Source organism: Streptomyces sp. NRRL B-24484 (assembly GCF_000717715.1).
Lineage (GTDB): Bacteria > Actinomycetota > Actinomycetes > Streptomycetales > Streptomycetaceae > Kitasatospora.
Window position 1 is genome coordinate 1 of the sequence record NZ_JOAI01000044.1, and the last position, 57,325, is coordinate 57,325.

Here is a 57,325-nt window from a genome sequence, read left to right on the forward strand (position 1 = left end):
AGTAGATCGTCGGCAGCGTCAGATGTGTATAAGAGACAGCCCCGTGCCCGAGCGCCAGCAGCACCCGGGGCCGCTCGGCCGCGTACGTCGTCACCCGGGCATCGCCGACCGGCGTCGGCACCAGCGTCTGCATGGGCCCGAGCCTAGGCCGTGCCGCCCGGCGCGCCCGGCAGCCGGATCAGAACAGTGTGGTGCGGTCGTCCTCGGTGAGCTCGCGGAGGAGTTCGGGGCCGTTGTTGCGGATGCTGCCGACCGCGGCGCCCACCGGGTGCACCCTGAGCGCGCCGGGGGCGGGCGGCACCAGCAGGCCGCGGAGTGCGTCCGGGTCGTCCGCGCCCGGGTCGAGCCAGGCGTCGAAGGAGCCGGCGTCGAGGAAGAGCGGCATCCGCTCGTGGATCGGGGCGAGCACCGGCTCGGCCTCGGTGGTGACCACGGTGCAGGTGACCCGCCAGGCCTGTGGGTGGTCGGCGGGCAGGGTGCGGTCCCGCCAGAACTCGTACAGGCCGGCCAGCGCGAGCGGGCCGCCGTCCGCCCGGGAGACGAAGTAGGGCTGGCGCGGGGGCCGGTCGGGCGCGGCCGGGGCGGTCTGCCACTCGTAGTAGCCGTCGACCGGGAGCAGGCAGCGGCGGGAGGCGAAGGGCTGCCGGTAGGCCGGCTTCTCGTGCACGGTGTCGGCCCGGGCGTTGATCATCTTCACCGCGGTCTCCGGCGACCTCGCCCAGGACGGGATCAGGCCCCAGCGCAGCACCCGCAGCTGCCGCACCGGCCGGCCCCCTCCCTTCGGCGGGCGGTCCAGCACCGCGTAGACCGCGGAGGTCGGGGCCACGTTCCAGCTGGGCGCGATCGTCTCGGCCGGGTCCCACTGCTCGACGCCGAACGCCTCGACGATGTCCTCGGGCCTGCTGCTGGAGGCGAAACGACCGCACATGGGGGCCAAGCCTGCCACGTCGGCCGGGCCGGCCGGGGGCGGTTCCGGCAGCCGGACGGCGCCCGCCGGGGCGTCCCGCGGAGCACCCCGCGGGGCTCCGCGGAGGCGGCTCCGGGAACGGCCGGGGACGAACCGGAGCGAACCGACCGCTACCGCCGCGGCGTCCTGCCGTGGGAGGCTGCCGGACCGGCGGCACCACGGGAGGCAGGACGAGCATGGAGATCGGGGACGTCTGGCAGCGGGTGGCGGGTGTGCAACCCGAACCGCCGAACTGGCTGGTCCTGACCACGGCCGCGCTGGCCCTGCTGGCGATCCTGCCGGCGCCGGTGTGGCGGGTCAGCCGGACGGTGGTGACCATCGCCCACGAGGGCGGCCACGGCGTGGCGGCCCTGCTCACCCGGCGGCGGCTCTCCGGGATCAGGCTGCACTCCGACACCTCAGGCCTGACCATCTCCTCCGGCCGCCCGACCGGCCCCGGGATGATCCTCACCGCGGCGGCCGGCTACGTGGCGCCCTCGCTGCTCGGCCTGGGCGGCGCCGCGCTGCTCGCCGACGGCCGGATCACCGCCCTGCTGTGGATCTCCATCCTGCTGCTGGCCGGGATGCTGGTGATGATCCGCAACGCCTTCGGCCTGCTCGCGGTGGTGCTCACCGGCGCGCTCTTCCTGGTGGTGTCCTGGTACGGCGGCACCCAGGTGCAGGCCGCCTTCGCCTACCTCGGCGTGTGGTTCCTGCTGCTGGCCGGGGTGCGACCGGTGATCGAGCTGCAGGCCAAGCGGCGCTCCGGCGGTGCCCCGGACTCCGACGCGGACCAGTTGTCCCGGCTGACCGGGGTGAGCGCGGTGCTGTGGGTGGCGCTGTTCCTGGTGGTGTCGCTCTCCTGCCTGCTCGGCGGGGCGAGCTGGCTGCTGCACTGGAAGCACTGACCGCCGGGAGGGCAGCGGCGCGCCGCTGGCCGCGGGCGGGCACACCGTCCGCACGGAATCGGCGCAGACCCCCCGTCCGCCATGCGAATGGGCACCGGGCCGTCACGCGGCGGCCCCCTAGACTTGGCGCATGACCGATGCCCTGTGGCCCGCCCCCGTCGCCACCGCAGCCGTGGACGCGACCGTCACCATCCCCGGCTCCAAGTCGGCGACCAACCGCGCGCTGGTGCTGGCCGCGCTCGCCGACGGCCCCGGCTGGGTCCGCCGGCCGCTGCGCAGCCGTGACTCCCAGCTGATGGCGGACGGCCTGCGGGCGCTCGGCGTGACGGTCGAGGAGACGGTCAACGAGGCCAGCGGCGGCACCGGCGGCGGCGAGGCCTGGCGGGTCATCCCGGCACCGCTGCTGACCGGCCCGGCCCGGGTGGACGTCGGCAACGCCGGCACCGTCATGCGCTTCCTGCCCCCGCTCGCCGCGCTCGCCGACGGCCCCGTCCACTTCGACGGCGACCCGCGCTGCTACGAGCGCCCGCAGCACGGCGTCATCGACGCGCTGCGCGCCCTCGGCGTGCGGATCGACGACGGCGGCCGCGGCGGCTTCCCGCTGACGGTGCACGGCACCGGCGCGGTGGACGGCGGCGCGGTGGACGTGGACGCCTCCTCGTCCTCGCAGTTCGTCTCCGCCCTGCTGCTGTCCGGCGCCCGCTACAACAACGGCGTGGAGATCCGGAACACCGGCGGGACGGTCCCCTCGCTGCCGCACATCCGGATGACGGTCGACATGATCCGCAAGGCCGGAGGCCAGGTGGACGCGCCCGAGGACGGCGGCGAGAAGGACGTCTGGCGGGTCACCCCCGGTGCGCTGATCGGCCGCGACCTGGTGGTCGAGCCGGACCTCTCGAACGCGGCGCCGTTCTTCGCCGCGGCGATGGTCACCGGCGGCCGGGTCACCGTCCGCGACTGGCCGAAGCACACCTACCAGCCGGGCGACCAGCTGCGCGACATCTACACGCAGATGGGCGGCGCCTGCCGGTTCACCGACGAGGGCCTGGAGTTCACCGGCACCGGCAAGATCCACGGCATCGAGGCCGACCTGCACGACGTCGGCGAGCTGACCCCGGTGATCGCCGCGGTGGCCGCGCTCGCGGACTCCGAGTCGCACCTGTACGGCATCGCCCACCTGCGGATGCACGAGACCGACCGGCTGGCCGCGCTCGCCAGGGAGATCAACGACCTGGGCGGCGACGTCTCGGAGACCGAGGACGGCCTGCGGATCCGGCCGCGTCCGCTGCACGGCGGTGTCTTCCACACCTACGAGGACCACCGGCTGGCGACCGCCGCCGCGGTGATCGGCCTCGCGGTGGAGGGCGTCCTGGTGGAGAACGTGGCGACCACCGCCAAGACCCTGCCGGACTTCCCGCAGATGTGGGCCGACCTCCTCGGCCAGGGCTGACGGGGGCAGAGCAGCATGCGCCGCTACGGCAAGGACGCCGACGAGGACGACATCCGCAACCGCCCGGCCCGCCGGGGCTCCCGGCCCCGCACCCGGATCCGGCCCAAGCACGAGGACGCCGCCGAGGCGATGATCCTCACCGTCGACCGCGGGCGGCTGACCTGCCTGATCGACGCGGGCACGAAGAAGGAGCGCGAGGTCGTCGCCATGAAGGCCCGCGAGCTGGGCCGCAAGGGCGTCGTGGTCGGCGACACGGTGAGCCTGGTCGGCGACCTGTCCGGGGAGCCGGACACGCTGGCCCGGATCGTCCGGGTCGCCGAGCGCAGCTCGGTGCTGCGGCGCACCGCGGACGACGACGACCCGTACGAGCGGATCGTCGTCGCCAACGCCGAGCAGCTGGCCATCGTCACCGCGCTGGCCGACCCGGAGCCGCGGCCGCGGCTGATCGACCGCTGCCTGGTGGCGGCGTACGACGCCGGGATGGAGCCGCTGCTGGTGCTCACCAAGTCCGACCTGGCGCCGGCCGAGCCGCTGCTGGAGTCGTACGCGCCGCTGGGCATCTCCTACGTGGTGACCCGGCGGGACGAGCTGGAGACGACCGGCGCGGAGGCGGTGCGCGAGCACCTGCGCGGGCTGTCGACGGTCTTCATCGGGCACTCCGGCGTCGGCAAGACCACGCTGGTCAACGCGCTGGTGCCGGAGCGGCAGCGGACGACGGGCCACGTCAACGCGGTGACCGGCCGCGGCCGGCACACCACCGTCTCGGCGCTGGCGCTGCGGCTGCCGCCGCCGCCCGGGGCCAGGCCGGGCTCGAAGAAGGCGCTCGATCCGGGCTGGGTGATCGACACTCCGGGCTTCCGTTCCTTCGGCCTGTCGCACATCGACCCGTCCCGGGTCATCCTCGCCTTCCCCGACCTCGAACCGGGCACGGCGGACTGCCCGCGGGCCTGCAGCCACGACGAGCAGGACTGCGCGCTGGACGCCTGGGTGGCGGACGGCCACGCCGAGCCCGCCCGGCTGTACTCGCTGCGCCGGCTGCTCGCGAGCCGCGAGACCCGCGAGGGCGACTGACCGCCACTGCGGGGACTGTGACCCGTCCGAGGTGTCGGACGGCCCCCGGCCGGTGATCATAAGAGCGTGGAACACGCTCGCATGGACGCTCCGAGGGGCAAGGGGGTCAGCCCGATGGCATGGGCCATGGTGGTCCTGGCCGGTCTGCTGGAGACCGGTTTCGCGATCAACCTCAAGCTGAGCCACGGCTTCACCCGGCTCTGGCCCACCATCAGCTTCTGCGCGTTCGCGCTGGGCAGCTTCGGCCTGCTGACGCTCTCCCTCAAGTCGCTGCCGGTCGGTTCGGCGTACGCGGTCTGGACGGGGATCGGCGCGGCCGGCACCGCGGTGTACGGGATGGTCTTCCTCGAAGAGTCCAGCAGCGTGCTGAAACTGGTGTCGATCACCCTGGTGATCGCCGGTGTGGTGGGCCTCCAGCTGAGCGGCACCGGCCACTGATCCGCACGCCGGTTCGGGTCCGCTGTGCGAGCCGCGCTGACCTGAGGGGCCCCGGGTCGCTAGGGTTCGGGCATGGCCGACTACCACGACGACCTCCGACTCGCCCACGTCCTCGCCGACTCGGCCGACTCGATCACCCTGGAGCGCTTCAAGGCGCTGGACCTCAAGGTCGAGACCAAGCCCGACCTCACCCCGGTCAGCGACGCCGACAAGGCGGCGGAGGAGCTGGTCCGCAGCGTGCTGCAGCGGGCCCGCCCGCGCGACGCGGTGATGGGCGAGGAGTACGGCCTGCAGGGATCGGGCCCGCGCCGCTGGGTGATCGACCCGATCGACGGCACCAAGAACTACGTCCGCGGCGTTCCGGTGTGGGCGACCCTGGTGGCCCTGCTGGAGGAGGGCATCGACGGCGAGCTGCAGCCGGTGGTGGGCATCGTCTCCGCGCCTGCGCTCAACCGCCGCTGGTGGGCGGCGCGCAACCTCGGCGCGTACGCCGGGCGCAGTCTCGCCAAGGCGACCCGGATCCACGTCTCCGAGGTGTCCCGGGTCGAGGACGCCTCCTTCTCGTACTCCTCGCTGACCGGCTGGGAGGAGCGCGGCCGTCTGGACCCGTTCCTGGACCTCACCCGGGCCTGCTGGCGCACCCGGGCGTACGGCGACTTCTGGTCGTACATGATGGTCGCCGAGGGGGCCGCCGACATCGCGGCCGAGCCGGAGCTCAGCCTGTGGGACATGGCCGCGCCCTGCATCGTGGTGCAGGAGGCGGGCGGCCGGTTCACCGGCCTGGACGGGGTGGACGGACCGAACGGCGCCGACGCGGTGGCCACCAACGGACTGCTGCACGCGGAGGCGCTGCGCCGGCTGAGCGTGTGAGCTGCTGAGCGTGTGAGTTGCTGAAGGTGTGAGCGCCCGGGTGTGCGAGCGGCCGGCCCGTCCGGCGGGCGGGCGTGTTTCGGCGGGTGGTCGGCGAGGTTGCCGGCCACCCGCAGCGCGTTCCACGTGACGCTGAGGGCGCGGCAACTCCCTTGCAACACAAGGCCCCTAGGCTCGTCGGGCCAGCGGCCGGTACCCGGTACCGCGCCTCCGTTCCCCGTGCGCCCCACCCCGCCGGGCCACTGCCGAGGGGGACTCCCCACGTGCGTACGCTCAGCAGCATCCGCCACCGGCTCGCCCTGCTGCTCGCCCTTCCGACCGGCGCCCTGGTCCTCCTCGGCGCGGTCGGCACCGCCGCGCAGGCCGGGCGGTTCGCCGACGCCGGGCGGACCGGCGACCGGGTGGCCCTGGTGGTCGCCACCCAGGAGTTCGTCCATCAGCTCCAGCGCGAGCGGGGCCTGACCGCGGGCCTGCTCGGCGGCGAGGAGTCCTTCCGGGCCAGGCTCGGCCCGCAGCGGGAGGCCGCCGACACGGCCCGGCGGGCGCTCGACCGGCAGCTGGCCGCCGATCCGCCCGGCGCGGAGCGGGTGCGCACGGCGCTCGGTGGTCTGAGCACGCTGGCCGGGCTCCGCGGCCGGGCCGACACCGGCGCCGCCGACCGGGCGGAGGCACTGAGGTTCTACACGGGCGCGGTCACCGCGTTGAACGCGGCCGCCTTCGCCGACCGGGACACCACCGGCGACCGGCGGCTGGCGGACGCGCTCGCCACGGTCGAGGCCCTGGGCCGGGCCACCGAGGCGGCCGCGCTGGAACGCGGCACGCTCAGCGGCGTGCTCGCGGCGGGCTCGTTCCGGGGCGGCGACTACCCGGCGTTCGTACGGATCACCGCCGACCGGGGCGCGGCGCTCGCCGACGTGCCGCGCACCGCCCTGCCGGAACGGACCGCCGCACTGGACGCCGCGCTGCGCAGCCCCGCCGCGGTGGCCGCCGCCGGCATGGAGCAGCAGGCCCTGGACGGCTGGGCGGCGACCCGGCTGCCGGTCCGCGCGGACGCCTGGTGGCAGGCGGCGACGGAGCTGGTCGACGGCCTGTACGCGGTGCAGTCCCAGGCCGCCGCCGACAGCTCGGCACGGGCCGCGGCGCTGCGTTCGGAGGCGCTGCGGGCCCTGCTGGTGGACGCCGGGCTGGCGCTCGCCGCGGCCGCCGGCGCCGTCCTGCTCGGGCTGCTCGCGACCCGGTCGATCACCCGGCCGGTGGCGGCGCTCGCCGCGGAGGCCGAGGAGCTGGCCGGGCGGGTGCTGCCGGAGGCCGTGGAGCGGGCCCGGGCGGGCGGCGGGGCGGCCTCGCCGGGCCGGGCCGCGGCGGCGGGCACCGTGGAGCTGGAAGTGCTGGGTGCGGCGCTGGACCGGGTCGCGGCGACGGCCGTCCGGCTGGCCGTCGAGCAGTCGGTGCTCCGCCGCAACACCGCGCAGTCGCTGGCCGGCCTGGGCCGGCGCAACCAGTCGCTGGTGATGCGCCAGCTGGGCCTGCTGTCGGCCCTGGAGCGGAGCGAGCACGACCCGGCGGCGCTGGCGAACCTGTTCGAGCTGGACCACCTGGCGACCCGGATGCGCCGCAACGCGGAGAGCCTGCTGGTGCTGGTCGGCGAGGCGAGTCCGCGCCACTGGCCGCAGCCGGTGGCCCTGGGCGACGTGGTCCGCTCGGCGCTGGGCGAGGTGGAGGACTACCGCCGGGTCGTGCTGCGCCGGGTGGACGGGGTGCTGGTCGACGGCGGTGCGGTCGCGGAGGTGGCGCACCTGCTGGCCGAGCTGATCGAGAACGCCCTGACCGCCTCGCCGCCGGACACCGACGTGGAGGTGTTCGCCCGGCCGGGCGTGGACGGCTGCCTGGTCGCGGTGACGGACCACGGGCCGGGCCTGGACGAGTCGGCGCTGGACCGGGCGAACGCCCGGCTGGCCGGCCGGGAGAGCTTCCTGGTGGACGGCGGCGGGCAGCTCGGCCTCTACGTGGTGGGCCGGCTGGCGGAGCGCCTGGGTGCGGTGGTGCGGCTCTCCCCGGCGCCGGTGCACGGGGTGACGGCGACGGTGGCGCTGCCTGCGGCGCTGCTGGCGGACGGTGCGCGGCAGGTGCCGGCGGCGGCGGTCGGGGTGGCGGGATGACCGGGTTCGACGCGGGCGAGGTGGTCCGCCCGTTCGTGATCACCGGCGGCCGGACCCGGCCGGTCTGGGACGAGCTGCGGGTGGAGACGCTGGTGACGGCGCAGCCGGCCGCGCTGGCGGCGCCGCTCGGGTTCGAGCGGCACCGGATCGTGCAGCTGTGCCAGTACCCGCAGTCGGTGGCGGAGCTGGCGGCGCTGCTGCCGGTGCCGCTGGGGGTGGCCCGGGTGCTGGTCGCGGACCTGGCGGCGGAGCGGTACGTACGGGTGCACGAGCGGGCGGCGGAGGACGTGTCCGTGGCCCTGTTGGAGCGGATCCGGGACGGCCTGCTGCGGCTCTGAGCCCCGGACGTGGTCGCGGGCCCCGGGTGCGGCGTCGCGCTCCCGGGGCCCGCGGGTTCAGGCCGTCACTTCTGCTTGCGCAGCTCGCGGACGGCGTCCTCCAGGCGGCGGCCGTAGTCGGCGTCGGCCCGGCGGAAGTTCTCGACGGCGCGCTCGACGATGTCCTCGCGGTCGGCCGAGACCTTGGCGACGAAGCCGGCGAGGTTCTCGACGAGGCGCTGCTTGGCGCCGTCGTCCATCAGCCGGTAGAGCGCGCCGGCCTGCACGAAGTCGTCGTCCTCGGCGTGCGAGGGGGCCTCGTGGTTGCCGGTGGCGCCGGTGACCGGGACGGCGGACCACAGCGGGCGGCCGGTCTGGACGGGGCCGCCGAAGCTGTTCGGCTCGTAGTTCTTCCGGCGGCCGTGGCGGCCGTCGTAGAGGTGGCCGTCGCGGCCGTTGGTGAGCGCCTCGGTGGCGTGCGGGCGGTTGACCGGCAGGTGGTCGGCGTTGATGCCGACGCGGTAGCGGTGGGCGTCCGCGTAGGCGAACAGGCGGCCCTGCAGCATCTTGTCCGGGGACGGGCCGATGCCGGGCACGAAGTGGGCCGGGGAGAAGACCGACTGCTCGACCTCGGCGAAGACGTTGTCGGGGTTGCGGTTGAGCTCCAGCGTGCCGAACTCGACGAGCGGGTAGTCGGCGTGCGGCCAGACCTTGGTCAGGTCGAAGGGGTTGAAGCGGTAGGTCGCGGCGTCGGCGGCGGGCATGATCTGCACGCTGACCGTCCAGCTCGGGAACTCGCCGCGCTCGATGGACTCGCGCAGGTCGCGCTGGTGGCTGTCCGGGTCCTCGCCGGCGAGCCGGTTGGCCTCGGCCTGGGTGAGGTTCCGGATGCCCTGGTCGGTCTTGAAGTGGTACTTGACCCAGAAGTGCTCGCCGGCCTCGTTCTGCCACTGGTAGGTGTGCGAGCCGAAGCCGTCCATGTGCCGGTAGGAGGCCGGGATGCCGCGGTCGCCGAAGAGCCAGGTCACCTGGTGGGTGGACTCGGGCGACAGGCCCCAGAAGTCCCAGACGTTGTCCGCCTCCTGCGAGCCGGTGTACGGGTCGCGCTTCTGGGTGTGGATGAAGTCGGGGAACTTGATGGCGTCCTTGATGAAGAAGACCGGGGTGTTGTTGCCGACCAGGTCGTAGTTGCCCTCCTCGGTGTAGAACTTCAGCGCGAAGCCGCGCGGGTCGCGCACCGCGTCCGCCGCGCCGAGGTTGCCGGCCACCGTGGAGAACCGGAGGAAGGTCTCCGTCCGCTTGCCGACCTCGGAGAGGAAGGCCGCCCGGGTCCAGGGGGTGACGTCGGCGGTCACCGTGAAGGTGCCGTAGGCGCCGGCGCCGCGAGCGTGCACCACGCGCTCCGGGATGCGCTCGCGGTTGAAGTGGGCGAGCTTCTCGAACAGCAGCTGGTCCTGGATGAGGGCCGGGCCGCCGATGCCGGCCGTCTCGGTGTTCTGGTTGTCGGCCACCGGAGCACCGGACTCCGTGGTGAGGGTGGGCCGCAGCTCGTCCTGGGTGGTCATGGGGAGGGTCCTTCGGTCGTCCGGTCGTATCGGAGCCGATCCTAACTTGGACTCAGTCCAAGTCAACACTGGAACCAATTCGAGAACGTGCCTTACTCTGGCTCCATGAGCGACCTGCTGGAACGACTCCGGGGACGCGGCTGGCGACTGACCTCGCAGCGCCGCGCGGTCGCGGAGGTGCTCGAAGGCGACCACGTCCACCTGACGGCGGACGAGGTGCACGCCCGCGCGGTGGCGAGACTCCCGGAGATCTCCAGGGCCACCGTGTACAACACGCTCGGCGAACTGGTCTCGCTCGGCGAGATCCTGGAGGTCTCCACCGACGGCCGGGCCAAGCGGTACGACCCCAATGCGCACGAGGCCCACCAGCACCTGGTCTGCTCGGGCTGCGGCACCGTGCGCGACGTCCGCCCGGAGGGCGACCCGATGGCCGCCCTCCCCTCCGCGGAACGCTTCGGCTTCACCCTGACCGGCGCCGAGATCACCTACCGCGGGCTCTGCCCGGACTGCTCGCCCGCCTGAGCCCCGCCCCGCGCGCTACGCGCTCAGCTCCGCGCTCAGCGCACCGAGCAGCCGCGCCGCCCGCTCGGCCACCTCGGCCGGGCCGGACTCGGCGGCCCGCCGGCACCAGTTCTCCGCCTGCACCGGCTCGCCGCGCCGCAGCGCCAGCAGCGCGAGGCGCAGCGCCGCCCGCCCGTGCCCCGCGTCGGCGGCCCGGGTGTACCAGAGCACGGCCTCGCTCTCGCCGTCGTGGCGGGCCAGCAGCAGGCCGAGGTTGAAGGCGGCGCTGCGGCTGCCGGCCTCGGCGGCCCGGCGGTACCAGTGCTCGGCGGTCTGCAGTTCGCCGCGTTCGGCGGCGCGCACACCCATCCGCACCTGGGCCCGGCGGTGGTCGGCCTCGGCCGCCACCGTGTACCAGTGCTCGACCTCCGCGTCGGCGTCGCCGCGCCGCTCCAGCACCGCGGCCAGCCGGAAGGCGCCCTCGGCGGAGCCGCCGGCCGCCGCCTGCCGGTAGCGCTCCAGCGCCCCGGTCGCGTTGCCGCGCTGCTCGTGGACGACGGCGAGCTGCAGGGCGGCCTCGCCGTGCCCCTCGGCCGCGGCCCGCGCGTACCACTCGTGGGCCTGCGGGAGTTCGCCGCGGCCGGCGTGCAGCACGCCGAGGTTGAAGGCGCCGTCGACGCTGCCGGCCTCGGCGGCCTTGGAGAACCACGGCTCCGCGCCGGACTCGTCGCCGCGCTGCAGCAGCACCACGGCCAGCGCGTTGCAGGCCTCCCGGTGGCCGGCGTACGCGGCCTTGCGGTACCACTGCTCGGCCTGGGTCCCGCGGCCCGTTCCGGCGCAGAGCAGGCCGAGGTTGAAGGCGCCGTTGTGGTCGCCGGCGTCCAGGGCGGCGCGGTACCAGCGCTCCGCCTCGGCGGCCTCGCCGCGGCCGGCGTGCAGCGCGCCGAGGGCGTTGGCGGCGTTGCCGTCGCCGGCCTCGGCGGCCTCCTGCCACCACTCGGCGGCGGCCGCGAGGTCGCCCGCGTCGCGCAGCAGGAAGCCGAGCGCGCAGGCCGCGCGGGGCTCGCCGTTCTGCGCGGACTGCCGGTACCAGCGGGCCGCCTCGTCGAGTTCGCGGCGCTCCTCCAGCAGCACGCCGAGCCGCAGCGCGGCGCGGGCGTGGCTGCGCGCGGCGGCGGTGCGGTACCAGGTCTCGGCGGTGTCCTTGTCGCCGGCGGCCTCGCGCATCCGGGCGAGCCGGTACGCGGCCTCGCGGTGGCCGGCGTCGGCGGACACCTTGAACCAGCGCTCGGCGCGGACGTCGCGCCGATGCTCCATCAGGTCGCCCAGGGCGTAGGCCCCGAGCGGGTGGCCGTGCTCGGCGGCGAAGTGCAGCCAGTACTCGGCGGCCTCCTCCTCGCCCTGGTCGCGCAGCTGGAGGCCGAGCGCGTGGGCGGCCGGCGCGGAGCCTGCGACGGCGGCCTGCCGCCACCACTGGGCGGCCTCGGCCCGGTGGCCGCGCTGGTGCAGCAGCACGCCGAGGTTGTTGGCGGCGGCGCGCAGCCCGGCCGCGGCGGCGGCGCGCAGGTACGGTTCGGCGTCCTCCAGGTCGCCGCGGCGCAGCAGCATCGCGCCGAGCTGGCTGGCGGCGCCCGGGTCGCCGGCGTCCGCGGCGGAGCGGTGGCGGCCCTCCAGGGCGGCCTGTTCGCGGGCGGCGAGGGCGGTCTCGAAGCTGGCGGCGTCCTCCGGTTCGCCGGCGGGCTCGTCGTCCGTGGCGGCCGGGTAGCGGCCGACGGCGTCGACGAGTTGCTGGGCGGAGATCCGGACCAGGCTCTCGGGTCCGTAGCTGCGCTGGGCCGGGAGGCCCTGCTGGGTGTCCTCGGCGGACTCCGCCCAGGCGTCGGTGTCGGCCTCGGTGTGCGCCCGGGGCGCGGCGGCCGGTGCGGGCCTCGCCCCGGTGTCGTTCCTACCGATCAGCTTCATGCCGGCTCCCGCTCCCCCAGAGTGCTGCGGCATCCGCCGGGGGCGCCGTGTCGGCGGCCGCCGCCCCCTGCCGGTCCGAAAGGGTGTCGGTCCGAAAAGGAGTCAACAGCCGTTCGGCTTCCCCCGTGTGGTCCATCGTCGCATCACCCGGAACCCGCGTACACCTGCCCCGGACCACGTCTGGGCGGAGCGGGCCGAAGCTTGCGGGAGTGCTCCAGCGCTTTGTCGATTTCCCGACATCGGGCCGCACAAACCCCGGCAGCGACGACGGGGCCGGGGCGGCCGACTCGATACTACCGGAGCCGGCCCCCTCTTGATCGGAAAACGCCAGGGCCCGGAGCGCCAGATTGCTCTGGCGGACTCCGGGCCCTGATCTTGAGTAGCGGGGACAGGATTTGAACCTGCGACCTCTGGGTTATGAGCCCAGCGAGCTACCGAGCTGCTCCACCCCGCGTCGGTGAAGAAACCATAGCACGGACGCGGGGTGGACCAACAAATCGGTTCTCGCAGCTCAGGGCGTGGCCGAGGCCGAGGGCGAGGGCGACGCGGACGGTGCCGGGCTCGCCGGGCCGCTGCCGGGCTGCGCCTTGGCTGCCCGGTCCAGCGCCTCCTGGAGCGCCTTCTGCGCCTGCCCGTACGCCGCCCAGTCGCCGGCCTTCAGCGCGGCCTGACCGTCGGTGAAGGCCTTCTGGGCGTCCTGCAGCGCCTTCTGCAGATCCGGGGAGGCCCCGGTGCCGGGTGCGGTGGGAGCGGGGGTGGTCGGCGTGGTGGGGGCGGTCGGGGTGGCCGTCGCGCTGCCGGACGCGCCGGGCAGCACGGCGGCGAGCGCCTTCGCCAGGTTGTCCTCCAGGGCCACCTTGTCGCCGTAGACCGCCAGCACCTTCTGCAGCACCGGCGCCTTGGCGCCGCGGCCGAGCAGGTACACCGGCTCGATGTTGAGCAGGCCGCCGCCGACCGGCAGGGTCAGCAGGTTGCCGTACTCGATGTCGGAGTCGCTGCCGGTCTTCAGCAGGGTGAGCTGGTTGGCCACCGCCTTCTCGGAGTTGAACTTCGCCTGGGTCAGCTTCGGCCCGAGCGCGCCCGATCCGGCCGGGATCTTGAGCACCCGGATCTTGCCGTACTCCGGCCCCGGGTCCGCGCCGACGGCCATGAACGCCGCCAGGTTGTCGCGGCCGCCCGGCACGAAGCTGCTGGAGAGCGAGAAGCTAGCCGAGGGGGCGCCGGGCATCTTCAGCGTCAGGTAGTACGGCGGCTGGACCTCGCCGGTGTTGGTGGTGGGGTCGAGCGGCACCTGCCAGATGTCCGTGCCGTTGAAGAACGCGTCGGCGTCGGTCATGTGGTACTGGCCGAGCAGGTCGCGCTGCACCTTGAACAGGTCCTGCGGGTAGCGCAGGTGCGGCATCAGCGCGGCCGGGATCGCCGAACGGGCCTTGACCGTGCCGGGGAAGGCCTTCATCCAGGTCTTCAGCACCGGGTCGCTCTCGTCCCACTGGTACAGCGTCACCTCGCCGGTGTACGCGTCGACCGTGGCCTTCACCGAGTTGCGGATGTAGTTGACCGTGTTGACCGCGGTCAGGGTGCGGCCGCGCTGGTCGGTCAGCGAGTCCTTGGTCGACTCGCCCAGGGTGGTCTTGGAGGAGAACGGGTAGCCGTCCGAGGTGGTGTAGCCGTCCAGCACCCAGACCAGCTTGCCGTCCTGCACCACCGGGTACGGGTCGGCGTCGATCGACAGCCACGGCGCGACCTTCTCCACCCGCTCCTTGGGCGTGCGGTCGTAGATCACCCGGGCGCCGTCGGTGATCGCCCCCGAGTAGAGGATCTGCGGCTCGGAGAACTTCATCGCGTACGCGGCCCGGGTCAGCGGGTTGTCCAGCGAGACGCCGCTGCCGCCGTCGTAGGTGAAGGTCTGGTCGGCGCCGCTCTCGGAGGTGTAGTCGATCTCCTGGTTGCTGCCGCCGACGATGGAGTACGTGCGGCTCTTCTCGCCGTAGTAGACCCGCTGGCGGTAGTCGCCGAAGGTGCCGTCGGTGGGCAGGCCGGACTGCGTGTAGACCGGGTTGCCGTTGCCGTCGACCTGGTTGCCCTTGGCGGCGACGACGCCGTAGCCGTGGGTGTACTTGAAGTGGTCGTTGATCCAGTTGCGCTGCTGGACGCCCGCGAGGTCGAGCTCGCGGACGCCGAGCACGGTGTCCTGGTTGCCGTACCGGTCGACGTCCAGCGTCCGCGGGAAGGCGTAGTACTTGCGCAGCGCCTCGTTCTGCTGGAACGTCGGCGCGACCACGTTCGGGTCGAGCAGGCGGATGTCCGCGATCGTCTGCGCGTCCGGCGCGGCGGCGCCCGCCTTGGCGGGGTCCTTCGGGTCGTACTGCTGGGTCTCGGCGTCCGCGATGCCGTAGGCCTTGCGGGTCGCGTCGATGTTCTTCTGGATGTACGGCGTCTCCTTGGCCTGCTCGTTCGGCTTGACCTGGAACTGCTGCACGATCGCCGGGTACACCCCGCCGATCAGCACCGCGGAGAGCGCCATCAGGCCGAAGCCGATCAGCGCCGGCGCCCAGGTGCGGCGGATCGGCGTCAGGAAGAAGAGCAGCGCGCAGATGACGGCGACGAAGAACAGGATGGTCTTGGCCGGCAGGAAGGCGTTGGCGTCCACGTAGCGCAGACCCGTCCAGCCGTCCACGCCCTTGTAGGCACCGGACTTGACCGCCAGGCCGTACCGGTCCAGCCAGTAGGCGACGGCCTTCAGCAGCACGAACACGCCGAACAGCACGGCGAGGTGGCCCTGCGCACCGCGGCTGGCCCGGCGGCCCGGGCCCTGCAGGCGCAGGCCGCCGTACAGGTAGTGCACCAGCACCGAGGCCATCAGCGAGACGATCACCGCGCTGAAGGCGAAGCCCAGCAGGAACTCGTACCAGGGCAGGTCGAAGGCGTAGAAGGCGACGTCCCGGTGGAACTGCGGGTCCTTCACGCCGAACGGCGTCCGGTTGGTCCACAGCAGCCAGGTGCGCCACTGCCCGGAGGCCGCGGTGCCGGCGACCAGACCGACCAGCAGGGCGACCGCGACCAGCAGCCACTTCTTGTACGGGGCCACGCCCGCCCGGTAGCGGTCCAGGCTCTGCTGCTCGACCGACATCGCGGCCAGCGGCGGCCGCAACCGGTGCGCCAGCCAGACGTTGAGGCCGACCACCACGGCCATCAGCAGGCCGAAGACGGCGAACAGCCCGGCCTTCGTCCGCAGCTGGGTGGTGAAGACCGTGGCGTAGTCGACCGATTTGAACCACAGCCAGTCCGTCCAGAAGCCGGACACCAGCGCGAACAGCAGGAACAGCACGGCGAGCACGCCCGCCGTCAGCAGCAGGACCCTGGTGCGCCGCGAGGGCGGGCCGACTCTGGCGCGGAAGCCCGGCTCCGGGCGGTCCGGCATCTGGAAAACCAAGGTGGCACCTCTGCTGTGTCGTGAACGTGGTCGGATCGGTCCTCTGTGCAACTTAGACCGTCTTCACCTGAGTTCCCGCCGGGCCGCCCGCCGGCCCTCCCGAGACCCGACCGTTACCGGGCCCGGAGGGGCCTCGGGGCACCGCGGACGTGTGAGGATTGGGGCATGTCCGATGCACCCCTCACGCCCGCCGACGGCCTGCCGCCGGCCGCGTCCCCGCTGACCCGCGCCGCCCTGGAGATCGACGAGTACGCGGCCACCCTCGGCTGGGACCTCCCCGCCCGGCTGTTCGCGCTGGTCGACACCGCCGCGCTGCGCAAGGCCGACCCGAAGCTGGCCCGCCAGCTCGGCCTGGCCGCCGACGAGGCCACCGGGCTGACCCCGGTCGAGCAGGACGAGCTGCCGGCCGGCGCCGAGCTGGACAAGTTCCTCGGCACCATCGCCTGGCCGGACCAGGTGGTCGGCTGCGCGCTGGTGGTCGAGCGGCTGATGCTGCCCCCCGGCGCCGAGCAGTCCCGCCCGAAGAACGCCACCGAGAAGGAGCTCGCCGACTGGGTGGCGAACCACCCGCAGCGCCAGGAGGTGCGGATCACGGCCGCCGTACTGCGCGACGGCTCGCGGGAGATCGCCCTGCGGCTGCGCGAGAAGGACGTCGCCCGCGAGGTGCTGACCGGCCCGGACCTGGTGCCGGGGCTCACCGAGGCCCTGCTGTCCACCTTCTCCTGAGCGACACCGTCCGGGACACCCGTTGGGTGTCCCGGACGGTTCCTGCGGCTCCTACCCGGGGCAGGACGGCAGCGCCGAGGTGTTGCCGGAGCGGATCTGGTCCAGCGCCTTCAGCGCGCCGCCGAGGTTGTCCACCTTCACCAGGGTCAGCCCGCCCGGGGTGCCCTTGACCGCCTCGGAGCAGTTCTCGGACGGCGTCATGAAGTACTCGGCGCCCTTGTCGCGGGCCGCGATCAGCTTCATCTGGATGCCGCCGATCGGGCCGACCTCGCCCTCGTCGCTGATGGTGCCGGTGCCGGCGACGAACTTGCCGCCGGTCAGGTCGCCGGGGGTGAGCTTGTCCACGATGCCGAGCGAGAACATCAGGCCGGCGCTGGGGCCGCCGACGTCCTGCAGACCGATGTCGATGGTGAACGGGTAGGTGTGGTCGTTGCCCGGCAGGATACCGACGATGGCCCGGCCGTCGGAGGCCTTGCCGGTGGTGACGGCGACCTTCTTCTCGGCCGCCTTGTCGGTCGCCGCGCCGTTCGTCCCCGCCGGGCCGCCGGTGCCGGCGGCCGCGGTGTGCGGGACGACCGTGAACTCCACCGTCTCGCCGGGCTTGTGCTTGGTGACCAGTGCGGCCACCTGCTCCTTGGCGGTCACCGGGGTGCCGTCCACCGCGACGATCCGGTCGCCCGCGTGCAGCTTGCCCTCGGAGGGCCCGCCGGCCACCACGGACGAGACCACGATCTGCGTGCTCACCGGGATGCCGAGCTGCTTCAGCGCCGCCGTCTTGGCGCTGTCCTCGGACGAGGCGAACTGCTCGGCGTTCTCCTGCTGGGCCTCCTTGTCGGTCTGGCCCTTCGGGTAGACGTTGTCGTGCGGGACGACGAGGACGTCCCTGCGCAGCCAGCCGATCACCGCCGAGACCAGGCTCGGCTCGTACTTGGCGCCGGTGACCTGCACCGTCGTCATGTTGAGGTGCCCGCTCGTCGGGTACGTCTCGTGACCGCTGATGGCGATCACGGGGACGGAGCCGCCCGACTTCTTCTCCTGCTCGCCGAGGGTGTTGTAGGTCGGACCCGGACTCATCTCGGTGTACGGCACCCGCATCAGCACGGAGGCGCACAGCAGGCCTATGAGCAGCAGGGTGGCGGCGAGCATCGTCGCGGAGCGGCGTGGCATGGATCGACAGTACGGGACGACGGCGATGGGGCGCTGCCCGGCCCGGGGCCTCAGCGGCGGGGGCCGTCGCCCGAACCGACGGTGGAACGCTCCATCGCGGCGCGGAACCGCTCGTGCTCGGCGAGCGAGGCCGGATCACCGGTGGCGCGGGGGGTGCGGGCCGCCCAGCCCGCCCAGACCATGGCGGCCAGAGCGGCGGCGACGGGGATGATCAACCAGGCGAGCGCAGCCATGTCCGTACTCCCAGCTCGTCGTGTCTATCAGCAGATTAACCGTCCGCGCAGACAACGGCCGCGGCGGGCACCGGGTTACGGCCACCGGTCGACCGCGACGGGATCGTGGCACTGCCGTGGCGCCGCCGCGACGTGCCACCGGCGGGCCCTTGGCGGGCCTGCTGCGAGGGGCGCGACGGGGGTGCGCGGGGCACCGCGGGGCCGCCGCGCACCGGGTGGAGACCCGGTGGCGGCCCCTGCGGGCGGATGGGGCGAACGGGGGACGGCGGCGGTCAGCAGGTGCCCGCGCCGACCCACTCCTCCTCGCCGTCGCTGAAGACCTGGTGCTTCCAGATCGGCACCTGGTGCTTGAGGTCGTCGATCAGCCGGCGGGCCGCCTCGAAGGCCTCGCCGCGGTGCGCGCAGGAGACGGCGACGATCACCGCCCTGTCGGTGATGTCCAGCCGGCCCACCCGGTGCACCGCCGCCAGGGCCTTCACCGGGAAGTCCGCGACGATCTTCTCGGCGATCCGGCGCATCTCGCGCTCGGCCGTCGGGTGGGCGCTGTACTCCAGCGCGGAGACGGACTTGCCGCCGTCGTGGTCGCGGACCGTCCCCACGAAGACCGTGGTGCCGCCGGCCGCGTCGTCGCCGACCGCCTCGTACACCTCGTCCAGGGAGAGCGGGGTGTCGCGGATGGCGAGCAGGCGGATTGGGTCGTGGTTCTCGGACATGGTCACCATGATTCCCCATGACGGGTGCCGCCCGGCAAGGGCTTCCGCATCACGATTGGGGCATTCCGCAGAGCGGAATGCAAGGGCGGGTCGGGCGGTGGACGGGACGGCTCAGAACCGCCGCCGCTTGCGGGCGCGGCGGACCAGGGCGGCGGTGCCCACCAGGGCCACGGTGGCGCCGGCGGCGCCCAGGCTGGTGGCCGCCTCCTTGCCGCCGAGCCGGCGGCCGGCCACCGCGTGCTTGCCGGAGACCTGGGCGAGCAGCTCCGCGAGGACCTCCTCGTTGCTGTGCTCCGGCCGCCAGCCCGCCTCGTGCAGCCGGCTGCCGGAGACCACCCAGGGGTACATGGTGTAGGCGAGGTCGCCGGCCGGGGCCGGGGTGAGGCCGAGGCGGTGCAGCCGGGCCGCGGTGCCGAGGGCCAGCGAGGCGGGCAGCTCCATGCGGCGGATGCCGGAGAGCTCCTCGACGTCCTCCTGCTCCAGCCAGCCGTCGGAGCCGACGGTGACCTCCCCCTCGACCAGGCCGAGCGCCGCGTACTCCAGCGCCGAGGCGAGGTCGTCCACGTGGCAGAACTGCCAGCAGGGCCGCGAGCCGGCCACCACCAGCAGCCGCGGTGCCTCGAAGTGCCGGGTCAGCACGGTGTCGATGCCCGGGCCGACCACCACGGCCGGGCGGAGCACGGTGATCTGCAGGCCCGGGTGGGCGCGCGGGGCGCGCCGGGCGAGCCGTTCGATCTCCAGCAGGTCCCCGACGAGCGTGGCCTCCTCGGTGGCCCGCAGTTCGGAGTCCTCGGCGAGCGGCACCTCGTTGTCGGGCAGCGCGCCGTAGACCATCGCCGAGGTGCAGAGCACGACGCGGGAGACCCCGGCGGCCGCGGCGGCGGTCACCACGGTCTGCGCGCCCCGCACGTTGTACGCGCTCCGGGCCCGCGGGTCGGTCTCCATGCCGAGGTCCATGGCCAGGTGGACGACCACGTCGACCCCGGCCAGCCGTTCGGCCACGGCCGGGTCGCGGACGTCGAGGATGCGCCACTGGACGCCGGGCACCTCGCCGCGGCGGTCGTCGATCGCGAGCACCCGGCGGACCCCCGGGGAGTCGACCATCCGGGCCGCGACCCGCTCGCCGAGCACGCCGGCCGCCCCGGTGACGGCCACGGTCAGTGGCCTGCCGCCGTAGGCTGGAGACGGCGAACCCGCGGCGGCCGCGCTGTCGTCCTCACCTCCGGTCAGCCCAGAGCGAACGTCCGAAGGCGGGGAACTCACCGGCCATCCTCCACGGTTAGCTTATGTGCGTACGTACGAGTGTCACGTACGTCCATCCTGCCCGAGGCAAGGGCCCGGCGGGCGCACCCGGCACCATCGGGCCGCGAGACCATGGACACGCCCCGCCTCCGCGGGCACACGAATTCCCCGCCACATCCCGCGTGACGGCCGAGCAGATCTGAGGACCCCGTGAGCGACCTCCCCTTCGGATTCTCCGTCCCGCCCGAGGAGCCCGAGGACGGCAAGGGCAAGCAGGACGACCAGGGCGACGCCGCCGCCGAGGGCAAGGGCGGCCCGGGCGAGACCCCTCAGCCGCCCTTCGGCCTCGGTGCGGGCAACCCGCTCGGCGCGCTGTTCGGCATGGGCGGCGCCGGCGGCGACAACCCCTTCGGCGCGATGATGGGCAACCTCAACCCCAACGACCTCGGCGCGGCCTTCCAGCAGCTCGGGCAGATGCTGTCCTTCGACGGCGGCCCGGTGAACTGGGAGCTGGCGCAGAACATCGCCCGGCAGACGGTCGTCGCCGAACCCGCCGAGGGCCGCAGCAAGGACCGCTCGGTCGGCGCGGCCGAGCGCAACGCCGTCGTCGAGGCCGTCCGCCTCGCCGAGCTGTGGCTGGACGCGGCCACCGAGTTCCCGTCGGGCTCGACCACCGCCGTGGCGTGGAGCCGCGCCGAGTGGATCGAGGCGACCCTGCCGGTCTGGAAGGACCTGGTGGACCCGGTCGCCGAGCGGGTCGGCACCGCCATGGGCGGTGTGCTGCCGCCGGAGATGCAGGCCATGGCCGGGCCGCTGATGGGCGTCATGCGTTCGATGGGCGGCGCCATGTTCGGCACCCAGATCGGGCAGGCGCTCGGCGCGCTCGCCGCCGAGGTGGTCGGCTCGACCGACGTCGGCCTGCCGCTCGCCCCGTCCGGCAAGGCCGCGCTGCTGCCGCAGAACATCGCCGAGTTCGGCGAGGGCCTGAGCGTCCCGGCCGACGAGGTGCGGCTCTACCTCGCCCTGCGCGAGGCCGCCCACCAGCGCCTGTTCGCGCACGTGCCGTGGCTGCGGGCGCACCTGTTCGGCGCGGTCGAGGCGTACGCGCGCGGCATCAAGGTCGACACCTCGCGGATGGAGGAGCTGGTCGGCCAGCTCGACCCGACCAACCCGGAGGCGCTGCAGGAGGCGCTGGCCGGCGGTCTGCTGCAGCCCGAGGACACCCCCGAGCAGAAGGCCGCGCTGGCCCGGCTGGAGACGGCGCTCGCGCTGGTCGAGGGCTGGGTGGACGCGGTCGTGCACGCCGCAGCCCAGCCGCACCTGCCGCAGGCCGCGGCGCTCCGCGAGACGCTGCGCCGCCGCCGGGCCACCGGCGGGCCGGCCGAGCAGACCTTCGCCACCCTGGTCGGCCTGGAGCTGCGCCCGCGCCGGCTGCGGGACGCCTCCCGGCTGTGGGCCTCGCTCGCCGACGCCCGCGGCATCGAGGGCCGCGACGCTCTCTGGGAGCACCCGGACATGCTGCCGACCGCCGCCGACCTGGACGACCCGGACGGCTTCGTGCACCGCGCGGAGGAGGGCGGCATCGACTTCGACGCGCTCGACAAGCTGCTCGGCGACGCCGCCCGCGGCGGGGACGCGGCCGGCACCGAGGGCACCGGGTCCACCGGCGACGACGAGGGCAAGGACGGCGACAAGTGACCGACGCCCTGCACCGGGACGCCGTCCGCACCCTGCAGGACTGGAAGTCCGCCGACCCCGGCCAGGAGCGGCTGCGGCTCGACTACCTCGACCACCTCGCCGGCAGCGCCGACGGTCTGATGCGGGCCTGCCTGCCCGCCCACATCACCGCCAGCGCGGTGGTGGTGGACCCGGCCGCCGGCCGGGTGCTGCTGACCCTGCACCCGAAGGTCGGCCGCTGGCTGCAGATGGGCGGCCACTGCGAGCCCGGTGACGGCACGCTGGCGGGCGCCGCACTGCGCGAGGCCACCGAGGAGTCCGGCATCGAGGGGCTGTCCCTGCTCACCGGTCCCGACGGCCGGCCGGTGCCGGTCAAGCTCGACCGGCACCAGGTGCGCTGCGCGGGCAAGGACCGCCCGGAGAACACCCACCTCGACGTGCAGTACGTGGCCGTCGCCCCGCCCGGCGCCCGGGAACTGATCAGCGAGGAGTCGCTGGACCTGCGCTGGTTCGGCTTCGACGCGCTGCCGGAGCTGAGCGACGACTCGGTGCGCACCCTGGTCGGGCTCGCCCGGGCCCTCGTCTGACCCGGCCCGCTCCGCACGCGGAGGCCCGCCCCCGCGCCCGACGGCGCACCGGGGCGGGCCTCCGCGTCAGCCGCGCGGCACGCGCTGCGGCGGCAGCAGTTCGCTGGGCTGCACGATCACGAAGCCGTGGCCGGTGAAGGCCAGCTCCCAGCCCTCGGTCGCGGTGCCGCGCCGCCGCCAGGCCTCGGTGTTGGTGCTCTGCGCCTGCAGCTGCACCTCCAGGCCGGAGGACCAGCCGACCACCGCGTCGGCGTCGCCGTAGACGTAGCGGCCGGGCTCGACCGGCATCACCAGTGGGCGGCCGGAGGTCATCAGGACCAGGCCGCCGGTGCCGGAGACCTCCAGGCAGCGGCTGCCGACGCCGGCGATCCGGTCGCCGTTCTCGATCGCGACGGTGTGCCAGTCCAGCGTGGTGTCGAGGGCCAGCACGTAGCTGTTGGTGACGACCAGGCGCTCCTGGCTCAGTTGCAGGACGTGCAGGTGCTGGGCCAGGTTGGCGAGGTAGACCGTGCCGGTGCCGGAGCAGCGCATCAGGTCGAGCGCGCCGGCGTCGCGCTGCCGGTTGCCCGCGCCGCCGCCGTTGCGGTTGCCGCGGCGGTTGCCGGAGGGCGGCGTCCAGCCGGTGAAGTCCACCTTGCCGACGTGGGCGACCATCGCACCGGTGCGGGCGAGCACCTCGGACCGGCCGTCCAGGGTGACCCGCAGCAGCTGCGGGTTCTGCAGCGCGAAGCGGTCGGTGCCGGTGCCGGCGGTGTGCGCCAGGAGGGGGCTCTGCACGGGGGGCTCCTCGAACTCGGTTCTCAGCCGCGGATCTTGAGACGGTCGCCGGTGTCCTCGCTGGGTTGCACCACGACGAAGCCGTGGCCCCGGAAGCCGAGCTGCATCGCCTCGCCGCTGCCGCGTCCGATCAGCGAGCCGACCTTGACCGTCCGGCGGGTGCGCACCTCCAGGCCGGTGGTCCAGGCGACGAGCGCGTCCGGGTCGACGAAGGTCTCCGTCTCCGAGCAGTCCAGCACCGCGGGCACGCCGCGGGAGGTGACGGAGACCCAGCCGCTGCCCGTCACGGTGACGTTGTAGAGCCCGGTGCCGGCCAGCAGGGCCGGTCCGCGGACCTTCTCCACGGTGCAGCCGAGGGTGGCGTCCATCGCCAGCAGGTGCGAGCCGTTCACCGACAGGGACTCCTCGGCGAGCTGCACGTTGAGCACGTCGGCGCCGAGGTCGGCGAGGTAGAGCGTGCCGTCCCCGGTCCAGCGCAGCAGCGGGCTGCGCTCGCCGGACGCCCACTCGCCGAGTGCCCGGCGCAGCGACTGCGGCACCGGCTCGTACTGCAGGAAGCCGTCGTAGGCCACCATCGCACCGGCCTTGGCGTAGACGTCGGCGGCGGCCGTCATCGCCACCCGGCACATGGCCGTGCCGTGGTTGCTCATCCGCGCCCCGGTGTCGGCGGCCCGGTACCCGTCGAGCCCGCCCCCGGAGAGGAACTGTGCCTGCATGACTCCTCCTGGACCTCAGACCTCGAACGGCTGGACGACGACGAAGTTCCCCGGGGCGCCGCGGAACTGCAGGCTGTACGACTCCGCCGCGTGCCCGGCGTAGGCGGACCGGCGGATCCGCACCGGCGCGGTGGTGATCACCTGCGAGCCGCGCGACCAGGCGACCAGCGCCTGCACGTCCACGTACGTCTCCGGGGTCGGGGTGACCGGCAGGACCACCGGGGTGCCGTTGGTCTTCACGACCACGGTGCCGTGGCCGCTGAACTGCAGGGTGAAGAAGCCGCCGTTCGGCAGGCCCTCGCCCTCGATCCGGCGCACCTCGTGCTCCAGGCCGGCCTCGAAGGCCAGCACCCGGTCCGAGCCGACGCAGAAGGAGTCGCCCTCCAGCCGCACCACGTGCAGGTCGCAGGCCTCGTCGGCGAGGAACACCTGCCCCTCGCCGGTGATCCGCATCAGCTTCAGCTGCTGGCCCGTCAGGTTGCCGACCAGCGTGCGCAGCATGCCGGAGCTCTCGTGCGCGAAGTCGGCCTTGCCCTGGTAGGCGACCATGCTGCCCTGCAGGGCGAGCACGTCCTTGCCCTTGGTCAGGCAGACCCGGACGAGCTTGTCGTTCTGCTTCACCCAGTCCTGGCCGGCCGCCGCGGCGTCGGTGTACTTGGTCAGCTCCGCGTACTTGGTCAGCGAGATCCGGACGCCGGCGGCCTGCGGCGGCAGCGACGGCGCCGGTGGCACCGCCGCGGGCGGCAGGGCCCCGGGTGGCAGGGCCTCGGGCGGAACGGGCACGGCGGGCAGGGTCGCGTCGGGGTACGGCGGCGGGGCGGCGGGGGGCGCTGCGCCGGCGGGGACCGGGACGGCGAGCAGGGTCGCGTCCGGGGACTGCTGCGGTGCGGGGACGGCGGCCGGCGGGGGCGGGGCCTGCTGCGGCACCGGGGCGGCCGGGACCGCGGCGCCGGCGGGGGCCGCCCCGGCCGGTTCGTCCTCCAGGGCCTCGCCGCCGAAGTTCTCCAGCAGGGCGCGCAGCCCGCCGTCGAAGCCCTGCCCGACGGCCGCGAAGCGCCACTCGCCGCCGCGGCGGTAGACGTCCGCCAGCATCACGGCCCGCTCGGTGGAGAACTCCGCGCCGGTGAAGCTGTACCGGCCGACCTCGGTGCCGCCGGCCACGATCCGCACGTACCCGGAGGCCACCTGCGACATCTGCCCGTCGCCGTCGATGGTGGCGGTGAGGGCCAGCTTGTGGACGGCGTCCGGGACGGCGGGCAGCGCCACCGCGAAGGACTCGGAGTCGCCGCCCTGCGCGCCCAGCTGCCGGATCGACTGCTCGGGGCTGGCGGGCTGGTTGAAGAAGACGAAGTAGCGGTCGTCGCTGAGCCGCTCGTCGGCGTCCAGGCCGAAGCAGCTGATGTCGAAGGTCAGCCCCGGCGCCGCGATGTGCACGCCGAGGTAGAGCTCGGTGCTCGCGGTCAGCTCGCTGATCCGGACACGGGACGCCTTGACGAGTTCCCTGGACATGGCGCGGACCGGCCCCCTCCCGTACGGCTGCTGATCCCGGAGACCCTATCCCAGCGGCCCGCCCCGGCAGCAGCCCCGACCACAGCGTTTCTCCCTCTCAGTCGCAGCCGCCGGTGCCGGTGGTTCCGTCCGCGGCCGGTGCGTCCGCGGCGCCGTCCCCGGGCGCGCCGCCGCGGGCGCCCGGCAGGTGCGGCAGCCGGCCGGCGGCGGCCACCCCCTCCAGGTAGCCGCGGGCCCGCTCGGTGCGCGGGTAGGCGTCCAGCAGCGCCCAGAACCGGGGGCCGTGGTCGGCCACCAGCAGGTGCGCCAGTTCGTGCAGCAGCACGTAGTCGACCACGTAGCCGGGCATGCCCTGCAGCCGGTGGGAGAGCCGGATCGAGCCCTCGGCCGGGGTGCAGGACCCCCAGCGCGAGTTCTGGTTGGTGACCCAGCGGACCCGGCGCGGCACCGCCCGGCCGTCCAGGTACTCCGCCGACAGTTCGCGGGCCCTGGTCTCCAGCGCGTCGTCGCCGAGGGTGCGGCGGCTCTCCTGGCGGGCGAGGCGCTCGACCATCTGGGAGACCCAGCGCTGCTCCTCGGCCTTCGACATCCGGGCCGGGATCAGCACGATCGTGCGGTCGCCCTCGCGGTAGGCGGAGACGGTGCGGCTGCGGCGGGTGCTGCGGCGGACCTCGACGTTCGACCGGTCGACCGCGGGCGGTGCGGCAGGTGCGGCAGGAACGTCCGGCGGGGCGGCCCGGACGGGCGAGGGCGGGGCCGTGGACGCCTCCGGGCCCTGCCGCTGCTGCACGGGGGGCTCCGCCTGCTGGGTGCGCGCGTACGCGCCGCCGGCCGCGGCCCCGTACCCGGAAGCGGCCCGGGTACGCCGGCGCGGCGAGGGGGATCGGGTGTCCGGTTCGGCCGCCATGCCATCCGACGTTACCCGGCGGATCCGACGGATCGGTGCCACCGGGGCCGTGGGCCGGGTGCAGGGTCGGCGCACGCCCGGCGAACGGAGGTTGTCCACAGGGTGTACGCACGGATGGTCGTACAAGCCCACCGGACCTGTGGACAACGCGTTTCGCGGGCCGGCGCGGCCTCGGGCATCCTGCCGTCACCGCGGGGTCACCCGGGTGGGCCCGTCCGGGTCCCGCCCGCACCCGCCCCGCCGTGCCCTGCCCGCACGCCCCGCCCGCACGCCACACCGGAACGAGGACCATGCGCCCGATGCTCAAACCCGGACTCGCCCGCCTCCGGCGGGACGAGCTGACCCTCCAGTTCGGCACCGTCCGCCGGTACGCCCGGCTGGTCGAGCAGGCCGGCCCCGCCGTCGCGGCCTTCCTCGACCTCGTCGACGGCACCCGTGACACCGCCGAACTGCTCGCGGCCGGCGAACGGCTCGGCATCGGTCCCGGCCCGGGGCGGGCGCTGCTCGACTCGCTGGCCGACGGCGAGCTGCTGGACGACGCCGAGGCCCTCCGCAAGGCCCTCGACGGCTTCCCGCAGCCGCAGCGGGAGCTGCTGGGGCCGGACGCGGCAGGGCTCTCCCTCGTCCACCCGGAGCCGGGCGAGGCGGCGGAGGTGCTGGCCGCCCGCCGGCAGGCCCGGGTGGAGGTCCGGGGTGCCGGGCGGGTCGGGGCGGCACTGGCCGCCGTCCTGGCGGCGGGCGGGATCGGCGCCGTGACGGTGGCCGACGGCGGCCGGGTCGAGCCCGGGGACTGCTCCCCCGCCGGCATCGCGCCCACCGACGTCGGGCGGCTGCGCGTTACCGCGGCCCGGGAGGCGGTGCTGCGGGCCGCCGGGGCGGCCCCGGCCGAGCGGCACCGTCCCGCCCCGGTCGCGGCCGGGCCGCCCGCCCTGGTCGTCCTGGCGCCCCGGGACGGCGCCGGCGCCTGGGCCGGCCGCACGGTCGAGGCGCACGAGCTGGCCCGGGCCGGCGTGCCGCACCTGTACGTGGGCGTGCTGGAGCACCTGGGCGTGGTCGGGCCGCTGGTGGTGCCCGGGGCGTCCGCCTGCGGCAGCTGCGCCGCGCTCACCCGGGCCGACGAGGACGCGGGCTGGCCCGCGCTGCTCGCCCAGCTGGAGGGCCCCGGCGCCGGCCCGGGCGGCCGCCCTGCCTGCGACAGCGCCCTGGCCACCGCGGTCGCAGGGCTGGCGGCGCTGCACGCGCAGCTCTTCCTGGACGGCGTGCTGCCGCCGAGCGTGGACGGCTGGTGCGAGCTGTCCGCCGCGGACGGCATGGTGCGGCGGCTGAGGCTGCCCGCCCACCCCTCCTGCGGGTGCCAGTGGCCGGGCGGACGACCGCCGCTGGCCGTCCCCGGGGCGGGGGCCTGTTCGGGCGCGGGCCGGGGCGGGGCGTGACCGGGCCCGCGCCGCCCGTCGGCCGCCTGCCCGTCGGCCGCCTGCCCGGAGCGAGCCGGGTTGCGGTCGGCCGAGGCCTCCGGTCGGCCGGGCCCGGCCGGACGGGCGGGTCCCTCGTTCGGGCGGCCCGGTCTCCCGCCGGGCCCGTGGGGGCCTCCCCCGGGCGGGTGAACGCGGGAGGTCGGCCGGTCCGCCGAGGCCCCGGAGTGGGCCACGGGGGTGAATCCCGCGGGGCGCGCCGTCCCCTCCGGTTGCGCGCCCGAATGCCAGTCCGGATGATTCGCCGGATCCGGGGTGGCGAGCGGGCACAATGGCGTGGTGACCACTGCCCGGCGGCAGGCCGTGTCCGGTACTCGGTGCCGGGCCGCCCCGGCGGGCGCGATCCGACTGGGAGGCCCGGGGTGAGCGATCTTCCGCGCAAGGCCGTGACGCGGACGGCTCGGCTGGCGGCACTGCCGCTCGGCTTCGCCACCCGTGCCACGCTCGGGCTGGGCAAGCGGCTGGGCGGCCGGCCGGCCGAGGAGGTCACCGCCGAGCTCCAGCAGCGCACCGCCGAGCAGCTGTTCTCGACGCTCGGTCAGCTCAAGGGCGGCGCGATGAAGTTCGGGCAGGCGCTGTCCGTCTTCGAGTCGGCGCTGCCGGAGGACGTGGCGGGCCCGTACCGGGCCGCGCTGACGAAGCTTCAGGACTCGGCCCCGGCGATGCCCGCGGCCACCGTGCACCGGGTGATGGCGGAGCAGATCGGCGAGGACTGGCGGGACAGGTTCCGCAGCTTCGACGACCGGCCGGCCGCCGCGGCGTCCATCGGGCAGGTGCACCGTGCGGTCTGGCACGACGGGCGGGCGGTCGCGGTCAAGGTGCAGTACCCGGGTGCCGGTGACGCCCTGCTGAGCGACCTGGGCCAGCTGGCCCGGCTCGCCCGGGTGCTCGGCCCGCTGATCCCGGGGATGGACATGAAGCCGCTGATCACCGAGATGCGGGCCCGGGTCGCGGAGGAGCTGGACTACGGCCTGGAGGCGGAGGCCCAGCGGTCCCACGCGGTCGAGTTCGCCGACGACCCGGACATCGCCGTGCCGCAGGTCGTCGACCGGTCCGGGCAGGTCCTGGTCACCGAGTGGATGGACGGCACGCCGCTGGCCCGGGTGATCGCCTCGGGTTCGCGGGAGGAGCGGGACCGGGCCGGCCAGCTGCTGGCACGGTTCCTGTTCGCCGGGCCGACCCGCACCGGCCTGCTGCACGCCGACCCGCACCCGGGCAACTTCCGGCTGCTGGGCGACGGCGGACCGGTGGAGGAGTGGCGGCTCGGGGTCCTCGACTTCGGCACGGTGGACCGGCTGCCCGGCGGCCTGCCGGAGCCGATCGGCGCTTCACTGCGGCTCGCGCTGGCCGGTGAGGCGGGCGCCGTCTACGACCTGCTCCGCCAGGAGGGCTTCGTCCGGCCGACGATCACACTGGACCCGGACGCGGTGCTGGACTACCTGGTGCCGATCATCGAGCCGACCCGGGTCGAGGAGTTCACCTTCACCCGGGACTGGATGCGCGCCCAGGCGGCCCGGATCGCCGACCCGCGCTCGCCCGCCTACAACCTCGGCAAGCAGCTCAACCTGCCGCCGTCGTACCTGCTGATCCACCGGGTGACGCTGAGCACGATCGGCGTGCTCTGCCAGCTGGGTGCGACCGTGCGGCTGCACGAGGAGCTGACCGCCTGGCTGCCGGGCTTCTCCGAGTGACCCCGGCGGACGCGGCCCGGCCGCGTCCGCCTCGAACGACGGCGACGGCCGCCCCCTTCCGCAGGGGGGCGGCCGTCGTTCGTTGTGCTCTGCCTGGTCCATGGACGGGCCGCGCCGTTCCCGGGCTCGGGGGTCCCGGGGGTGGGGCGGCGGTCCGTCACATCAGGGCGGTGGCAAGCGCCCTGCGGGCGCGCAGCGAAGCGATCTCGGCCTTCCGCCGGAGGCGGACGGCCCGGGCGACGCGCGCGCCGAGGCGTTGGCGCTCCGCCTCGCGGATGCGTTCGTGCATATGGGCGCGGGCCAGGGATTCCTGGAGGAGATGCATGTCGAAGTTCCTGTTCCGGATCTGGAGTTCGGCGTTCTGCTCGAAGTCGGCGGTGTGGTCGGCGACGGGGGTCATGTGGTGGTCCTGCTCGTGGTGCGTGCTCGGGAAGGGGCGATGGGCTCGGGCATCGGCCTCGGCGGCGGCGATGCGTACGGAGCGGCGCAGGGTGTCGTCCTGCGGGGGCTGCTCTCCCCGTCGGACTCCTGCGGTTCCGTGACCGGAGGACGTGTGGGCGGTGATCACGCCATGACCTCGGTCTTGCGCGGACGGCCCCGCGGCCGCTTGCGGGCCACGACCACGCCCTGCACGAAGAGCTCGCCGCCCCAGACGCCCCACGGCTCGCGCCGCTCCAGCGCACCGGCGAGGCAGGACTCCTTCACCGGGCAGGTGCCGCAGAGGGACTTGGCGTACTCGACGTCCGCCGGCGTCTCGGCGAAGAACACCTCCGGGTCGAAGGCGCGGCACGGGATGGTGCGGCCGAGGGCGTCGGCCTCGTCGAGCGAGGAGAGCTGCTGCATCAGGGAAACCTCCGGGGGGTCGGCCTGGTCGGCCTTGGTGAACTTGTCTGTCGGTACGGACGGGAGGGGCGGTGTGATGACCGTGGACACTTCTTCCTCGTCTTTTCTCAGTGGTTCCGGTCCAGCCGGCTGGTGGGGCCGGACCGGAGGTCCCGGAGGACCTGGGTTCGTCTTGACGTACCGGACAAAACAGAAGGGCCGCGGATCCCGGTGGTGACGGGTTCCGCGGCCCTGGAGACCGACCTGAGGTTGACTCAGGTTCGTTCGCTCCAGGGTGCTGGGCCGCGGAAGGCCCTCATCCGGATGGCCTCGGCGCCCTTGTGGGCGGCCTGGGCCTGGTTGATCAGCTGCTCGTCCTGCTTGGCTGCTCCGGCACCGGAGACGCGCACATAGCCGCCGTGCTCGGCCGCCACTGCCACTGCCTTCGGTGCCTGGGTCGGTCGCTCGTCGCGCAGCCCGAGGCCGCCGCCGATGATCGCCCAGTCACGGGACAGACCCGTCTCGAAGGAATCGGCGCCGCCGAGGCCAGTGAAGCCGGAGCCACTGACAACGGAGACATCGGTGCCCTGGAGACCCAGCCCGCTTTCGGCCAGCACGACCACGCCGCGCAGACGCGAAACGGCGGTCGAGGTGCCACGGGTGCCGAACATCGAGGGAGCGCACGCGGGCATGGCGAAAACGGTCTGGCCAGTCAGTTTGGTGATCTTCTTCGTGGTTTCCACTGTCTTCGCCTCCTCTCGGCGTCTCGCGGTGCCCAGTCCCCCGGGCCCCGGTGTTCGGATGTCTGTCGGTCCTGCTGGTGGAGCTCTTGTTGCTGTGTGGAGCTGTGCGGTGCTGCGTGGAGCTGTGGTGGCCGGTGGGTCCTCGCGGACCCCGGCCGTGCTCGAACGGCACGCGGAAGGTGGCCTTCCACGGCCTTGCGATCTCGTCCCCTTGACCGCTCCGGCAGGCTATTGCGCGCGGCGTACGGGGCGCAAACTATTTTTCCGGCGAGTTCCGGAGTGATCTCCACGAGCGGCTCAGGCCGGCTCGGTCGGCTCCCCCACGAGCCCGTCCGCGGCCTCATCGGCGACCACGTCCACGAGCTCTTCCCCCGCGCACAACGAGAGCACAGCGGCGCCGTACTTGTCCAGTTTCATCGCGCCGACCCCGGAGATCCGGGACAGTTCGCGCTCGTCCGCCGGGACGTCCTCGGCGATCGCCATCAGCGTGGCGTCGGTGAACACCACGTACGCGGGCGCGCCCTGCTTCTTCGCCTGGGCCGCGCGCCAGGTGCGCAGCCGCTCGTACAGCGCCTCGTCCATCGAGGAGGGGCAGCCCTCGCAGCGGCGGAGCTTGCGCTCGACCGCCTCGGTGAGGGTGCGGCCGCAGACCCGGCAGGTGACCGGTCCGCGCGGGGCGCGGCGGGAGGCCGGCCGGGCCTCGCCGTGCTCGACGCCGCCGCGCCCGCCGCGGGAGCCGCCCCGGGCGGTGCCGGAGCCGGGCCGCAGGCCGTCCAGGAAGCGGGTGGGGCGGCGGCTCGCCCGGCCGCCCGGGGAGCGCGAGAGCGCCCAGGAGAGCGACAGGTGCTGCCGTGCGCGGGTCACGCCGACGTACAGCAGCCGGCGCTCCTCCTCGACCTGCTCGTCGGTCTTGGCGTAGATGATCGGCAGGGTGCCCTCGCTGAGGCCGACGAGGAAGACGGCGTCCCACTCCAGGCCCTTGGCGGCGTGCAGCGAGGCCAGCGTGACGCCCTCGACGGCGGGGGCGTGCTGGGCCGCGGCCCGGGCGTCGAGCTCGGCGACGTAGGCGGCGAGGTCGGTGCTCTCCCCCGCCCGCCGGCGGCCGGCCTCGAACTCCTCCGCGAGCCGGACGAGCGCGGCCAGCGACTCCCAGCGCTCGCGGACGGCGCCGGAGCCGGCCGGCGGGGTGGCGGTGAAGCCGCGGGTCGCGAGCACCGCGCGGACCTGGCCGGCCAGGTCGGGCTCGTCGGCGGTCAGCGGGTCGGAGGCGGCCCGGGCGGCGCCCTTGAGCAGCACACCGGCCTCGCGGACCTCGGGCCGCTCGAAGAAGCGCTCTGCGCCCTTCAGCTGGTACGGCAGGCCGAGGTCGGAGAGGGCCTGCTCGTAGACCTCGGACTGGCCGTTGGTGCGGAACAGCACGGCGATCTCGCTCGCCCGCACGCCGCCGTCCAGCAGCTTGCGGATGCGGTGCGCGGTCGACTCCGCCTCGGTCGGCTCGTCCGGGTACTCGGTGTACTCGGGCTCGGGCCCGGCCTCGCGCTGCGAGACCAGCTCCAGCCGGTGCTGGGCGGCCTGGCCGCGGGCCTGCGCGAGCAGCCCGTTGGCCAGGTGGACCACCTGCGGGCTGGAGCGGTAGTCGCGCACCAGCTTCACCACGGTGGCGTCCGGGTGCCGGGTGCGGAAGTGCAGCAGGTACTCGGGGGTCGCGCCGGTGAAGGAGTAGATGGTCTGGCTGGCGTCGCCGACCACGCAGAGGCTGGCGCCGCCGGCCGTCCACTGGTCCAGCAGCCGCTGCTGGAGCGGGGAGACGTCCTGGTACTCGTCCACGGTGAAGTGCCGGTACTGGGCGCGGACCCGCTCGGCGATCTCCGGGCGGTCCTCCAGGATCGCGGCCGTCAGCAGCAGCACGTCCTCGAAGTCGATCACCCCGCGGTCGCGCTTGGTCTGCTCGTAGGTCGCGTAGACCCGGGCGATCTCGGCCGGGTCGCGCGGGGCCTCGCGGCCGGTCTTGGCGACGGCGGCCGGGTAGTCGTCCGGCACGATCTGGGTGACCTTGCACCACTCGATCTCGCCGGTGAGGTCGCGCAGCTCGGTGCGCTGCACCCGCAGGCCCGTCCGGGCGGCGGCCTCGGCGACCAGCTGGACCTTGCGCTCCAGCAGCCGCGGCACCTCGCCGCCGACCGCCCGCGGCCAGAAGTACTGGAGCTGGCGGAGCGCCGCCGAGTGGAAGGTGCGGGCCTGCACGCCGTCGGCGCCGAGCTGGCGGAGCCGGCCGCGCATCTCGCCCGCGGCGCGGGCGGTGAAGGTGACGGCGAGAACCTGCTGGGGCTGGTAGACGCCGCTGCGCACCCCGTAGGCGATCCGGTGGGTGATCGCCCGGGTCTTGCCGGTGCCGGCGCCGGCGAGCACGCAGACGGGCCCGGTGAGGGCGGTGGCGACGGCGCGCTGCTCGGGGTCGAGCCCGGCGAGGACCGCGTCGGCACCGGCGGGGGCGGTGCCGTAGGAGTCGTACGGGTCGTACGGGCCGGACATGCCCGAGAGCTCTTCCTGCATGGCTACCATCCTCTCAGCCCGGCGGGCGGTGCGGACCTGGCCGCACATCCTGGCAGCCGGCGGTGACAGCGGCCGGGTTCTCCACAGGCGGCCGCCCCGCGGCCGGCGGCTGCGGTACGACGATCGGCCCGCAGCCCGGCGTGCGGACTTCCACACGGGCCGGGCGCGCACGGAATGACCGGTGCACGCCGCGCGTTGGGACCCCTGACCGTACGCCCACTCTCCGAAGGAGCACGCCGCCATGTCCGGCACCGTCACGATGTACAGCACGACCTGGTGCGGGTACTGCAACCGCCTCAAGAGCCAGCTGGAGCGCGAGGGCATTTCCTACACCGAGATCAACATCGAGCTGGACCCGGCCTCGGCGAGCTTCGTGGAGTCGGTGAACAACGGCAACCAGACCGTGCCGACCGTGCTGGTGGAGCCGAAGAGCGGCGGCGAGCAGGTCGTCATGACCAACCCGAGCCTGCGCCAGGTCCAGGCGGCGCTGGCCGGCTGACGGCGCACCGGACGGCACGGACGCGCCCGCACGGACGCACCGGCCGCACGCACTGCCCGCGCACACCGGCCCGGCCCCGGCGGAGACCCTCCGCCGGGGCCGGGCCGCGTTCCGGGCCCGCACGGCGGGGAACGCGGGGCCGGCGGGTGGCCGTGCCCCGGGCGCGCCGGTCAGGAGACGCCGGCCGCCGCCCGGGCGGGTGCGTCGGAGCCGGCCCGTGCCGTTCCGAGGCCGTAGAGCAGCCGGCAGCGGTCGGCCGCATAGCGCGTCTCGACCACCCTGACGGGGCCGCGGGCGTCGCAGGTGACCCGGGTCTGCACCAGCAGCGGCACCCCGGGGCCGACCTCGAACCAGGCGGCCTCCTCCGGCCCCGGCATCCGGGCCACCAGCCGGTCGGCCGCCGCGGACTCGCAGCGCCCGATCGCGGCGAGCACCGTCTCGTCGCCGCCGGGCACCGGCTCCGGCTCCATCAGCGGCGTCCCGGCGGCCAGGCCCGCGCGGTAGTGGCTCTCCTCGATCGAGTACGGCTCGCGGTCGGTGAGCCGCAGCTGCCGGCGGACGACCACGGCCTCCCCGGGCAGCATGCCGAGCAGTTCGGCGATGTCGGCCCGGGCGCGCACCACGAGCATCTCGAAGTCGCAGGTGAGCCGGCGGCCGGCGGCCCGGGCCTCCTCGGCGTAGACCTCGGAGGGGGCGGACAGGCAGTCCTCGGGGCCGTCGGCCTGCCGCGGCGGCCCGAAGGCCCGGTGGTCCAGCATCGGCTGCTGCTTCAGGTAGGTGCCCTTGCCCTGGAGACGGACCAGCCGCCCCTCGTTGACCAGGACGTCGACCGCGAGGCGCACCGTGTTGCGGGCGACGCCGTAGTGGTGCTCCAGCTCGGTCTCGACGGGCAGCTGCGCCCCGCCCTGCCATTCGCCGGACTCGATCCGGCGGCGCAGGTCGGCGGCGAGGCGCTGGTACTTGGGGGCGGGCACTCCGGCTCGGGGGATCGTCACACCGGTGAATGTAGTCAGCCGGGTTCCTGCATTTCAGGGAAACGGGCCAAGAACGCCGTCCGGAGGTTTCGACCGGGCGCGAACCGCGCACACGGGCGCACTCCACCGCAGGTGAGCGCCGGTCCGAACGGCTTCGGTCGGACTCCGCACGGATATTGGCACCCGAACGGAAGTCGGCCGAAAGGAAGACGAAAGGCGGGCCCGGGACCGGCGAGAACCGGGCGGCGGTGGCGGACGGAGAAGGGATTTCGAAGCAGAAAGGGGCGCGCGAACAATGTCCGCACGCCCCTTTCCGGGCAGTGACCCCGGGGTACGTCGCCCCCGGCCGGTCGTCCCTACCAGCGGGCCGCCGTCGGCAGCGGCTCGCCGTACCAGAGCTCGACCAGGTGCCGGGCGATCGAGATCCCGGACGGCGGCAGGATCTCGCCCGCCGCCATGCCCGCCGCCAGCTCCTCGCGGGAGAACCAGCGGGCCTCGGCCAGCTCCTCGCCGTCCACGGTGATCGCGGTGCCGGCCGGGTCGGCCCGGCCGACGAAGCCCAGCATCAGGCTGGACGGGAACGGCCAGGGCTGGCTCGCCACGTACTCGACGTCGGAGACCCGCACGCCGGCCTCCTCGAGGACCTCGCGGGCGACCGCCTGCTCGATCGACTCGCCGGGCTCGACGAAGCCGGCGAGGGTGGACCAGCGGCCCTCCGGCCAGATCGCCTGACGCCCCAGCAGGCAGCGGTCCTGCTCGTCGGTGATCAGCATGATCACCGCCGGGTCGGTGCGCGGGTAGTGCTCGGCGGCGCAGGAGGTGCACCGGCGCACGTGTCCGGCGCCGGCCTTCTCGGTGCGGTGGCCGCAGCGCGAGCAGAAGCTGTGCAGCCGGTGCCAGTGCTCCAGCGCCACCGCGTGCACCAGCAGTCCGGCGTCCCGGTCCGACAGCGAGGCGCCGACCTCGCGCAGTCCGGCCGGGCGGGCGTCGCCGTCCAGCCGGCCCGGCAGGCTCTCGCCCGCCAGCGCGAAGTACGAGACGCCGTCGTCGTCGGTGCCGAGGTAGAAGCGGTCCCCGGCGTCCGGCGCCTCGAAGGAGGGGAGCAGGACGAGCTCGGTGCCCCTCTCGGTGTCGACCACGAAGGCCTCGCCGCCGGCGATCGGCAGCACCTTGGTGGTCGGGTGGCTCCAGGCCGCGGCCAGCCACGGCTCGTCGAACCGGTGGTGCGCGGCACGGTCCACCCCGGCGCGGGCCAGGGCGAGGTGCCTGGTGTCAGACGCGCTGCTCAACTCGGTCCATCCCCGTTCGAAGTCGCATCTTCCGAATCGTCGTCACCCGGCTCACGGCCGAATGCCGGCCAGCTCGCCCCACAGGTACGCCGAGGTCTCGACGCCCTTGCGGAGCAGGTCCAGCTCCACCTTCTCGTTGACGGAGTGCCAGCCGTCCGAGGGCACCGAGATGCCCAGGAACAGCACCGGCGCCCCGAGCACGTCCTGCAGGTCCGCGGCCGGGCCGGAGCCGCCCTCCCGGGTGAAGAGCACCTTCTGCTCGAAGGCCCGGCCCATCGCCCGGACGACCGCCTGCAGCGCCGGGTGGTCCAGCGGCGTCAGGCAGGGGCGGGTCGCTCCGGGGAAGGCGATCTCGTAGCGGATGCCGTCCGGCACCTGCCCGATCACCCAGGCGCGAACGGCCTCCCGGACCTTCTCCACCTCCTGTCCGGCGACCAGCCGGAAGGAGAGCTTGAGGTGCGCCTCGGACGGCACGATCGTCTTGCCGCCGGGCCCGGTGTAGCCGCCCCACACACCGTTGACCTCGGCCGTCGGGCGGGCCCAGATCCGCTCCAGGGTCGAGTACCCGGCCTCGCCCTGGGTCCCGTACGACTTGGCGACCCGCAGCCACTGCGCCTCGTCGAAGGGCAGCTCGGCGAAGAGCTCGCGCTCACGGTCGGTCAGCTCGACCACGCCGTCGTAGAAGCCGGGGACGGCGACCCGGCGGTCGGCGTCGTGCAGGGCGGCCGCCAGCGAGGCGGCCACCTCGGCCGGGTTCGGCACGGCGCCGCCGAAGGAGCCGGAGTGGATGTCGGTGTCCGGGCCGAAGAGGTCGATCTGGCAGTCGGCCAGGCCGCGCATGCCGGTGCAGACGGTCGGCTGGGTCTCGGACCACATGCCGGTGTCCGAGATGACCACCACGTCGGCGGCGAGCCGCTCGGCCTCGCGGCGCACCAGGGCGGCGAAGTTCGGCGAGCCGGACTCCTCCTCGCCCTCGACCAGCAGCTTGAGGTTGACCGCGGGCGTGGTGCGGCCGGTGGCGGCGAGGTGGGCGCGCACCCCGAGGGTGTGGAAGAAGACCTGGCCCTTGTCGTCGGCCGCGCCGCGGGCGAACAGCTGCCGGCCGACCGTGGTCGGGGTGAACGGCTCGGTCGCCCAGCCGTCCTCCTTCGCGGCGGGCTGCACGTCGTGGTGGCCGTAGACCAGCACGGTCGGCGCGGACGCGTCCCCGGAGGGCCACTCGGCGAACACCGCCGGCAGCCCGTCGGTCTCCCAGACCTCGGCCACCGGGAAGCCGGTACCGCGCAGCGCGTCGGCCAGCCACTCGGCCGAGCGCCGGACGTCGGAGGCCCGCTCCGGGTCGGCGGAGACGGAGGGGATGCTCAGCCAGTCGGAGAGTTCCCGCAGGAAGGCGGGCTCGTGCTCGTCGATGTAGGAGCGGACGACGCTGTCCGGGGTTTTCGTCATACGGACGACTTTAGTTCGCCCGGACGGGTGTGTGCCCCGCCCACCGCAGCAGCCGCCCGTAACCTCGGTCACCTCCCGCGCCGGAAGGGGCGGGAGGTGACCGGGGCGGGGGCGGGTCAGGCGGTGCGGCGGCCGAGCACCAGCCGGGACCGGGTGAACACCATCGCCAGCACCACGGCCAGCAGCGGCAGGCCGACCAGGGTGACCGCGAGGTCCGCCCACGGGAAGGCGATCACGGCGTGGGCCGGCTTGGTCATCCCGTACTGCGAGTCGTAGACCGCGGACGCCTCCATCTTGCGCAGGGCCACCGCCGGGATCACGCCGCAGATCGTGCCGAGCACCGTGCCCATCGCGGCGATCACCCCGCACTGGAAGCCGGACAGCCGGCGCCGGATGCCTCCGGTGGCGCCGACCGCGGCCAGGGTGGCCAGGTCGCGCTGGGAGTCCGCGGCTGCGAGTCCGGTCGCGATGCCGGCGGCACCGAGGGCGACCACGCCGGCGAAGCCGGTCAGGGCGAGCCCGGTGAGGGTCTGCTGCGAGCGGTAGCCGCGTTCCACCGTGACGGCGACGGCGTCGTCCAGCTTGGCCACCGCGGCGGACGCCTTCTGCTCCGCGCCGTCGGAGGGCACCGCGGCCGGTCGCCAGACGCTGCCGGCCGGACGGGTGCTCAGACCGAGCCGCTTGGCGGTCTCCGGGCTGACCAGCGCCTGGGCGGCCGGAGTCTCCGGCTTGCTGTAGACGGCGTCGACGGTGACGTGGTGCATGACCGGCTTGCCGGTCGGCATGGGGTTGAGGACGTCCTCCTTGGTCTCCGTCGGCTCCTCGGTCAGGTCGAGGGTGATCTTCCCGTCCTTGATCAGCTTCCGGTCGAAGACCACCGCCTTGCCCTCGGCGAGCGCCTGCTCGGCGGCCGTGTCCCGCACACCGAACATGTTGTGCAGCACGGTCGCGTCGCCGGCCGGGACGTAGCCGGCCATGCTGCCGTAGGTCGGGTCGCCGGCGCAGCGCGGGTCCTCGCGGAGGATCCGTTCGACCTGGTCGGTCGACATGCTCACGCCTTCGGCGTCCGGGTCCCGGACCGGGCAGCGCAGCTCCTTGGGGACGGCCACCTCGACCCAGCCGCAGGACCGCTCCTGGCAGTTGCTGCCGTACTGGGTGGTCAGCGGGTCGGCGCGCGGGCCGATGTCGGGGACGGACCGCTCGACGGCGGACCGCAGGGCGGTCAGGTCGACCGTCTTGCCCGGGCCCTGGTCGGCCATCAGCCGGACGGAGCCGGCGGGCAGTTCGGCCCGGTACTGCTGCCGCTGCTCCAGGTCGGAGCTGGCGGTGTAGATGCCGACCGCGACGGAGCCGGCGACCGCGGCCATCACGGCGGCGACGGCGGGGGCGGTGCGGCCGCGGTGGCGGACGGCGTCGCGCAGCGCGAGGCGGGGGCTGAGCGGCAGGTGGCGGCCGAGCCGGCCGAACATGCCGACCAGCATCGGGGTGCAGGCGATCATGCCGAGTTCGGCGAGCGCCGATCCGCCGAGGGTGCCGAGGGTGCGGCCCGCGGGGCCGGTGAAGGTGCCGAGCAGGGCGAGCGCGGCACCGATGCCGACCACGACCAGGCCGACGACGGCGAGCTTGCGGCTCGGGGGCCGGACCGAGCCGCGGCCGGTGAGCGCCTCGACGACGTCCGTCCGGGCGGCCTGGTAGGCCGGGACGACCGCGGCGAGCAGGCCGGTGACGAGGCCGATCAGGGCGATGCAGAGCAGGTCCAGCGGCTGCAGGTCGAGGTGGCCGAAGCGCTGTCCGGCGGCCTCCTCGGCCCACGGGCGGAGCACCGCGACGGTGGCGATTGCGAGGACGACGCCGACCACGGCGCCGGCCAGGCCGAGCACCAGGCCCCCGCCGAGCACCACGGCCCGGACGTGCGAGCGGTCTCCGCCGCCGGCGGCGAGCAGGCCGAGCTGGCGGCGCGAGCGGCGGGCGCCGACCGCGAAGGCGGGGCCGGCGAGCAGCACGATCTCCAGCAGCGCCATGCCGACGACGGTGCCGACGACGACCAGGCCGACGGTGTCGGCGCCCCCGAAGCCGTGCTGGTCCATCTGGACGTAGTAGGGCACCTGCGCGCGGGGCGGCGGGTCCGTGAGCACGGTGCGGGAGGTCAGCCCGAGGCCGTACTTGTTGAGTTCCAGCACCTTCGGCCAGTCGAGGACGGCGCCGTGCGGCAGCCGGACGAGCCAGCGGTCGCCGCCGAAGCGGTCGCTCCGGTCCGCGCCGCGGTTGGCGGCGTGCAGCGGGGCGACGAGTTCGCCGGGGCGGCCGATCAGGGTGACGGCCCCCAGTTCGCCGGGGAACTCGGCGACGGCGGTGATGTGGAAGGGCGTGCCGTCCAGGCCGTGCAGCACGGTGCGGTCGCCGAGGTGCAGCCCCGACTTGTCGAGGAAGGCCCGGGTGGCGGCGATCTCGTGCGCGCCGCCCGGGGCCCGGCCCTCGACGACGTTCAGCCGGCCGCGCCAGATCGGGTCGTTGAGGTCGGCCTCGGTGGTCTCGACGCCGAGGCGGCCCTCCTTGCTGGTGGCGGAGGCGCTCTCGCCCTGCGGGAAGGGGACGAGCACGGTGCCCGGCGGCAGCAGTTCCGCGGCGAGCACCGCGGGATCGGTCTTCGCGCTGCGGACCTGCTCGGCGGTGGGCTTCTTGCCCTCCTCCACCGGGGCGCCCCAGCCGCCGTCCTCGGCGTTCGGCGGCTGGAGGACGATCGTGCCGCGGCCGAAGGAGTGGAGCAGGCCGTCGGCCGTGCCCATCACGCGGACGGCCTGCTCGGCGGGCTCCAGCTCGCCGCTGCGGTACATCACGTCCGCGCCGGCCACGCCGAGCACCGGCAGGGCGATCATGGCGAGGACGAGGGCGCTGCGGCCCTTGGCCCGCGTGGCGTCGCGGCGGGCTATGCGCATGGCGGCCCGCCAGGAACGGAGGCTCACTCGCCGGGCCCCTTCACGCTGTTGGTGGCGGCGGCGACCAGCAGGCTCGCCGCGTCGCGGCTGACGCTCTGGTCGACCAGGCGGCCGTCGCGCAGGAAGACCACGCGGTCCGCCCAGGCGGCGTGCCGGGCCTCGTGGGTGACCATCATGGCGGCGGCGCCGGCGTCGCAGCGGGCGCGCAGCACGGCGAGGACGGCCTCGCCGGTGGTGGAGTCGAGGGCGCCGGTGGGTTCGTCGGCGAGGACGAGGCGGCGGTCGCCGATCAGGGCGCGGGCGATGGCGACGCGCTGCTGCTGGCCGCCGGACATGTCGTCGGGGAAGCGGTCGGCGAGCTCGGGGATGCCGAGCTCCTCCAGGGCGGCGAGCGCCTCGCGGCGGGCCGCCCGGCCGGAGACGCCGTCGAGCTCGCGCGGGAGGGCGATGTTCTCGGCGGCGGTGAGCCCCGGGATCAGGTTGTAGTCCTGGAAGACGTACCCGACCGAACGGCGCCGGACCCGGGCCTGCTCCTTGCGGGAGAGCTCGCCGAGCACGGCGCCCTCGACCAGCACCCGGCCGGAGGTGGGGCTGTCGAGCCCGCCGGCCAGGGTCAGCAGCGTGGACTTGCCGGAGCCGGACGGGCCCATCACGGCGACCAGCTCGCCGGGGTGGACGACCAGTTCGACGCCGCGCAGCGCGTGCACCTCGGCGGCGCCGTGGCCGTGCACGCGGCCGACCTGGTCGAGGTGCAGCACGGGCGGCCGCGGTTCGGTGTGGGTGGTGCTCATGCTTCCCCCTGCGGTGGTGGGTCAGATGCGGGACCGGCGCGGCCGGCCCGTGGTGGTGGCGGGCGGCGCGGGTGCGGGCGCCGCGACGGATCGGGCGGCGTGCTGGGCGAGACGGGTCTCGCAGTGGTCCAGCCAGCGGATCTCCGCCTCGGTCTGGAAGATCAGCTGCTCCAGGACGAGCAGCCAGGCGAGGTCGCTCTGCTGCTCGCCGGCGGTGAGCGCCTGCGCCTTGAGCCGGGTGTAGTCCTGCAGCGCCTTCATGCTGTGCCGGCGCTGGGACTGCACCACGGCCTGGACGTCGACACCGGGAACGCCGACGGCCATCGCCAGCTTGATCGCGAGCTCGTCGCGGGGCGGATTGGTCCGGGGCACCGGGGTGTCGAACCACTGGCGCAGTTCCGTGCGTCCTGCCTCGGTGACGGCGTAGAAGAGGTGGCCCTCGTCGTCCTCTCCGGCGGGCTCCACGAGCCCGTCGCGCTCCAGGCGCCCCAGCGTCGTGTAGACCTGGCCGACGTTCAGCGGCCAGGTGGCACCGGTGCGGGCCTCGAACTCGGAGCGCAGCTGGTAGCCGTACCGGGGGCCCTGGTCGAGGAGGGCGAGGAGACCATGACGGATCGACATACCGAGTATGTATACCCGGTATGCCCCGGGGCCTCAAGCCCCGCGTCCCCGGACCGGGCGGTCCGGGGCCGGACAGCGGGTACGGTCGAGGGTGTGAGCCAGCTGCGCATCGCCACCTTCAACCTGCTCCACGGTCAGCCGCTCGCCGCCGACGGCACGCCGCTGCCCCTGCCGGCCGAGCCCGCCGCGCCGCTCGGCGACGCGATCGCCGACCTCGACGCGGACGTCCTCGCCCTGCAGGAGGTCGACCGCCACCAGGAGCGATCCGGCCTGGTCGACCAGGCCGCCGTCGCCGCCAAGGCGATGGGGGCCGCCGACTGGCGGTTCGCCGCCGCCCTGCACGGCCGGCCCGCGCCGCTGGCCGGCTGGCTGACCGACCCTGCGATGACCTCGCTGCAGGTCTACGGGCCCGCCGAGGTCGACACCGCCACCGGCCTGCCCTCCTACGGCACCGCCCTGCTGACCCGCCTTCCGGTCGCGCACTGGCGGGCCCGCCGGTTCGCCCCGGCGCCGTTCGGGCTGCCGCTGCGGGTCGCCGGACGCCGCGGGCTGACCCCCGTGCCGGACGAGCCGCGGGCCGCGCTGGCCGCCGTCCTGGAGGGCCGGCACGGGCCGTTCACCGTAGTCGCCGCGCACCTGTCGTTCGTGCCCGGCTGGAACGTCTCGCAACTGGCCGCGATCCGCCGCTGGATCGCCGACCTGCCCCGGCCCTACCTGGTGCTCGGCGACTTCAACCTGATCGGGGCCGTCCCGCGGACGGTGCTCGGCGGGGCCGCCGCACTGGACCGCAGCACCGCCCGGGAGCGGGTCCGGGAGGCCCGGGCCGCCCGCCGCACCCGGCTCGAACAGGACGGCGGCCGGCGGCGCCGGGTCCGCGAGCCCCGGCCCCGCCCGCAGGGCTGGTACGACCTGGCGCGCACCCCCACCTACCCCTCCCACAAGCCGGCCGTGCAGTTCGACCACGTCCTGGCCGTGGGCGTCCCCCGCACCGCCGTCGGCCCCGCCTCGGCCCCCCGCACCGCCGTCTCCGACCACCGCCCCCTCGTCGTCGAGGTCGACCTGTAGGGAAGCGACGCAGGAGGCGGATCCCAGGGGCGCTAGACCCGTCCCGAGCCCTTGGCGAGCATCGGGCGGCCGCCCTGGACGGGGAGGTGCGGGCCGACCGGCTCGTACTGGAGCAGGAGCATCGCGGCGTCGTCCCCGAGCTTGTGCCCGACGTGCCGCACCACGTCCTGGTGCACGTTCCGCAGCACCTCGACCGGACACCCGGTGGCGCAGTGCGGCAGCCGCTCGGTGAGCGGGTAGAAGGCGCCGCCGCCGTCCCGGGCCTCGATCACGCCGTCGGTGTAGAGCAGCACCCGGTCGCCGGGCCGCAGCGGCAGCCGCTGCACCGGCGGCCGGACGTCCGCCGGGTCGAGCACGCCGAGCGGCGGGACGGGCTCGGCGGGCTCCAGCAGCGCGACGCCCTCGCCGGCCCGCAGCAGGACGGGCGCCGGGTGACCGCAGTTGACCACCTCGGCGGTGCCGTCGGAGCGGATCCCGATCAGCACGAGGGTGACGAACTCCTCCTCGATGCCGGGGTGGTCGTTCTCGTGCAGCGCCCGGTCGAGGCTGACGGCGAGCCAGCCGGCCACCCGGTCCAGCGAGGCCTCCTGGTGGGCGGCCTCGCGGAAGGCGCCGAGCACCGCGGCGGCGGTCTCCACCGCGGCGAGGCCCTTGCCGCGGACGTCGCCGACCACCGCGCGCACCCCGTGCCGGGTGTTGACCACCTCGTAGAGGTCGCCGCCGATCGAGGCGTGCGCGTGCGCCGCGGCGTAGTGCACGGCCGCCCGGACGCTGCCGACCCGGTCCGGGACGGGCCGCAGCAGCACCCGGCGGGCGATCTCGGCCACCAGCTGGGCCTCGGCGAGGGCGAGCTCCTGACGGAGCCGCAGCGTGGTGGAGACCCAGCCGATGCCGGCGACCAGGGCGATCGCGAAGACGGTCGCGCTGTGCACCGACTCGCCGAGCACGTCGTTGTAGCCGGCCATCAGGAAGGCCGCCAGCTCGGTCAGCACGCCGATGAGCAGCGGGTACCAGGTGCGCCGGCTGACGACGGCGGCGAGCGCCGGGACGGCGGTGAGCGCGGGCTCGACCGTCACCTCGGTGTTGCTGAAGAAGTCCAGGGAGACCACCAGCGCCATGCCGATGAACGGCAGCGCCAGTGCGGTTCTCGGCCAGGTGCCCGTCACCGTGCCTGGGTCAGCCCCCGGGGCGGGCCCCGCGAGCCGGTCTCTGATCCATCCGGTCGCGCTCAACTCGGTCTCTCCAGCAGAAGGTGGCCGGTGCCAGGGACACCTGCGGTGATGACGGAGGGTCAGGGGGCTGTGGCCCCCGCATGCGGCCGGAGTACGGGGTTGACCGGTTACCGACCCCACAATAGGTGCGAAAAGTGCACAGTGCACAGATTTCGCACGATCCCGTGACGGCTTGAATGCTCTGCGTGACTCATTCTTCACTATTCCCGATCAGGAGCCTGGTCAACTCTTTTCGGTCAGGAAGTCCTGCGGGTCTGACGACCCGGCCGCTGCGGACGTACAGGAACGCCGCACTGACCTGCTCGGGCTCGACACCCGCCCGCTCGGCCCAGGCCAGCCGGTAGATGGCGAGCTGCAGCGGGTCCGCGGTCTCCTCGCGGTGGGTCTTCCAGTCCACCACCTCGTAGCGCCAGGGGTGCGGTGACCCTGAGCCACCGTCACGCTCCCGGTAGACCGCGTCGATCCGGCCGCGCACCACGCGTCCCGCCAGCAGCAGCTGGAACGGCGCCTCGATCCGGTACGGCACCCGGTCCGCGTACGGGCTGCGCAGGAACGCCTCCTTCAGCCGGGCGAGGTCGCGCTCGTCCTCGATGCCGTCCTCGTCGGCGCCGGGCAGCGCGTCCGGTTCCAGGAGCAGCAGTTCCTCCGTCTCGAAGCGGGACTGCACCCAGCTGTGGAAGCGCGTGCCGCGGCGGGCGGCCGGCTGCGGCGGGCGCGGCATCGGCCGGGCCAGGTCGCGGGCGAAGCCGTCGGGGTCGGCGGCCAGCCGCATCACCTGCGAGGCCGAGAGCGAGGCGGGCAGCGGCACGTCGCGCACGGAGCGCCGGGCCCGGGCCAACTCGCCGAGCAGCGCGTCCAGGTCGCGGTCCCAGGAGGCGACCAGCCGGGCGTCCTCCGGCGCCATCTCCTCCGGGTCGGCGGGCGGCGCCCCGGCGAGCCGGTGCCGGACGACCTCCGCCACCCGGCGGCGGGCCCGCTGGGCGGCGGCGTCCAGCGGCAGCGGCCAGGGGGTCTCCAGCGAGCGGGCCAGCGCCGGGTTCTCGGCCTCCGGCAGCGGCTCCTCCGCCCACGCCTCGACCTCGCCGTTGCCGGGCGGCGCGCAGTGCTCGCGCAGCTCGACGAGGAAGTCCGACGGGCCGCGCCGGCGCTTCTGGTTCGGCCCCCACCAGTGCCCCGAGGCGAGCAGCAGCTCCCGGGGGCGGGTGAAGGCGACATAGCCGAGCCGCAGCTCCTCGACCGCCGAGTGGTGGGCCATCTCCTTCTTGAACAGGCCCATGCCCTTGGCCGTCCACGGCGGGTCCCCGGGCAGCGTGTCGGCGTCGCCGCGCAGCGCGTGCGGCAGCACCCGGCGGGTGCTCGTCCAGCGCTCCCGGCCCTGGCCGGACGGGAACCCGCCCTTCACCAGGCCCGGCACCGCGACGACGTCCCACTCCAGGCCCTTGGACTTGTGCGCGGTCAGCACCTTCACGGTGTCCTCGCCACCGGGCAGTCCGGCGTCCAGCCCCCGCTCGTACTCCTGCGCCGCGCGCAGGAAGGCGAGGAAGGCGGAGAGCCCGGGGTCGCCGTCCAGGTCGGCGAAGCCGGCCGCGATGTCCAGGAAGCCGTGCAGCGTCTCCCGGCGGCGGGCCGCCAGGGCGTGCGGCGAGGCCGACAGCTCGACCTCCAGGCCGGTCACCGCGAGGACCCGGTGCAGCACGTCCATCAACGGCTCGGCCAGCGCCCGGCGCAGCTCCCGGACCTCCCGCGCCAGCCGGGCGAAGCGGACCCGGGCCTCCGGCGAGAACGGCAGCTCGTCGGGCTGCTCCGCCTCCAGGAAGGTCTCCAGGGCGTCGGCCAGCGACACCACCTCGGTCGGGTCGGTGCCAGCCACCGCCGCGGCCAGCGCATCGCCCTGCAGCCGCTCGGTGCGCACCAGGTCGGCGGCCCGGCGGCCGAGCAGCGCCAGGTCGCGGGGGCCGACCCGCCAGCGCGGGCCGATCAGCAGCCGCACCAGCGCGGCGTTCGCCGTCGGGTCCTGCAGCACCTCGCAGACCGCCACCAGGTCGGCCACCTCGGGCAGTTGGAGCAGACCGCCGAGGCCCACCACCTCGACCGGCACCTCCCGGGCGACCAGCGCCGCGTGCACGTCGGGGAAGGCCGCCCCGCCCCGGCAGAGCACCGCGATCCGGCCCGGCGCCGTCCCGGTGCGCACCAGGTGCGCGATCCGGTCGGCCAGCCAGTCGATCTCCTCGTCGTGCGTCGGCAGCAGCGCGCAGCGGACGAAGCCGTCCCCCTCCGCACCCGGGGCGGGGCGCAGCGCCTCGACGCCCTCGTGCATGGCCCGCAGGTCGGCCGCCAGGTGGTTGGCGAAGGCCAGCAGCCGGCCGCCGCTGCGGCGGTTCTCGCTCAGTGCGTAGCGGGCCGAGGCGGTGCCGTCCCGCCGCGGGAAGTGCACCGGGAAGTCGTCCAGGTTGGCCACCGAGGCGCCGCGCCAGCCGTAGATCGCCTGGCAGGGGTCGCCGACCGCGGTCACCGGGTGGCCGCTGTCGCCGCCGTCCGCGCCGAACAGGCCGGCCAGCATCAGCCGCTGCGCCACCGAGGTGTCCTGGTACTCGTCGAGCAGCACCACCCGGTACTGCTCGCGCAGCAGCCGGCCCACCTCCGGCCGCTCCTGCGCCAGCCGGGCCGAGGCGGCTATCTGGTCGCCGAAGTCCATCAGGCCGCCGGCCCGCTTGCGCCGCCGGTAGTCCTCCACCAGGTGCAGCAGCTCCTGGCGGGCCCGGGCGGCCTTCGGGACGGCCCGCAGGTCCTCGTTGGTCAGCTTCGCCGTCGCCAGGCCGTCGAGCAGCTCCTCGTCCCAGGCGCGCAGCCGCTCGGGCTGCACCAGGTGCTCGGCGAGTTCGGAGTCCAGCGCGATCAGGTCGGCGACCAGCGTCGAGAACGTGCCGGTGAGCGCCGGGAACGGGCCGCGGGCGGAGCGCAGCACCTTGGCCGCCAGCTGGAAGCGGGTCGCGTCCGCGAGCAGCCGGACGTCCGGCTCTATGCCCAGGCGCAGGCCGTGCTCCTTCAGCAGCCGGCCGGCGAAGGCGTGGTACGTCGAGATCTCCGGCTCGCCGAGGGACTCGGTGTCGTCCGGGTCGAGGACGCGGGCGCGGAGGAGGGCGGTGCGGACGCGCTCCGCGAGCTCGCCGGCGGCCTTGTTGGTGAAGGTCAGGCCGAGCACCTGCTCCGGCGCCACCGCGCCCGAGCCGACCAGCCAGACCACCCGGGCCGCCATCACCGTCGTCTTGCCGGAGCCGGCGCCGGCCACGATCACGGCGGGCTCCAGCGGGGCGCCGATGGCCTCCATCTGCTCGGCGTTGAACGGAATGCCGAGGAGTTCCTTCAACTGGCCGGGGTCGTCGAGCACGGAACGCACCCCCCAACGCTAACCGGCCCCGCGGACATCCCGTACCGGCGCTCGGGGATCAGCACCCCGGGGGCGCTGGGGGCACCTCCCGGCCGAAGGCCGGGGGGCGGACCTGCGCAATGCGGATGCGGGCCACCGTACGAACCGGGGGCGAGCCCAGATCGGTTCCGTCACTGACCCCGGACTGCGCAGTTCCCCGCGCCCCGGCTCAGTCGATCAGTTGGCGGCCGTCGCGTTGGGCGGAGCAGCTGCTGCGGAAGGTGCAGCGGCCGCAGCCGTCCCCCTGGGTGGGGACGAAGCGTTCGGCGAGGACGCGGCCGGCGGCGTCGGCGAGCAGGTTCTCGATCCAGGGTTCGCCGTCCGGCGGGGCCTGCTGCTGGACCTTGGGGGCCTCCTTGTCGGTCTTGCCGGGCTCGCGGAGGTGGACGAGTTCGGCCCCGCCGGAGGCGATCCCCTCGGGGAGGCCGGGGAGGCCGTCGAGGGCTCCGTTGCGGACGGCGAGCTGGTAGACGGCGAGCTGCTTGTGCTCGGGGAGGGACTTCTCGGTGGGGATCTGCCTGCCGGTCTTGAAGTCGACGACGTACGCCCGGCCGCCGGCGTCCTGCTCGATCCGGTCCATGGAGCCGCGGATGCGGACGGCGACGCCGCCGACGGTGAGGGTGAGGTCGAAGCCGTGCTCGGTGGCGACGGTGGTGCGGCCGCGTTCGAGGACGTGCCAGTGCAGGAAGCGTTCGAGGGCGGCGCGGGCCTCGGTCTTCTCCTGGTGGGACTTCCAGGGGGCGTCGAAGGCGAGGGCGTCCCAGACCGTGTCGAGTCGCTCCATGAGGACGGCGAGGTCGGCGGGGGTGCGGCCGGAGCCGACCTCGTCGGCGAGGGCGTGCAGGACGTTGCCGAAGCCCTGGGCGGCGCTGGCGGTGCCGGCGGCCCGGACGTCCTTGTCGAGGAACCACTGGAGGGCGCAGCTGTCCAGCTGTTCGAGTCCGCTGCCGGAGAGCCGGACGGGGGTGTCCGGGGAGCGCAGCGGCTCGGGGGCGGCGGTCTGGTCGTGCAGGCCCCACCAGCGGTCGGGGTGGGCGGCGGGGACGAGCGGGGCGCCGTCCTCGTCGGCCGCCTCGGCGAGCCGGGCGAGGCGTTCGGCGGCGGCGCGGCGCAGTGCGGGCGCGCGGGCCGGGTCGACGGTGACGGCGCGGAGTTCGGCGACCAGGGCGGCGACGGCGAGCGGCCGGCGCGGGCGGTGGGTGATGTCGGCGACGGTCACCTGCGGGGTGCGGGAGCGGACCTTGCCGGTGCGCGGGTCGAGCTCCTCGCGGTACAGCTCGCGCAGGAAGCGGGAGGGTTCGTCGCCGTCCTCGGCGGGGGCCTTGACGGCGGTGACGATCAGCCGGTCCTTGGCGCGGGTGGCGGCGGTGTAGAAGAGGCGCCGCTCCTCGCCGAGCAGGGCGGCCGGGGAGAGCGGTTCGGCGAGGCCGTCGCGGCCGATCCGGTCGGCCTCCAGCAGGGAGCCGCGGCGGCGGAGGTCGGGCCACAGGCCCTCCTGGACGCCGGCGACGACGACGAGCCGCCACTCCAGGCCCTTGGAGCGGTGGGCGGTCATCAGCCGGACGGCCTCGGGGCGGACGGTGCGGACGGTGAGGGTGTCGGCGGCGATGTCCTGGGCCTCCAGTTCGGCCAGGAACTCGGGGGCGCTGCGGTGGCCGGCGGCCTGGTCCTCGGCGCGGGCGGCGGTCTCGAAGAGCGCGCAGATCGCGTCGAGGTCGCGGTCGGCGTTGCGGGCGGCGGCGCCGCCGCGCAGGGCGGCCCGTTCCAGGCGTTCGCGCCAGCGGCGGCTGCCGTCCCAGAGCAGCCAGAGGGCCTCCTCGGCGCTGCCGCCGCCGGCGAGGAGTTCGCGGACCTTGCGCAGCAGGACACCGAGGTCGCGGGCGCGGCGGGCGGCGGCCGGCTCCATGGCGACGAGGCGCTCGGGTTCGGCGAGGGCCTCGCGGATCAGCTCCTCGGCGGGGCGGACGGCGGTCCGATCGCCGCTGTCGCGCAGGGCTACGCGTTCCTCCTCGCGCAGGGCCCGGCCGAGGCGGCGCAGGTCGGAGCCGTCGAGGCCGCCGAGCGGGCCGGTGAGCAGGGTGTGGGCGAGGTCGGGGATGAGCCGGTCGAGGGGTTCGGCGCAGGTGCGCAGGGCGAGCAGCAGCGGGGCGACGGCGGGTTCCTCGCGCAGCGGCAGGTCGTCGCCGTCGATCTCCAGCGGCACGCCGGCGGCGGACAGGGCGCGCCGGACGCCGGGGATGGAACGGGCGCCGGCGCGGACCAGGACGGCCATCTCGCCCCAGGGCACGCCGTCCTCCAGGTGGGCCCGGCGCAGCAGGTCGGCGATCGAGTCGAGTTCGGCGCCCGGGGTCGGGTAGGTGAACACCTCGACGCGGCCGCCCTCGCGGGAGGGCAGCAGGGCGCGGTGCTGGGCGAGCTTGTCGGCGGGCAGCCGGCCCATCGGCATCCGGCGGGCGAGTTCGCGGGTGGCGGCGAGCAGGACGGCGCCGGAGCGGCGGGAGGTCCGCAGCACCTTGACCTCGGCGGGCCGGCCGTCGGCCTGCCGGAAGGTCCCGGGGAAGTCGAGGATGCCGTTGATGTCGGCGCCGCGGAAGGCGTAGATCGACTGGTCGGGGTCACCGACGGCGACGAGGTCGCGGCCGCCGCCGGCGAGCCGGCGCAGCAGCCGGACCTGGGAGGGGTCGGTGTCCTGGTACTCGTCGACGAAGACCACGTCGTAGCGGGCGGCGAGCCGCGTCGCGGCCTCGGGGCGCTCGGCGAGCAGGACGGCGCGGTGCACCAGCTCGGCGTAGTCGAGGACGCCGCGCAGGTCGAGGACGTCGAGGTAGTCGGCGAGGAAGTGGGCGGCGGCCGCCCAGTCGGGGCGCTGGACGCCCTCGGCGAAGCGGGCCAGTTCGTCCTCGCCGAGGCCGAGCTCGCGGCTGCGGGCGAGGACGGCGCGGACCTCGTCGGCGAAGCCGCGGGTGGTGAGGCAGGCGCGCAGGTCGAGCGGCCAGGAGATCCGGCCGGTGCCGTCCCGGGCGTCCTCGGCGCCGCCGGCGAGCAGTTCGCGGACCATGACGTCCTGCTCGGGGCCGGAGAGCAGGCGCAGCGGTTCGGCGGCGTCCTCCTGTTCCTGGTGCTCGCGGAGCAGGGCGTAGCAGAAGGAGTGGAAGGTGGTGGCCTGCGGGGCGGCGCCGGCGGCGCCGATCCGGGCGGTCATCCGGTCGCGGAGCTCCATGGCGGCCTTGCGGCTGAAGGTCAGGACGAGGATGCGCTCGGGGTCGGTGCCGGCGGCGATCCGCCGGGCGACCGCCTCGACCAGGGTGGTGGTCTTGCCGGTGCCCGGCCCGGCGAGGACCAGCAGCGGCCCGCCGGCATGCTCGGCCACCGCGCGCTGGAACTCGTCCAGGGCGGGCGGGGCGGGCTGTGCGAGCGGGCTGCGCACCAGGCGGAAGGGGGAGGTCACTGGCGTCCAGGCGGTCGTGCGGCGGAGCTTCGGTTCTGCGGCCGGTCGGGCGGGCGTCGGGCCGGCGGGGCTGTCGGGGACGGGGGCGGCCCCACCGAGCCTACGATCCTGCACCGACATGCCCCGCCCGCGCACCCGGTTCGGCGGATCCGGCGGGCGGGTCAGCCGCCGTCCCAGCGCGCCCGCCGCAGGTCGACCCGGGGTTCGCCGCCGACCTCGCGCAGCGGGGTGCCCTCGGCCCGGTACTCGGGCAGGGCGCGGTGCTCGTGGCCGGGCAGCGGCCGGCCGTCGGCGCGGATCACCCGCCACCAGGGCACTCCGCCGCCGTACAGTGACATGACCCGGCCCACTTGGCGCGGGCCGCCCTGACCGAGGTACTCGGCGACGTCCCCGTACGTCATGACCCGGCCGGGCGGGATGCGCTCCGTGAGGTCGAGCACGGCCTCGGCGAAGGGCGGCAGCGCTCCGTCGTCGGAATCGGTGTCGTACTGCTGCGGCATTTCTCCCCATCCGGTCGATTCCTGGGCCCCGTGCGGGCGATCCGCCGCGCCCGATCAGGCCCCTGTCCCACACGAGGAGCCGCGGCATGGCAGCATCTTCGGGGCAGAGCGTGGGTGATACGAGGACAAGACCAGATGACCGGGACGGCAGACGTGAACGTGGACAAGGGCTCCGACGAGTCCGCCACCGACCGGTCTGCGGGGCCCGAACCCGAACCGCCGACAGTCTCGCCGCAGCGGCAGGCGCCGGGCAAGGACGGGCACGACGACGCGCAGGACGGTCGCGGGACGGCGGGTGGACCGCCCGCGCCCGAGGAGCCGCCCGGTGAGCACCTGGCCGTCGACGAGCCGCTGCTCGCCGCCCGCGCCCACCGGCCGTCGGATCTGCTGCGCTTCCTGGCGGGCGTGCTCGGCATCATCGCCGTCTTCGTGCTCGCCCAGGTCGCCGTGTCGACCACCACCGGCATCGAGACGGACATCTCGTCCAACGCCGACAAGGTGCCCGGCATGCTGTCGACCATCGCGGCGCTGGGCTCCAGCGTGGCGGTGCTCGCGGTGCCGCTGGCCTTCGCGGTCGAGCGGCTGATCAAGCGGGACGGCCTGCGGGTCGCCGACGGCGTGCTCGCCTCGGTGCTGGCCTACGGCGTCTCCCTGGGCATCGACTGGTGGGTCGCGGCGGGCGCCCCGCAGGCGATCCGGGACGCCCTGACCCAGGTGCCGCCCGGCAACACCGAGACGCTCACCGACCCGGTGCACGGCTACCTCGCACCGGTGATCGCCTACATGACGGCCGTCGGCATGTCGAGCCGCCCGCGCTGGCGGGTGGCGCTGTGGGTGGTGGTCGTCCTCAGCGGCGCCACCGAGCTGATCAGCGGCTACACCACACCGCTGTCGCTGCTGCTCACCGTGCTCATCGGCTGGTCGGTGGCGTACGGCACGCTGTACGCGATCGGCTCGCCGAACATCCGGCCGACCGGCAAGCACCTGATGATCGGCCTGCGCAAGGTCGGCTTCACCCCGTCCGGCGCGCACCGCGCCCCCGACGCCCCGGGCGAGACCCGCCGCTACCTGGTCACCCAGTACGAGGGCCCGCTGCTGGACGTCCACATCATCGACCGCGAGCAGCAGGCCTCCGGCTTCTTCTACCGGGCGTGGCGGCGGATAAGGCTCCGCTCGGTGGCGGTCCGCCGCAGTCCGCAGTCGCTGCGCCAGGCGCTGGAGCAGGAGGCGCTGATCGCCTACGCGGCCGCCGCCTCCGGTGCCCGCGCCCCGCAGCTGGTGGCCACCTCCGAGCTCGGCCCGGACGCCGCGATCCTGGTCTACGAGAACGTGGCCGGCCGCATCCTGGACGAGCTCCCCGACGACGAGATCCCCGACGACCTGATGGCCTCGCTCTGGGAGTCGGTCGCCTCCCTGCACGAGCGCCGGATCGCGCACCGCCGCCTCACCGGCGAGTCCCTGCTGGTCGTCGACGAGAAGACCGGCTGCCTGGTGAACCTCTCCGGCGGCGACATCGCGGCCGGCGACCTGACGCTGCGCATCGACATCGCCCAGCTGCTCACCACCTTCGCGCTGCGGGTCGGCCCGGAGCGCTCGGTGGACGTCGCCAACCGGGTGCTCGGCGCGGACCGGGTCGCCTCCGCGCTGCCGCTGTTGCAGCCGGTCGGCCTCAGCCGCTCCACCCGGATCGACCTGCAGCGGATGACCAAGGAGCGCAAGGCCGCCGCGCAGGCGCTCGCCCTGGAGCAGGTGGCGGCCGGCGAGCGCACCCAGGAGCAGGCCGAGGAGGACATCGCGGCGGCCGGCGAGGACCTGCTGAGCCGGATCCGCCGGCAGATCCTGCAGATCGCCCCGGAGGCCCCGCTCGCCCCGGCCAAGCTGGAACGGCTCAAGCCGAAGACCCTGATCATGGTCATCGCGCTGACCTTCGCCGCCTACCTGGCGCTGACCACGATCCAGCCGGGCCAGCTCAAGCTCTCCCAGATGGACTGGGGCTGGGCCGCCCTCGCGCTGGCCGCGGCGGCCGCGACCTACGGCGCCGCGGCGATGAGCCTCACCGGCTTCGTCCCGGAGAAGCTGCCCTTCGGCCGGACGGTCGCCGCCCAGCTCGCCGGCTCCTTCGTGAAGCTGGTCGCGCCGGCCGCGATCGGCGGCATCGCGCTCAACACCCGCTACCTGCAGAAGGCCGGCATCCGCTCCGGCCAGGCGGTCGCCAGCGTCGGCGCCTCGCAGCTGGCCGGCCTCGGCGGGCACCTGCTGCTGCTGTTCAGCTTCGGCCTGATCACCGGGACGCAGAAGAACGGCGACCTCGGTGCCTCCCGCGCGGTGATCATCGGCGTGCTGTCGGCCGCGGTGCTGGCCCTGGTCGTGGCGGCCGTGGCGCCGCTGCGCCGCTTCGTGGTGACCCGGGTCCGCTCGCTGTTCTTCGGCGTCGTCCCGCGGATGCTCGACCTGATGCAGACGCCGAGCAAGCTCGTCACCGGCTTCGGCGGCATCCTGCTGCTGACCCTGTCGTTCACCGCCTGCCTGTACGCCTCGGTGCGGGCCTTCGGCGGCGAGATGAGCTACTCGGCGGTGGCCGTGGTCTTCCTGACCGCGAACGCGGCCGGGTCGGCGATCCCCACCCCGGGCGGCATCGGCCCGGTCGAGATCGCCCTGATCGGTGCGCTGACGGTCGGCAACGTGCCGCCGTCCGCGGCCACCCCGGCGGTCTTCCTCTACCGCCTGCTGACCTTCTGGCTGCCGGTGCTGCCCGGCTGGATCTCGTACAACGTGCTGCAGCGCAGGGGCGCGCTCTAGCTCCTGCGCACGGCCTCCTGTGCACGGCCCCGCACGTGCGGAAGGGCCCGCCCGGTGTGCTGCCGGGCGGGCCCTTCCGTCGGTCCGGAGACTAGTAGACCGGCTTCTCGGGCTCGATCTGGTTGACCCAGCCGATCACGCCGCCGCCCAGGTGGACGGCGTCGGAGAAGCCCGCCGACTTGAGGACGGCCAGCACCTCGGCCGAGCGGACGCCCGTCTTGCAGTGCAGCACGATCTTCTTGTCCTGCGGCATCCGCTCCAGCGCGGTGCCCATCAGGAACTCGCCCTTGGGGATCAGCGTCGCGCCGGGGATGTTGACGATCTCGTACTCGTTCGGCTCGCGGACGTCGACCAGGAAGATGTTCTCCTCGTCGTCCAGCCACTCCTTGAGCTGCTTCGAGGTGATGGTGGAGCCCGCGGCCGCGGCCTGGGCCTCCTCCGACACGACGCCGCAGAAGGCCTCGTAGTCGATCAGCTCGGTGACGGTCGGCTCGTCGCCGCAGAGCGCGCAGTTCGGGTCCTTGCGGACCTTCACCGAGCGGTACTGCATCTCCAGGGCGTCGTAGATCATCAGGCGGCCGACCAGCGGCTCGCCGACACCGGCGAGCAGCTTGATGGCCTCGGTGACCTGGATCGAGCCGATCGAGGCGCACAGCACGCCCAGCACGCCGCCCTCGGCGCAGGAGGGGACCATGCCCGGCGGCGGGGCCTCCGGGTACAGGCAGCGGTAGCAGGGGCCGTGCTCGGCCCAGAACACGCTGGCCTGGCCGTCGAAGCGGTAGATCGAACCCCAGACGTACGGCTTGCCGAGCAGCACCGCGGCGTCGTTCACCAGGTAGCGGGTGGCGAAGTTGTCGGTGCCGTCCACGATCAGGTCGTAGCCGGAGAAGATCTCCATGACGTTGGAGTTGTCGAGCCGGTCCTCGTGCAGGATCACGTCGACGTAGGGGTTGATCTCCTTGACCGAGTCGCGGGCGGACTCGGCCTTGGAGCGGCCCACGTCGGACTGGCCGTGGATGATCTGGCGCTGCAGGTTCGACTCGTCCACCGTGTCGAACTCGACGATGCCGAGGGTGCCGACACCCGCCGCGGCCAGGTACATCAGGGCGGGCGAACCGAGGCCGCCCGCGCCGACGCAGAGCACCTTCGCGTTCTTCAGCCGCTTCTGCCCGTCCATGCCCACGTCGGGGATGATCAGGTGGCGGGAGTACCGGCGGACCTCGTCGACGGTGAGCTCGGCGGCCGGCTCGACCAGGGGTGGCAGCGACACGGGGACTCCGATGGTCGTCAGTTCGTAGGGCTTTGCTGTGCCAACAGTGTCACGTGCCACTGCTATTCCGAGACAGCAGGTCCGTCATGTGAGATGGCCGACACCGGATGCCGAGACTGCCGCCCTTCCCCGCGATGCCGCTGGTCACACGGCATCCGGCGGTCCGCGGGCGGTTCAGACCCGACAGGCCGTTTCCAGCCAGACGTCGCCCAGGGACTCCTCCAGCGGCACCTGCGTCCGCCATCCGAGACGGTCGCGCGCGGTCCGGACGTCCGCCTGGCGCCACGGCACCGGCTCCGGCAGCGGCCGCGGCTCGCCCGCCCGGTGGTGCTCCCCGCCCTGGCTCGGCACCAGCGCCGGACGGCCGTCCTCGGCCACGATCCCCTCGAAACCCGAGGCCCGGACGAGCAGGTGCGCCGCGTCCCGGGCCCGCACCGCGTGCCCGCTGCCGATGTTGATCACGCCGGTGGCGGCCGAGACCGCGGCCGCCTGGACGGCCCGGGCGACGTCCCGGACGTCGACGAAATCCCGGTATCCGGACAGGTCCGGCATCCGCACCTGCAGCTCGTCGTGGACGAGCGCCCGCCGCAGGCCGTCCGCCAGCCGCCCGAACAGCGAGGCCGGCGGGGCGCCCGGGCCCACCACGTCGAAGACCCGCAGCACCGCGGCGTCCAGCCCGGAGGCCAGCACCAGCTCGGTGCCGGCCAGCTTGGACACCCCGTACGGCCCGACCGGCCGGGGCTCGGTGCCCTCGCCGATCGGCGCGCCCGGCTGCATGGGCCCGTACTCGGCGGCGGAGCCGATGTGCACCAGTCGGGCGGGCTCGCGGCTGCGCCGGATCGCCTCGCAGACGGTGGCCACCGCCAGCGTGTTGGAACGGATCAGCGTCCGTGAGCTGCCGTAGGTGGCACCCGCGCAGTTGATCACCACCTGGGGGGCGACCGCGTCCAGGAACCGGGACAGCGCGCCGGGGCTGCCCGCGGTCAGGTCGAAGCGGATGTCGGCCGAGTCCCGCCGGCCGAGCACGGTGACCTGCAGGTCGGGCTCGGTGAGCAGGCGGTCGGCGACCCGGCGGCCGATGAAGCCGTCGGCGCCCAGCAGCAGCACCCTCATCGGGGGGTGTCCTTCCACGAGGCCCGGCCGCACAGGGCCGGGCGGGACTACGGAATGCGTACGGATTGCGTGCGGGAGGGGCCCGGTCAGTCCTCCGGCGGCCCGCCCGAGGACTCCGGACTGCCGGTCCGCGGATCGGCGAGGACCAGCCAGGTGTACGGCGCCAGCAGCGCCACGGCCGCGGCGCACAGCACCAGGTGCGGTGCCGGCCCGGTGGCCGACAGCAGCGCCAGCACGGCGCCGACCGCGGCCGGGGCGGCCACCGCCGCGATGGTGCGGCCGCTGCGCAGCAGCACCGCGGCGAGCAGCAGCAGCACCGCGATCAGGGCCTGCACCGGCCCGGCCGCGGCCGGTGCGTCCGCGGCGAGCGGCAGCACGGCGGCGGCCGCGCCGGCGACGGCGAACTGGGCGGCGGCGGCCACCGGCAGCAGCGGCCGCATCCGGGCCCGGTACTCGGCCAGCGTCGGCGCGGAGGCGAGGTGCCGGCGGGCCGCGTCGCGCAGCCGCCGGGAGGCGAGGTCGGCGGCGCCGGCGGCCAGGGCGAGCACGGCGGCCGGGCCGAGGCCGCCGGCCGCGGCGGGCGCCATCAGCAGCCCGGCGCCGAGGCCGTAGCCGGCCCGGGCCGCCGGACCGGCGGACGGCGCGGCCAGGGTCAGCCAGCCGACCGCGAGCAGCGCCGCGGGGACGGCCGCGACCGGGCCGACGACCTGGGACAGCCAGGGCACCGCGGCCAGCATCCCGGCGGCCGGCAGGTGCAGCG

45 protein-coding genes and 1 tRNA gene (1 of these 46 cut by a window edge) are annotated in these 57,325 nt (G+C 74.7%); 16 read left to right on the forward strand and 30 right to left on the reverse strand.

Annotated elements, in window-relative coordinates; translation table 11 throughout:
* Positions 1-178 precede the first annotated feature (178 nt).
* On the reverse strand, positions 179-928 hold the full coding sequence (locus IE98_RS0131395; protein ID WP_030274853.1) for an SOS response-associated peptidase: 750 nt from the start codon (positions 926-928) through the stop codon (positions 179-181).
* A 215-nt stretch (positions 929-1,143) separates the two neighbouring features.
* Between IE98_RS0131395 and IE98_RS0131400 the strand changes: the two genes are divergently transcribed.
* The 7 genes from IE98_RS0131400 to IE98_RS0131430 all read left to right on the forward strand — a co-directional run bounded on the left by IE98_RS0131400 (position 1,144) and on the right by IE98_RS0131430 (position 8,180).
* Positions 1,144-1,854, forward strand: coding sequence for a M50 family metallopeptidase (locus tag IE98_RS0131400; RefSeq protein WP_030274855.1), 711 nt, complete (start codon positions 1,144-1,146; stop codon positions 1,852-1,854).
* A gap of 130 nt (positions 1,855-1,984) precedes the next feature.
* The gene (gene aroA / locus IE98_RS0131405) at positions 1,985-3,304 is read left to right on the forward strand and encodes a 3-phosphoshikimate 1-carboxyvinyltransferase (RefSeq protein WP_030274857.1); all 1,320 of its coding nucleotides are present in this window, start codon (positions 1,985-1,987) and stop codon (positions 3,302-3,304) included.
* A gap of 15 nt (positions 3,305-3,319) precedes the next feature.
* Positions 3,320-4,375, forward strand: coding sequence for a ribosome small subunit-dependent GTPase A (gene rsgA / locus IE98_RS0131410; RefSeq protein WP_030274859.1), 1,056 nt, complete (start codon positions 3,320-3,322; stop codon positions 4,373-4,375).
* Between the two features lie 114 nt (positions 4,376-4,489).
* Positions 4,490-4,813 carry a DMT family transporter gene (locus tag IE98_RS0131415; RefSeq protein ID WP_030274862.1) on the forward strand — a complete coding sequence of 108 codons (324 nt, stop codon included), beginning with the start codon at positions 4,490-4,492 and terminating at the stop codon, positions 4,811-4,813.
* Between the two features lie 72 nt (positions 4,814-4,885).
* Entirely contained in the window at positions 4,886-5,683 is a 798-nt protein-coding gene (gene hisN / locus IE98_RS0131420; RefSeq protein WP_030274864.1) for a histidinol-phosphatase, read from the forward strand.
* Between the two features lie 263 nt (positions 5,684-5,946).
* Positions 5,947-7,842, forward strand: a complete 1,896-nt coding sequence (locus IE98_RS0131425) for a nitrate- and nitrite sensing domain-containing protein (RefSeq protein WP_052391222.1) — start codon at positions 5,947-5,949, stop codon at positions 7,840-7,842.
* The gene (locus tag IE98_RS0131430) at positions 7,839-8,180 is read left to right on the forward strand and encodes a DUF742 domain-containing protein (protein WP_030274868.1); all 342 of its coding nucleotides are present in this window, start codon (positions 7,839-7,841) and stop codon (positions 8,178-8,180) included. Before IE98_RS0131425 ends, IE98_RS0131430 begins: the two co-directional genes overlap by 4 nt.
* A 65-nt stretch (positions 8,181-8,245) precedes the next feature.
* Here IE98_RS0131430 and IE98_RS0131435 read toward each other — a convergent pair whose 3' ends face one another.
* Positions 8,246-9,724 carry a catalase gene (locus IE98_RS0131435; RefSeq protein ID WP_030274871.1) on the reverse strand — a complete coding sequence of 493 codons (1,479 nt, stop codon included), beginning with the start codon at positions 9,722-9,724 and terminating at the stop codon, positions 8,246-8,248.
* 105 nt (positions 9,725-9,829) lie between these two features.
* Between IE98_RS0131435 and IE98_RS0131440 the strand changes: the two genes are divergently transcribed.
* Entirely contained in the window at positions 9,830-10,246 is a 417-nt protein-coding gene (locus IE98_RS0131440; protein ID WP_030274874.1) for a Fur family transcriptional regulator, read from the forward strand.
* A 15-nt stretch (positions 10,247-10,261) separates the two neighbouring features.
* Here IE98_RS0131440 and IE98_RS0131445 read toward each other — a convergent pair whose 3' ends face one another.
* The 3 genes from IE98_RS0131445 to IE98_RS0131455 form a co-directional block, all read right to left on the reverse strand.
* A complete protein-coding gene (locus IE98_RS0131445; protein ID WP_030274876.1) occupies positions 10,262-12,187 on the reverse strand; it encodes a tetratricopeptide repeat protein in 1,926 nt (641 codons plus the stop codon).
* A gap of 380 nt (positions 12,188-12,567) precedes the next feature.
* Positions 12,568-12,641 (reverse strand) — tRNA-Met (locus tag IE98_RS0131450).
* Positions 12,642-12,698: 57 nt separating this feature from the next.
* On the reverse strand, positions 12,699-15,608 hold the full coding sequence (locus IE98_RS0131455; protein WP_030274879.1) for a UPF0182 family protein: 2,910 nt from the start codon (positions 15,606-15,608) through the stop codon (positions 12,699-12,701).
* Positions 15,609-15,785: 177 nt separating this feature from the next.
* On the opposite strand from IE98_RS0131455, the gene IE98_RS0131460 reads away from it, so the two are divergent.
* Positions 15,786-16,346: a PPA1309 family protein gene (locus IE98_RS0131460; RefSeq protein WP_030274880.1), complete on the forward strand. Its 561-nt coding sequence runs from the start codon at positions 15,786-15,788 to the stop codon at positions 16,344-16,346.
* Positions 16,347-16,397: 51 nt separating this feature from the next.
* Here the strand turns inward: IE98_RS0131460 and IE98_RS0131465 are convergent, their stop codons facing one another.
* From IE98_RS0131465 to IE98_RS0131480, 4 genes are all read right to left on the reverse strand, one after another.
* Positions 16,398-17,513, reverse strand: coding sequence for a PDZ domain-containing protein (locus tag IE98_RS0131465; protein WP_030274882.1), 1,116 nt, complete (start codon positions 17,511-17,513; stop codon positions 16,398-16,400).
* 50 nt (positions 17,514-17,563) lie between these two features.
* Positions 17,564-17,746, reverse strand: coding sequence for a hypothetical protein (locus IE98_RS0131470; RefSeq protein WP_030274884.1), 183 nt, complete (start codon positions 17,744-17,746; stop codon positions 17,564-17,566).
* A 272-nt stretch (positions 17,747-18,018) separates the two neighbouring features.
* Positions 18,019-18,459 carry a molybdenum cofactor biosynthesis protein MoaE gene (locus tag IE98_RS0131475; RefSeq protein ID WP_420706233.1) on the reverse strand — a complete coding sequence of 147 codons (441 nt, stop codon included), beginning with the start codon at positions 18,457-18,459 and terminating at the stop codon, positions 18,019-18,021.
* Positions 18,460-18,570: 111 nt separating this feature from the next.
* On the reverse strand, positions 18,571-19,722 hold the full coding sequence (locus tag IE98_RS0131480) for an NAD-dependent epimerase/dehydratase family protein (protein WP_052391223.1): 1,152 nt from the start codon (positions 19,720-19,722) through the stop codon (positions 18,571-18,573).
* Positions 19,723-19,911: 189 nt separating this feature from the next.
* On the opposite strand from IE98_RS0131480, the gene IE98_RS0131485 reads away from it, so the two are divergent.
* Entirely contained in the window at positions 19,912-21,399 is a 1,488-nt protein-coding gene (locus IE98_RS0131485) for a zinc-dependent metalloprotease (RefSeq protein WP_030274889.1), read from the forward strand.
* Entirely contained in the window at positions 21,396-21,965 is a 570-nt protein-coding gene (locus IE98_RS0131490; protein WP_030274891.1) for an NUDIX hydrolase, read from the forward strand. Before IE98_RS0131485 ends, IE98_RS0131490 begins: the two co-directional genes overlap by 4 nt.
* 66 nt (positions 21,966-22,031) lie before the next feature.
* Here IE98_RS0131490 and IE98_RS0131495 read toward each other — a convergent pair whose 3' ends face one another.
* The 4 genes from IE98_RS0131495 to IE98_RS43385 all read right to left on the reverse strand — a co-directional run bounded on the left by IE98_RS0131495 (position 22,032) and on the right by IE98_RS43385 (position 25,757).
* Positions 22,032-22,742 carry an AIM24 family protein gene (locus IE98_RS0131495; RefSeq protein ID WP_063749043.1) on the reverse strand — a complete coding sequence of 237 codons (711 nt, stop codon included), beginning with the start codon at positions 22,740-22,742 and terminating at the stop codon, positions 22,032-22,034.
* A 23-nt stretch (positions 22,743-22,765) separates the two neighbouring features.
* Complete coding sequence (locus IE98_RS0131500) at positions 22,766-23,458, reverse strand: AIM24 family protein (protein ID WP_030274894.1); 693 nt, start codon at positions 23,456-23,458, stop codon at positions 22,766-22,768.
* 15 nt (positions 23,459-23,473) lie between these two features.
* Positions 23,474-24,967 (reverse strand): TerD family protein, encoded by a 1,494-nt coding sequence (locus tag IE98_RS0131505; RefSeq protein WP_030274896.1) that lies wholly within the window; start codon positions 24,965-24,967, stop codon positions 23,474-23,476.
* Between the two features lie 97 nt (positions 24,968-25,064).
* Positions 25,065-25,757 (reverse strand): M48 family metallopeptidase, encoded by a 693-nt coding sequence (locus IE98_RS43385; RefSeq protein WP_052391230.1) that lies wholly within the window; start codon positions 25,755-25,757, stop codon positions 25,065-25,067.
* Between the two features lie 416 nt (positions 25,758-26,173).
* Between IE98_RS43385 and IE98_RS0131515 the strand changes: the two genes are divergently transcribed.
* Both IE98_RS0131515 and IE98_RS0131520 read left to right on the forward strand, forming a co-directional pair.
* Positions 26,174-27,307, forward strand: a complete 1,134-nt coding sequence (locus IE98_RS0131515) for a ThiF family adenylyltransferase (RefSeq protein WP_159401132.1) — start codon at positions 26,174-26,176, stop codon at positions 27,305-27,307.
* Positions 27,308-27,708: 401 nt separating this feature from the next.
* Entirely contained in the window at positions 27,709-29,037 is a 1,329-nt protein-coding gene (locus tag IE98_RS0131520; protein WP_030274901.1) for an ABC1 kinase family protein, read from the forward strand.
* A 157-nt stretch (positions 29,038-29,194) separates the two neighbouring features.
* Here the strand turns inward: IE98_RS0131520 and IE98_RS0131525 are convergent, their stop codons facing one another.
* The 4 genes from IE98_RS0131525 to IE98_RS0131540 form a co-directional block, all read right to left on the reverse strand.
* Positions 29,195-29,605 carry a hypothetical protein gene (locus tag IE98_RS0131525; protein WP_106976764.1) on the reverse strand — a complete coding sequence of 137 codons (411 nt, stop codon included), beginning with the start codon at positions 29,603-29,605 and terminating at the stop codon, positions 29,195-29,197.
* Positions 29,602-29,958, reverse strand: a complete 357-nt coding sequence (locus IE98_RS0131530) for a WhiB family transcriptional regulator (protein ID WP_043175586.1) — start codon at positions 29,956-29,958, stop codon at positions 29,602-29,604. The genes IE98_RS0131525 and IE98_RS0131530 overlap by 4 nt, the downstream gene beginning before the upstream one ends.
* A gap of 176 nt (positions 29,959-30,134) precedes the next feature.
* The gene (locus tag IE98_RS0131535; protein ID WP_030274904.1) at positions 30,135-30,602 is read right to left on the reverse strand and encodes a hypothetical protein; all 468 of its coding nucleotides are present in this window, start codon (positions 30,600-30,602) and stop codon (positions 30,135-30,137) included.
* Positions 30,603-30,899: 297 nt separating this feature from the next.
* Entirely contained in the window at positions 30,900-33,134 is a 2,235-nt protein-coding gene (locus IE98_RS0131540; RefSeq protein ID WP_052391232.1) for an ATP-dependent DNA helicase UvrD2, read from the reverse strand.
* A gap of 262 nt (positions 33,135-33,396) precedes the next feature.
* Here IE98_RS0131540 and IE98_RS0131545 point away from each other — a divergent pair, with 262 nt between their 5' ends.
* Entirely contained in the window at positions 33,397-33,654 is a 258-nt protein-coding gene (locus tag IE98_RS0131545; RefSeq protein ID WP_030274906.1) for a mycoredoxin, read from the forward strand.
* Positions 33,655-33,824: 170 nt separating this feature from the next.
* Here the strand turns inward: IE98_RS0131545 and IE98_RS0131550 are convergent, their stop codons facing one another.
* From IE98_RS0131550 to IE98_RS0131575, 6 genes are all read right to left on the reverse strand, one after another.
* A complete protein-coding gene (locus IE98_RS0131550) occupies positions 33,825-34,649 on the reverse strand; it encodes a GntR family transcriptional regulator (RefSeq protein ID WP_078661453.1) in 825 nt (274 codons plus the stop codon).
* A 335-nt stretch (positions 34,650-34,984) separates the two neighbouring features.
* Positions 34,985-35,917 (reverse strand): NAD(+) diphosphatase, encoded by a 933-nt coding sequence (gene nudC / locus IE98_RS0131555; RefSeq protein ID WP_030274910.1) that lies wholly within the window; start codon positions 35,915-35,917, stop codon positions 34,985-34,987.
* 51 nt (positions 35,918-35,968) lie between these two features.
* The gene (locus IE98_RS0131560; protein WP_030274912.1) at positions 35,969-37,363 is read right to left on the reverse strand and encodes a dipeptidase; all 1,395 of its coding nucleotides are present in this window, start codon (positions 37,361-37,363) and stop codon (positions 35,969-35,971) included.
* A 116-nt stretch (positions 37,364-37,479) separates the two neighbouring features.
* Complete coding sequence (locus IE98_RS0131565; protein ID WP_159401133.1) at positions 37,480-40,326, reverse strand: FtsX-like permease family protein; 2,847 nt, start codon at positions 40,324-40,326, stop codon at positions 37,480-37,482.
* Positions 40,323-41,090 carry an ABC transporter ATP-binding protein gene (locus IE98_RS0131570; protein ID WP_030274915.1) on the reverse strand — a complete coding sequence of 256 codons (768 nt, stop codon included), beginning with the start codon at positions 41,088-41,090 and terminating at the stop codon, positions 40,323-40,325. The genes IE98_RS0131565 and IE98_RS0131570 overlap by 4 nt, the downstream gene beginning before the upstream one ends.
* A gap of 21 nt (positions 41,091-41,111) precedes the next feature.
* A complete protein-coding gene (locus tag IE98_RS0131575; protein ID WP_030274917.1) occupies positions 41,112-41,711 on the reverse strand; it encodes a PadR family transcriptional regulator in 600 nt (199 codons plus the stop codon).
* A 93-nt stretch (positions 41,712-41,804) separates the two neighbouring features.
* Here IE98_RS0131575 and IE98_RS43390 point away from each other — a divergent pair, with 93 nt between their 5' ends.
* On the forward strand, positions 41,805-42,776 hold the full coding sequence (locus IE98_RS43390) for an endonuclease/exonuclease/phosphatase family protein (RefSeq protein WP_063749044.1): 972 nt from the start codon (positions 41,805-41,807) through the stop codon (positions 42,774-42,776).
* A gap of 32 nt (positions 42,777-42,808) precedes the next feature.
* Here the strand turns inward: IE98_RS43390 and IE98_RS0131585 are convergent, their stop codons facing one another.
* The 4 genes from IE98_RS0131585 to IE98_RS0131600 all read right to left on the reverse strand — a co-directional run bounded on the left by IE98_RS0131585 (position 42,809) and on the right by IE98_RS0131600 (position 51,383).
* Positions 42,809-43,942 carry a PP2C family protein-serine/threonine phosphatase gene (locus IE98_RS0131585; RefSeq protein WP_052391225.1) on the reverse strand — a complete coding sequence of 378 codons (1,134 nt, stop codon included), beginning with the start codon at positions 43,940-43,942 and terminating at the stop codon, positions 42,809-42,811.
* 256 nt (positions 43,943-44,198) lie between these two features.
* Positions 44,199-47,405, reverse strand: coding sequence for an ATP-dependent DNA helicase (locus tag IE98_RS0131590; RefSeq protein WP_030274923.1), 3,207 nt, complete (start codon positions 47,403-47,405; stop codon positions 44,199-44,201).
* Positions 47,406-47,604: 199 nt separating this feature from the next.
* Positions 47,605-51,003, reverse strand: coding sequence for an ATP-dependent DNA helicase (locus tag IE98_RS0131595; RefSeq protein WP_078661454.1), 3,399 nt, complete (start codon positions 51,001-51,003; stop codon positions 47,605-47,607).
* A gap of 41 nt (positions 51,004-51,044) precedes the next feature.
* Entirely contained in the window at positions 51,045-51,383 is a 339-nt protein-coding gene (locus IE98_RS0131600; RefSeq protein WP_030274927.1) for an MGMT family protein, read from the reverse strand.
* A 135-nt stretch (positions 51,384-51,518) separates the two neighbouring features.
* Here IE98_RS0131600 and IE98_RS0131605 point away from each other — a divergent pair, with 135 nt between their 5' ends.
* A complete protein-coding gene (locus tag IE98_RS0131605) occupies positions 51,519-54,182 on the forward strand; it encodes a lysylphosphatidylglycerol synthase transmembrane domain-containing protein (protein ID WP_052391227.1) in 2,664 nt (887 codons plus the stop codon).
* A gap of 91 nt (positions 54,183-54,273) precedes the next feature.
* On the opposite strand, the gene moeZ is transcribed toward IE98_RS0131605, so the two are convergent.
* From moeZ to IE98_RS43395, 3 genes are all read right to left on the reverse strand, one after another.
* The gene (moeZ, locus tag IE98_RS0131610) at positions 54,274-55,452 is read right to left on the reverse strand and encodes an adenylyltransferase/sulfurtransferase MoeZ (protein ID WP_030274930.1); all 1,179 of its coding nucleotides are present in this window, start codon (positions 55,450-55,452) and stop codon (positions 54,274-54,276) included.
* 174 nt (positions 55,453-55,626) lie between these two features.
* Entirely contained in the window at positions 55,627-56,565 is a 939-nt protein-coding gene (locus IE98_RS0131615) for an NAD-dependent epimerase/dehydratase family protein (protein ID WP_030274932.1), read from the reverse strand.
* A gap of 86 nt (positions 56,566-56,651) precedes the next feature.
* Positions 56,652-57,325, reverse strand: partial view of a hypothetical protein gene (locus tag IE98_RS43395; protein ID WP_052391228.1) — the 3' portion only. 298 nt of this gene lie beyond the right edge of the window; 674 of the gene's 972 nt are visible here — the last part of the coding sequence; the start codon falls outside the window, past its right edge; it ends in the stop codon at positions 56,652-56,654.

Bases quoted from the DNA above. Each gene is read 5' to 3' on its own strand.
- IE98_RS0131395 (WP_030274853.1), bottom strand. From the start codon at position 928: ATGTGCGGTCGTTTCGCCTCCAGCAGCAGGCCCGAGGACATCGTCGAG.
- IE98_RS0131400 (WP_030274855.1), top strand. From the start codon at position 1,144: ATGGAGATCGGGGACGTCTGGCAGCGGGTGGCGGGTGTGCAACCCGAA.
- aroA (WP_030274857.1), top strand. From the start codon at position 1,985: ATGACCGATGCCCTGTGGCCCGCCCCCGTCGCCACCGCAGCCGTGGAC.
- rsgA (WP_030274859.1), top strand. From the start codon at position 3,320: ATGCGCCGCTACGGCAAGGACGCCGACGAGGACGACATCCGCAACCGC.
- IE98_RS0131415 (WP_030274862.1), top strand. From the start codon at position 4,490: ATGGCATGGGCCATGGTGGTCCTGGCCGGTCTGCTGGAGACCGGTTTC.
- hisN (WP_030274864.1), top strand. From the start codon at position 4,886: ATGGCCGACTACCACGACGACCTCCGACTCGCCCACGTCCTCGCCGAC.
- IE98_RS0131430 (WP_030274868.1), top strand. From the start codon at position 7,839: ATGACCGGGTTCGACGCGGGCGAGGTGGTCCGCCCGTTCGTGATCACC.
- IE98_RS0131435 (WP_030274871.1), bottom strand. From the start codon at position 9,724: ATGACCACCCAGGACGAGCTGCGGCCCACCCTCACCACGGAGTCCGGT.
- IE98_RS0131440 (WP_030274874.1), top strand. From the start codon at position 9,830: ATGAGCGACCTGCTGGAACGACTCCGGGGACGCGGCTGGCGACTGACC.
- IE98_RS0131445 (WP_030274876.1), bottom strand. From the start codon at position 12,187: ATGAAGCTGATCGGTAGGAACGACACCGGGGCGAGGCCCGCACCGGCC.
- IE98_RS0131455 (WP_030274879.1), bottom strand. From the start codon at position 15,608: ATGCCGGACCGCCCGGAGCCGGGCTTCCGCGCCAGAGTCGGCCCGCCC.
- IE98_RS0131460 (WP_030274880.1), top strand. From the start codon at position 15,786: ATGTCCGATGCACCCCTCACGCCCGCCGACGGCCTGCCGCCGGCCGCG.
- IE98_RS0131465 (WP_030274882.1), bottom strand. From the start codon at position 17,513: ATGCCACGCCGCTCCGCGACGATGCTCGCCGCCACCCTGCTGCTCATA.
- IE98_RS0131470 (WP_030274884.1), bottom strand. From the start codon at position 17,746: ATGGCTGCGCTCGCCTGGTTGATCATCCCCGTCGCCGCCGCTCTGGCC.
- IE98_RS0131475 (WP_420706233.1), bottom strand. From the start codon at position 18,459: ATGTCCGAGAACCACGACCCAATCCGCCTGCTCGCCATCCGCGACACC.
- IE98_RS0131500 (WP_030274894.1), bottom strand. From the start codon at position 23,458: ATGCAGGCACAGTTCCTCTCCGGGGGCGGGCTCGACGGGTACCGGGCC.
- IE98_RS0131505 (WP_030274896.1), bottom strand. From the start codon at position 24,967: ATGTCCAGGGAACTCGTCAAGGCGTCCCGTGTCCGGATCAGCGAGCTG.
- IE98_RS0131515 (WP_159401132.1), top strand. From the start codon at position 26,174: ATGCTCAAACCCGGACTCGCCCGCCTCCGGCGGGACGAGCTGACCCTC.
- IE98_RS0131540 (WP_052391232.1), bottom strand. From the start codon at position 33,134: ATGTCCGGCCCGTACGACCCGTACGACTCCTACGGCACCGCCCCCGCC.
- IE98_RS0131545 (WP_030274906.1), top strand. From the start codon at position 33,397: ATGTCCGGCACCGTCACGATGTACAGCACGACCTGGTGCGGGTACTGC.
- IE98_RS0131560 (WP_030274912.1), bottom strand. From the start codon at position 37,363: ATGACGAAAACCCCGGACAGCGTCGTCCGCTCCTACATCGACGAGCAC.
- IE98_RS0131570 (WP_030274915.1), bottom strand. From the start codon at position 41,090: ATGAGCACCACCCACACCGAACCGCGGCCGCCCGTGCTGCACCTCGAC.
- IE98_RS0131575 (WP_030274917.1), bottom strand. From the start codon at position 41,711: ATGTCGATCCGTCATGGTCTCCTCGCCCTCCTCGACCAGGGCCCCCGG.
- IE98_RS0131595 (WP_078661454.1), bottom strand. From the start codon at position 51,003: ATGTCGGTGCAGGATCGTAGGCTCGGTGGGGCCGCCCCCGTCCCCGAC.
- IE98_RS0131600 (WP_030274927.1), bottom strand. From the start codon at position 51,383: ATGCCGCAGCAGTACGACACCGATTCCGACGACGGAGCGCTGCCGCCC.
- IE98_RS0131605 (WP_052391227.1), top strand. From the start codon at position 51,519: ATGACCGGGACGGCAGACGTGAACGTGGACAAGGGCTCCGACGAGTCC.
- IE98_RS0131615 (WP_030274932.1), bottom strand. From the start codon at position 56,565: ATGAGGGTGCTGCTGCTGGGCGCCGACGGCTTCATCGGCCGCCGGGTC.